At 71.6% G+C, this 57671-nt stretch carries 48 protein-coding genes, 1 tRNA gene and 1 pseudogene (1 of these 50 running past the window's edge); 28 read left to right on the top strand and 22 right to left on the bottom strand.

All coding sequences use genetic code 11. The features are described 5' to 3' along the window. Positions 1-787: the 3' portion of a mycothiol conjugate amidase Mca gene (gene mca, locus JYK17_RS10170; RefSeq protein ID WP_164932389.1), read on the top strand. 74 nt of this gene lie to the left of the window's left edge; 787 of the gene's 861 nt are visible here — the last part of the coding sequence; its start codon lies off the left edge, out of view; it ends in the stop codon at positions 785-787. Next, entirely contained in the window at positions 780-1025 is a 246-nt protein-coding gene (locus tag JYK17_RS10165; RefSeq protein ID WP_164932229.1) for a hypothetical protein, read from the top strand. Before mca ends, JYK17_RS10165 begins: the two co-directional genes overlap by 8 nt. A 28-nt stretch (positions 1026-1053) precedes the next feature. On the opposite strand, the gene JYK17_RS10160 is transcribed toward JYK17_RS10165, so the two are convergent. Then, positions 1054-4254 (bottom strand): tetratricopeptide repeat protein, encoded by a 3201-nt coding sequence (locus tag JYK17_RS10160; protein ID WP_108013076.1) that lies wholly within the window; start codon positions 4252-4254, stop codon positions 1054-1056. Between the two features lie 103 nt (positions 4255-4357). After that, positions 4358-5263, bottom strand: a complete 906-nt coding sequence (locus JYK17_RS10155; protein WP_222810214.1) for an NAD(P)H-binding protein — start codon at positions 5261-5263, stop codon at positions 4358-4360. A gap of 101 nt (positions 5264-5364) precedes the next feature. Here JYK17_RS10155 and JYK17_RS10150 point away from each other — a divergent pair, with 101 nt between their 5' ends. The 7 genes from JYK17_RS10150 (at position 5365) to JYK17_RS10120 (ending at position 14290) form a co-directional block, all read left to right on the top strand. Next, positions 5365-5931 (top strand): TetR/AcrR family transcriptional regulator, encoded by a 567-nt coding sequence (locus JYK17_RS10150; protein ID WP_108013074.1) that lies wholly within the window; start codon positions 5365-5367, stop codon positions 5929-5931. 106 nt (positions 5932-6037) lie between these two features. Then, entirely contained in the window at positions 6038-7303 is a 1266-nt protein-coding gene (locus JYK17_RS10145) for a sensor histidine kinase (protein WP_222810213.1), read from the top strand. After that, positions 7300-7974, top strand: coding sequence for a response regulator (locus JYK17_RS10140; protein WP_128802796.1), 675 nt, complete (start codon positions 7300-7302; stop codon positions 7972-7974). Before JYK17_RS10145 ends, JYK17_RS10140 begins: the two co-directional genes overlap by 4 nt. 140 nt (positions 7975-8114) lie before the next feature. Continuing rightward, a complete protein-coding gene (locus tag JYK17_RS10135) occupies positions 8115-8951 on the top strand; it encodes an ABC transporter ATP-binding protein (protein WP_164932230.1) in 837 nt (278 codons plus the stop codon). Next, positions 8948-11479 carry an ABC transporter permease gene (locus JYK17_RS10130; RefSeq protein ID WP_222810212.1) on the top strand — a complete coding sequence of 844 codons (2532 nt, stop codon included), beginning with the start codon at positions 8948-8950 and terminating at the stop codon, positions 11477-11479. The genes JYK17_RS10135 and JYK17_RS10130 overlap by 4 nt, the downstream gene beginning before the upstream one ends. A gap of 142 nt (positions 11480-11621) precedes the next feature. Further along, positions 11622-13034, top strand: coding sequence for an MFS transporter (locus JYK17_RS10125; protein ID WP_108013070.1), 1413 nt, complete (start codon positions 11622-11624; stop codon positions 13032-13034). Next, complete coding sequence (locus JYK17_RS10120; protein ID WP_222810211.1) at positions 13031-14290, top strand: FAD-dependent monooxygenase; 1260 nt, start codon at positions 13031-13033, stop codon at positions 14288-14290. Before JYK17_RS10125 ends, JYK17_RS10120 begins: the two co-directional genes overlap by 4 nt. A gap of 34 nt (positions 14291-14324) precedes the next feature. On the opposite strand, the gene JYK17_RS10115 is transcribed toward JYK17_RS10120, so the two are convergent. Then, on the bottom strand, positions 14325-15287 hold the full coding sequence (locus JYK17_RS10115; protein ID WP_222810210.1) for a zinc-dependent alcohol dehydrogenase family protein: 963 nt from the start codon (positions 15285-15287) through the stop codon (positions 14325-14327). A gap of 126 nt (positions 15288-15413) precedes the next feature. Between JYK17_RS10115 and JYK17_RS10110 the strand changes: the two genes are divergently transcribed. Both JYK17_RS10110 and JYK17_RS10105 read left to right on the top strand, forming a co-directional pair. Beyond that, the gene (locus tag JYK17_RS10110; protein ID WP_222810209.1) at positions 15414-16061 is read left to right on the top strand and encodes a TetR/AcrR family transcriptional regulator; all 648 of its coding nucleotides are present in this window, start codon (positions 15414-15416) and stop codon (positions 16059-16061) included. Positions 16062-16132: 71 nt separating this feature from the next. Further along, entirely contained in the window at positions 16133-18166 is a 2034-nt protein-coding gene (locus tag JYK17_RS10105; RefSeq protein WP_164932231.1) for a thioredoxin domain-containing protein, read from the top strand. Between the two features lie 33 nt (positions 18167-18199). Here JYK17_RS10105 and JYK17_RS10100 read toward each other — a convergent pair whose 3' ends face one another. From JYK17_RS10100 to trhA, 4 genes are all read right to left on the bottom strand, one after another. Continuing rightward, entirely contained in the window at positions 18200-18925 is a 726-nt protein-coding gene (locus tag JYK17_RS10100; protein WP_108013065.1) for a Mut7-C RNAse domain-containing protein, read from the bottom strand. Between the two features lie 33 nt (positions 18926-18958). Further along, a complete protein-coding gene (locus JYK17_RS10095) occupies positions 18959-19591 on the bottom strand; it encodes a TetR/AcrR family transcriptional regulator (protein ID WP_222810208.1) in 633 nt (210 codons plus the stop codon). Between the two features lie 4 nt (positions 19592-19595). Continuing rightward, positions 19596-21161 (bottom strand): MFS transporter, encoded by a 1566-nt coding sequence (locus tag JYK17_RS10090; protein ID WP_222810207.1) that lies wholly within the window; start codon positions 21159-21161, stop codon positions 19596-19598. 100 nt (positions 21162-21261) lie between these two features. Beyond that, on the bottom strand, positions 21262-22008 hold the full coding sequence (trhA, locus tag JYK17_RS10085) for a PAQR family membrane homeostasis protein TrhA (RefSeq protein WP_222810206.1): 747 nt from the start codon (positions 22006-22008) through the stop codon (positions 21262-21264). A 341-nt stretch (positions 22009-22349) separates the two neighbouring features. Between trhA and JYK17_RS10080 the strand changes: the two genes are divergently transcribed. Continuing rightward, a complete protein-coding gene (locus JYK17_RS10080; RefSeq protein WP_128802803.1) occupies positions 22350-24173 on the top strand; it encodes a phosphoenolpyruvate carboxykinase (GTP) in 1824 nt (607 codons plus the stop codon). Positions 24174-24356: 183 nt separating this feature from the next. Here JYK17_RS10080 and JYK17_RS10075 read toward each other — a convergent pair whose 3' ends face one another. The 3 genes from JYK17_RS10075 to JYK17_RS10065 all read right to left on the bottom strand — a co-directional run bounded on the left by JYK17_RS10075 (position 24357) and on the right by JYK17_RS10065 (position 27483). Further along, on the bottom strand, positions 24357-25562 hold the full coding sequence (locus JYK17_RS10075) for a polysaccharide pyruvyl transferase family protein (protein ID WP_108013060.1): 1206 nt from the start codon (positions 25560-25562) through the stop codon (positions 24357-24359). Positions 25563-25764: 202 nt separating this feature from the next. After that, positions 25765-26184: an SCO4983 family protein gene (locus JYK17_RS10070; protein WP_108013059.1), complete on the bottom strand. Its 420-nt coding sequence runs from the start codon at positions 26182-26184 to the stop codon at positions 25765-25767. A gap of 87 nt (positions 26185-26271) precedes the next feature. After that, the gene (locus JYK17_RS10065) at positions 26272-27483 is read right to left on the bottom strand and encodes a pyridoxal phosphate-dependent aminotransferase (RefSeq protein ID WP_108013058.1); all 1212 of its coding nucleotides are present in this window, start codon (positions 27481-27483) and stop codon (positions 26272-26274) included. Between the two features lie 755 nt (positions 27484-28238). Here JYK17_RS10065 and JYK17_RS10060 point away from each other — a divergent pair. After that, a complete protein-coding gene (locus JYK17_RS10060) occupies positions 28239-29084 on the top strand; it encodes a trypsin-like serine peptidase (protein ID WP_108013057.1) in 846 nt (281 codons plus the stop codon). Between the two features lie 26 nt (positions 29085-29110). On the opposite strand, the gene JYK17_RS10055 is transcribed toward JYK17_RS10060, so the two are convergent. Together JYK17_RS10055 and JYK17_RS10050 are read right to left on the bottom strand one after the other, a co-directional pair. Beyond that, a complete protein-coding gene (locus JYK17_RS10055; RefSeq protein WP_128802805.1) occupies positions 29111-30721 on the bottom strand; it encodes an N-acyl-D-amino-acid deacylase family protein in 1611 nt (536 codons plus the stop codon). A 17-nt stretch (positions 30722-30738) separates the two neighbouring features. Further along, positions 30739-32004, bottom strand: coding sequence for an amino acid deaminase (locus tag JYK17_RS10050; RefSeq protein ID WP_222810205.1), 1266 nt, complete (start codon positions 32002-32004; stop codon positions 30739-30741). 135 nt (positions 32005-32139) lie between these two features. Between JYK17_RS10050 and JYK17_RS10045 the strand changes: the two genes are divergently transcribed. The 5 genes from JYK17_RS10045 (at position 32140) to JYK17_RS10025 (ending at position 36737) form a co-directional block, all read left to right on the top strand. Beyond that, complete coding sequence (locus tag JYK17_RS10045; protein ID WP_222810204.1) at positions 32140-33192, top strand: sugar kinase; 1053 nt, start codon at positions 32140-32142, stop codon at positions 33190-33192. Then, complete coding sequence (locus JYK17_RS10040; RefSeq protein WP_108013054.1) at positions 33189-33953, top strand: IclR family transcriptional regulator; 765 nt, start codon at positions 33189-33191, stop codon at positions 33951-33953. The genes JYK17_RS10045 and JYK17_RS10040 overlap by 4 nt, the downstream gene beginning before the upstream one ends. Beyond that, positions 33950-34360 carry a RidA family protein gene (locus JYK17_RS10035; RefSeq protein WP_108013053.1) on the top strand — a complete coding sequence of 137 codons (411 nt, stop codon included), beginning with the start codon at positions 33950-33952 and terminating at the stop codon, positions 34358-34360. Before JYK17_RS10040 ends, JYK17_RS10035 begins: the two co-directional genes overlap by 4 nt. Before the next feature lie 120 nt (positions 34361-34480). Beyond that, a complete protein-coding gene (locus JYK17_RS10030; protein WP_108013052.1) occupies positions 34481-35956 on the top strand; it encodes a GntP family permease in 1476 nt (491 codons plus the stop codon). 106 nt (positions 35957-36062) lie between these two features. Continuing rightward, positions 36063-36737: a hypothetical protein gene (locus JYK17_RS10025; RefSeq protein ID WP_108013051.1), complete on the top strand. Its 675-nt coding sequence runs from the start codon at positions 36063-36065 to the stop codon at positions 36735-36737. Here JYK17_RS10025 and JYK17_RS10020 read toward each other — a convergent pair whose 3' ends face one another. The 3 genes from JYK17_RS10020 to JYK17_RS10010 form a co-directional block, all read right to left on the bottom strand. Next, a complete protein-coding gene (locus tag JYK17_RS10020) occupies positions 36738-38003 on the bottom strand; it encodes a hypothetical protein (RefSeq protein WP_222810203.1) in 1266 nt (421 codons plus the stop codon). 43 nt (positions 38004-38046) lie between these two features. Beyond that, positions 38047-38559, bottom strand: a complete 513-nt coding sequence (locus JYK17_RS10015) for a SigE family RNA polymerase sigma factor (RefSeq protein WP_108013049.1) — start codon at positions 38557-38559, stop codon at positions 38047-38049. Positions 38560-38679: 120 nt separating this feature from the next. Further along, positions 38680-40092 (bottom strand): MFS transporter, encoded by a 1413-nt coding sequence (locus JYK17_RS10010; RefSeq protein WP_222810202.1) that lies wholly within the window; start codon positions 40090-40092, stop codon positions 38680-38682. A 68-nt stretch (positions 40093-40160) separates the two neighbouring features. On the opposite strand from JYK17_RS10010, the gene JYK17_RS10005 reads away from it, so the two are divergent. From JYK17_RS10005 to JYK17_RS09990, 4 genes are all read left to right on the top strand, one after another. After that, positions 40161-40700 carry a winged helix-turn-helix transcriptional regulator gene (locus JYK17_RS10005; protein ID WP_108013312.1) on the top strand — a complete coding sequence of 180 codons (540 nt, stop codon included), beginning with the start codon at positions 40161-40163 and terminating at the stop codon, positions 40698-40700. Positions 40701-40777: 77 nt separating this feature from the next. Beyond that, positions 40778-41101 (top strand): DUF6412 domain-containing protein, encoded by a 324-nt coding sequence (locus JYK17_RS10000; RefSeq protein WP_108013047.1) that lies wholly within the window; start codon positions 40778-40780, stop codon positions 41099-41101. A gap of 81 nt (positions 41102-41182) precedes the next feature. After that, positions 41183-41902 (top strand): YidC/Oxa1 family membrane protein insertase, encoded by a 720-nt coding sequence (locus JYK17_RS09995; protein ID WP_222810201.1) that lies wholly within the window; start codon positions 41183-41185, stop codon positions 41900-41902. A 125-nt stretch (positions 41903-42027) separates the two neighbouring features. Beyond that, complete coding sequence (locus tag JYK17_RS09990; RefSeq protein ID WP_222810200.1) at positions 42028-42885, top strand: fumarylacetoacetate hydrolase family protein; 858 nt, start codon at positions 42028-42030, stop codon at positions 42883-42885. Between the two features lie 87 nt (positions 42886-42972). On the opposite strand, the gene JYK17_RS09985 is transcribed toward JYK17_RS09990, so the two are convergent. Then, positions 42973-43476, bottom strand: coding sequence for a heme-degrading domain-containing protein (locus JYK17_RS09985; protein WP_128802808.1), 504 nt, complete (start codon positions 43474-43476; stop codon positions 42973-42975). Then, positions 43473-44546: a Gfo/Idh/MocA family oxidoreductase gene (locus tag JYK17_RS09980; protein WP_222810199.1), complete on the bottom strand. Its 1074-nt coding sequence runs from the start codon at positions 44544-44546 to the stop codon at positions 43473-43475. The genes JYK17_RS09985 and JYK17_RS09980 overlap by 4 nt, the downstream gene beginning before the upstream one ends. Positions 44547-44764: 218 nt before the next feature. Between JYK17_RS09980 and JYK17_RS09975 the strand changes: the two genes are divergently transcribed. Next, positions 44765-45838 (top strand): ROK family transcriptional regulator, encoded by a 1074-nt coding sequence (locus tag JYK17_RS09975; protein ID WP_164932390.1) that lies wholly within the window; start codon positions 44765-44767, stop codon positions 45836-45838. Between the two features lie 82 nt (positions 45839-45920). Beyond that, entirely contained in the window at positions 45921-46727 is an 807-nt protein-coding gene (locus JYK17_RS09970; protein ID WP_222810198.1) for a hypothetical protein, read from the top strand. A 57-nt stretch (positions 46728-46784) separates the two neighbouring features. Here the strand turns inward: JYK17_RS09970 and JYK17_RS09965 are convergent, their stop codons facing one another. After that, a complete protein-coding gene (locus JYK17_RS09965) occupies positions 46785-47564 on the bottom strand; it encodes an HAD-IIA family hydrolase (RefSeq protein ID WP_108013041.1) in 780 nt (259 codons plus the stop codon). A gap of 156 nt (positions 47565-47720) precedes the next feature. Here JYK17_RS09965 and JYK17_RS09960 point away from each other — a divergent pair, with 156 nt between their 5' ends. Beyond that, positions 47721-48368, top strand: coding sequence for a hypothetical protein (locus tag JYK17_RS09960; protein ID WP_128802810.1), 648 nt, complete (start codon positions 47721-47723; stop codon positions 48366-48368). 443 nt (positions 48369-48811) lie between these two features. Beyond that, positions 48812-49837 carry a glycoside hydrolase family 6 protein gene (locus JYK17_RS09955; RefSeq protein WP_222810197.1) on the top strand — a complete coding sequence of 342 codons (1026 nt, stop codon included), beginning with the start codon at positions 48812-48814 and terminating at the stop codon, positions 49835-49837. Between the two features lie 18 nt (positions 49838-49855). On the opposite strand, the gene glxA is transcribed toward JYK17_RS09955, so the two are convergent. The 4 genes from glxA to JYK17_RS09935 form a co-directional block, all read right to left on the bottom strand. Next, positions 49856-51793 carry a radical copper oxidase GlxA gene (gene glxA / locus JYK17_RS09950; protein WP_222810196.1) on the bottom strand — a complete coding sequence of 646 codons (1938 nt, stop codon included), beginning with the start codon at positions 51791-51793 and terminating at the stop codon, positions 49856-49858. Then, positions 51790-53853, bottom strand: coding sequence for a glycosyltransferase family 2 protein (locus JYK17_RS09945; RefSeq protein ID WP_222810195.1), 2064 nt, complete (start codon positions 53851-53853; stop codon positions 51790-51792). Before JYK17_RS09945 ends, glxA begins: the two co-directional genes overlap by 4 nt. 315 nt (positions 53854-54168) lie before the next feature. Further along, a complete protein-coding gene (locus JYK17_RS09940; RefSeq protein ID WP_108013036.1) occupies positions 54169-54885 on the bottom strand; it encodes a FadR/GntR family transcriptional regulator in 717 nt (238 codons plus the stop codon). Positions 54886-55498: 613 nt separating this feature from the next. Continuing rightward, a tRNA-Lys gene (locus tag JYK17_RS09935) sits at positions 55499-55572 on the bottom strand. A gap of 189 nt (positions 55573-55761) precedes the next feature. On the opposite strand from JYK17_RS09935, the gene JYK17_RS09930 reads away from it, so the two are divergent. Beyond that, a complete protein-coding gene (locus JYK17_RS09930) occupies positions 55762-57189 on the top strand; it encodes a peptidoglycan-binding protein (protein ID WP_222810194.1) in 1428 nt (475 codons plus the stop codon). Between the two features lie 99 nt (positions 57190-57288). Then, a pseudogene (locus JYK17_RS09925) lies at positions 57289-57671 on the top strand (SPFH domain-containing protein); the annotation flags it as partial.

Genomic DNA, 57671 nt, shown 5'->3' with positions numbered 1-57671 from the left:
GGTGGACGTGCTGGTCGTGACCTGCACAGGCGGGGAGCGCGGTTCCATCCTCAATCCGAAGCTGCAGGGCGACAAGTACATCGAGGAGCACATCCACGAGGTACGCAAGAAGGAGATGGACGAGGCCCGCGAGATCCTCGGGGTCAGGCAGGAGTGGCTCGGCTTCGTCGACTCGGGGCTCCCCGAGGGCGACCCGCTGCCCCCGCTGCCCGGGGGCTGCTTCGCGCTGGAGGACGTCGACAAGGCGGCCGGCGAGCTGGTGAAGCAGATCCGCACGTTCCGTCCCCAGGTGATCACCACCTACGACGAGAATGGCGGTTACCCGCACCCCGACCACATCATGACCCACAAGATCTCGATGGTGGCCTTCGAGGGCGCGGCGGACGCCGAGAAGTACCCGGAGGCCGAGTTCGGCCCCGCCTACCAGCCGCAGAAGCTCTACTACAACCAGGGCTTCAACCGGCAGCGCACCGAGGCGCTGCACCACGCGCTGCTCGACCGGGGCCTGGAGTCGCCGTACGAGGACTGGCTCAAGCGCTGGAGCGAGTCGGAGCGGGTCGAGCGCACGCTGACCACGCACATTCCGTGCGCCGAGTTCTTCGAGATCCGCGACAAGGCGCTGATCGCGCACGCCACGCAGATCGACCCCGACGGCGGCTGGTTCAGGGTGCCGATGGAGATCCAGAAGGAGGTCTGGCCGACGGAGGAGTACGAGCTGGCGAAGTCGCTCGTGGACACCTCCCTACCCGAGGACGACCTCTTCGCGGGCATCCGCGACAATGCCTGACATGAGTGCAAGCGTGAGCCTGGCAATGACGCACCTCGTCCCCCTCGCGGAGGTGGACGAGAACAAGGTCACCCCCGGCGTCCTCGGCTTCATCGTCTTCGCGGCGATGGCCCTGGCGGTGTGGGCACTGATGAAGTCCATGAACCGGCACATGGGCAAGGTCAAGTTCAAGGAGGCGCCCGAGCAGGACGCCGCCTCGGCGAAGAGTTCCGCCGACTCCGGGACCGGCCAGGGCTGACGGCCGCAGGCACGGGGGTGGCCGCCGGTCAGTGACCGGCCGGTACCGCCACCCCCATCACCTCGCGCGCATGGCGGCTCGGCACCATGCCGAGGCGCCAGCCCTGCCAGCCGTCGTCCAGGTTCACCCCGCGTTCCAACAGCAGCTGGTAGGCCTCCACGAAGTCGTCGAGCTTCTCGTCCCGCAGGGCGTGCGCGCTACGGGAGAGCTGGCTCAGCTCCTCCTGGGCGACTGCCGTGCCGATCTCCACGCCGCCGGGAGCCGCGTACGGCAGCAGCGTGCAGCGCAGGAAGCGGGCCCAGTCCTCGCCGCGCCGGTCACCGTACGAGGTGAACAGGCCCACCGCCTCGTCGCACAGCGCCAGCCCCTGCTGGGTGCGGGCGTTGCCCGCGTCCACCACCGCCAGCTCCAGACACGTCCAGGCCTCGCCGTGGGCCACACCGATGCGCTGGAAGTCGGCCCGCGCGTCGACCAGCAGCTGACGGGCGAAGCCGGAGTTCCTCAGCGAGCCCGTCTGAGCCGCGCGCTGGTCGCGGGTGACCCGGGCCGAGTGATGGCGGGCGCAGGCCAGGCCGTAGACGTCGCGCATCCGGGAGAACATCGTGCGCGAGCGCTCCAGCTCGCGGACCGCCTGGTCGAGGTCGCCCGTCTCCTCCAGGGCCTGCCCCAGGTAGTAGCCGGTCCACGCCTCGCCGCGCGCGTCCTCGTTGTCGCGGTGTCTGGACGCCGCCCGGCGCAGCCCGTCGACCGCCTGCGCGGCGTCGCCGGCCACGAGCCGGGCGCGGGCCAGCTGGGTCAGGGCCCAGGCCTCGCCGCGGGCGTCCCGGGTGCGGCCGTAGCGGTCGAGGGCCGCACCGAGCTCCGCCTCCGCGCGCGGCACGTCGCCCATCCGCAGCGCCAGCTGGCCGAGCTGGAAGTGCGCCCAGGCCTCGCCGTGCACGGACTCGCCCTCGCGATGCAGCACCAGCGACTCGGCGAGCAGATGCAGCGCCTCCGGGACATGACCGCGGTCCCGTTCGACCGCGGCCAGGGCGTGCATGGTCCAGGCGCGGTCCGTCGCAAGCTCCGGGGCCGCCTGCAGGTCCAGCGCCTCCCGCAGCTTGCTCGCCGCCTCGGTGAGGTTGCCCTGATGGTGCAGGGTGATGCCGAGGGAGCACAGGGCGCGGGCGGCACCGGCGTCGTGGTGGGCGTCCATGTACAGGTCGACCACCGAGGCCAGTGTCGTACGGGCCTTGTCCAGCTCGCCGAGCTGCCGGGCCGCGATGCCGGTGCGCCACTGCACCGAGCGGACCAGCAGGCCCTGGTCGACGGCCTGGGCCAGTTCGCTGATCTCGCCCAGGCGGTACAGGTCGCCACGCAGCAGGCAGTAGTCGCACAGCGCGCCCAGCAGATTCAGCACGGCCGCCTGGTTGACGCCCTCCGCCTGGCGCAGCGTCGAGGTGATGAAGCTCGACTCGTCGTCCAGCCAGCGCAGCGCCTCGTCCAGGGAGGTGAAGCCGTGCGGGCTGAAGCGGTCCGAGCGGGTGGACATGTTGCCGTCGACCAGGCGCAGCACCGAGTCGGCCAGGTCGGCGTAGTTCACGATCAGCCGCTCCTGTGCCGCCGAGCGCTCGGCCGGTTCCTCCTCGTCGAGGAGGCGGGCCTGGGCGAAGGCGCGCACCAGGTCGTGCAGGCGGTAGCGGCTGCCCCGTACGTGGTCGATCAGACCCGCGCGGGAGAGGGCGTCCAGGTGCCGGGTGGCCTCCGCCTCGTCCGTCGCCAGCAGTGCGGCCGCCGCGGCGGCGCCGAGGGAGGCGCGGCCCGCGAGCGCCAGCCGGCGCAGCAGCCGCCGCGCGGTCTCCGACTGGTCGGTGTAGCGCAGCCACAGCACGCGCTCGATCGGCTCCACGGGGCCGTACGCCCCGAGATCCGTGGCCAGTTGACGCGGCGAGCGCGGGCCCAGGGACGAGCCGGCAATGCTCAGCGCGAGCGGCAGCCCGCCGCACAACTCCCGTACCCGGTCGGCCGATTCGGCGTCGTAGGGTCCGGAGCTGTCCTCGGCCGCCGCACCCAGCAGCTCCTCCGCGCCCGCCGAGTCCAGTGGCCCGACCGGCAGTTCGTGGACGTGGGCCTGGAGGTCGGCGGGCAGCGGGAGGGGCTCGCGGGCGGTGACCAGGACGAGACTGTCGGAGCGCTCGGGCACGAGCGTACGGATCTGTTCGGGGTCCGAGGCGTCGTCCAGGACGACCGTCACCGGAAGGCCCGTCAGATGCTGGTGGTACAGCTCGCCCAGCCGTTTGACCTGCTGGTCGGGGGAGGAGCGCTCACGGAACAGCAACTGCTCGCGGGGCGCGCCGAGCCGGTTGAGCAGATGCAGCAGGGCGTCGCGGGTGGACAGCGGCGGCTCCTCCGGGCTGCCGCCGCGCAGGTCCACGACGCAGGCGCCGCGGAAGTAGTCCTTCAGCTCGTGGGTGGCGCGCATGGCCAGGGTCGAGCGCCCGCTGCCGGGCGGCCCGTGCAGGACGACGACCGTCGGGCGGGTCTCCGTGCTCGCGCGGGCCGCCTGCACCCACTGTCTGATCCGCGCCATCTCCTGCCGCCGCCCGGCGAACACGCTTGCCGGTTCGGGGAGTTGGCCGAACGACTGGGCCAGTACGTTGCGCCCGCGGGCCGCCGCGCTCTTGTCCGTGCCGCGCAGCTGCGGTCCCGTCTTCTTCGGGCCGGTGGATGCGGCGAGCACCCGCTGCTGGTCGAGGAAGGGGCGGATGCCACGCACCTCCAGGGCTGTCAGCCACTGCAGCCGCAGCTGTTCCGGGCCGCCCGGCTGGCTCGCGGCGCCCGCCCGGTGGTGCGCAGCGGGCACGTGCGAGCCGGCCACCTTGACCACGGTCGCCGCCGCGCCCACGACGCCCACCGTCACGCCCGCGCCCAGTGCCGTGCCCGAGTCGGTGCCCAGCGCCAGGTCGGCCACCGCGGCCGTGACCGCGGCAACGGCTGCCACCAGCAGGGGAGTTCCGGAGCCCTCCTTCGCATACCGCTGGGCGAAGGTGAGCCGGCCGGCCTCCGCCTCGTCGAGGGCCTGGGTGTAGGCCTCGTACTCCTCGGCGGCCGTCTGCGCCATCGCGTCCAGCGCGCCGCGCGAGCGGGACAGCAGCACCGTCCCGTCGGTGCGTCCGCCGGAGCGGCGTACCTCTTCCTCCACGGCCCGTGCCAACAGCCGTTCGGCGTCCGCCCGATGGCTGTCCCGCATGTCACGTCCCCCTCCGGCGGCAACTCGTACGGCTACGAGTGTCCTTCGAGTCGCGCCCGAGCGCGAGAGGGCGACGATCAACGGCGCCTGCAGCGTGCTCCGTTCACGATGCGGTTCGAGCTGCCGCGGCCGTATGTGCGTCCGCGGCGGGCTTGAGCACCTCCCTGCACCAGATGCGGAAGTCCGTCGCCGTCGGTTCGGCGCTCGCCCAGTCCGCGTCGTAGATGCCGTGGTCCTGCGCGGCGAACGCGTCGGTCACGTCCTTGACCGCCTGTTCGGCGGCTCCTTGGGAGCGCAGCAGCGACGCGTAGTCGTCGAGGGCCATACGGCGGTAGGCGACCGGATGCCCGAGTTCCTGGCTCATCACCTCGGCCATCCCGTCCGGGGTCAGCCGGTCGGGGCCGAACACGGGAAGGTTCTCCTGCCCGGTCCAGGACAGGTCGGTGAGCAGGCCGGCGGCGACGGCGGCTATGTCCCGGGTCGCGATCGTCGCGAGCGGCTGGTCGCCCGCGCAGGTCAGGTAGAAGGCGTTCTGGCCCTGTACGGCGTCGAGTTGGCGCAGGACGTTCTCCATGTAGAAGGGCATGGACAGCGCCCGGTACGCCGCACCGGACGTGGCGAGTTCGGCGTCCATCGCGAAGGCCGCCGACAGGACGCCGGCCGGGGTCGGCCAGCCGTGCCCGGCGCTGGACACCCCGACGACATGACCGACCCCGTGCCGGGCGACGGCGGCGGCGGCCTCGCGGGCGAAGTGGACGTAGTGGGCCTCGGCGCTCGGCGCCCGGGGGTTCGGCGGGACCAGCCAGAACAGGGCGTCGGCGCCGGGGAGGGCCTTGTCCAGCACGGCCGGATCGTCGTGGGTCCCGCTGACGACCTCGACCTGCTCACGGACCCGGTCGTCCAGCCGCGAGGCGTCCCGGACGATCACCCGGACTTCCTCGCCCCCGTCGAGCAGCCGGCGGACCAGCCGACTCCCGATCTGCCCTGTCGGTGTCGTGACGACGATCATTGCGGCCTCCATAAGGTGAACCCGAACCATAAGATGAACCTGAACTCCGGTTCCTAATGTAAGGCGGCCGCCACACGGCGGTCAACTAAAGTGGAGCGACCATGAGCGCTCACGAACGCCCCCTGCGCGCCGACGCCCGGCGCAACCGCGAGTTGGTCCTCGACGCCGCCGGCGAACTGTTCGCCCAGCGAGGCGACGCCGTGCAGATGGACGAGATCGCCGAGCGCGCCGGCCTCGGCGTCGGCACCCTCTACCGGCACTTCGCCGACAAGCAGGCGCTGCTCGCGGCGATCATCGGCCGCCGGTTCGAGGCGATGACCGCGCTCGCCCGCGCCGCCGACGAGACCGAGGACCCCTGGACGGCGTTCGAGACCCTGCTCCACGGCTATCTGGAGGCCGCACAGGCCGACGCCGCGTTCCGCTTCGCGCTCCTCGGCCCCGAAGAGCCCCGCTGGAGCGACATCGCCGCCGAGAAGACGGACTTCGCGGAGATAACCGAACGCGTCGTGCGCCGCGCCGCCGACGCCGGACGCCTGCGCGCGGACTTCTGCGCCCAGGACTTCACGCTCATCACCCGCGGCGCGATGGCGAACATGACCGGCACCGGTGACTGGCGCAGATACGTCGCGCTCCTCCTCGACGGCATCCGCGAGCGCCCCGGCACCTGAAGGCGCCTGGCGGCGCCGGTGCCGCCACCCCCTACCCCGGTATCACCGCCAGTTGGCTCCCCGGTGTGACGCCCCGCCGCCCGCCGCCTCCCTACGCTTGGTGTTCATGACCTCAGTGGAGGAGAGACGCCCGCGCGCGCTGTTCGCGGGGGCGTCACGCCGGTGGGTACGGCTGCTGCCGTGGGGCGTGGCGTTCGTACTGTGCGTCGCCCTGCTGCCCACCACCATCATCGTCCTCACCGCCGACTACGGCCTGAACGGCGGCGTCGCGAGCGCGCTGGCCGTCGCGCAGGCCGCTCCACTGCTGCTCGCCGTCGTACGCCCGCTGCAGGCCTGGTACGTGGTCTTCGCCGCCGACCTGGCCGGGGCGCTCGCCCTGCTCACCGTCGACTTCCCGGACCGGCTGCTGTGGCCGTTCCCGCCCATGGAGATCGTCGGCTACGTCGGCCTCTGCCTGGCCCTCGGCCTGCGCGAACGGCGCCGTACGCTGCTGCTGGTGTGGCTCGCCACGGCGGCCGCGAACGTGACCCTGGGGTTCTTCGCGCCCCACGGCTCCGGCGCCAGGGAACTGCTGCTCACCATCCTCGGGGGCGCCACCCTCCTCCTGGCCGGCGCGCTGCGCGAGCGGTCCGAGGTGCAGCGCAGGCTGGCCGAGCAGGAGACGATCAGCGAGGCCGAGCGCGGCCGGCGGACGCTGCTGGAGGAGCGCGCCCGCATCGCCCGCGAACTGCACGACGTGGTGGCGCACCACATGTCCGTCATCACCGTGCAGGCGGACACCGCGGAGTACCGGCTCGACCGGCTGCCGCAGGACGTACGCGAGGAGTTCACCACCATCGCGGCCACCGCGCGCGAGTCGCTCGGCGAGATGCGGCGCCTCCTCGGCGTCCTGCGCAACGAGGACGCGCACGGCGAACTCGTGCCCCAGCCGGGCCTGGCGCAGATCGGGCAGCTGGTGGAGGCGACGTCGAGGACCGGCGGGCCGGTCGAGTTCACCCCCTGCGAGGCCGAGGTGCCCGAGGCGGTGGGCCTGTCCGCGTACCGGATCGTCCAGGAAGCCCTCGCCAACGTCGTGCGGCACGCACCGGGAGCCGCGACGCACGTGTCGCTGTCGGTGTCGCGGTCCGACGAGGACCGGGGCGGGGAACGGGACGAGGACCGGGGCGGGGAGCGGCTCACCGTCCTCGTCGTCAACGAACCGCCGCCCCAACCGCCCGCCGCGCCGCTGGAGGCGTCCGGCACCGGGCACGGCCTGGTCGGCATGCGCGAACGGGTGCGGCTCGTCGGCGGCACCCTCGACGCGGGCCCGCTGCCGGCCGGCGGCTTCCGGGTCGCCGCCCAACTGCCCCTGACAGAAAAGGACTTCACGTGACGACACGCGTCATCATCGTCGACGACCAGGCCATGGTGCGGGCCGGTTTCGCCGCGCTGCTGGCCGCCCAGAGCGACATCGACGTGGTGGGCGAGGCCCCGGACGGCGCGCAGGGCGTCGAGTTGAGCAGGCGTACGCACCCCGACGTCGTACTGATGGACGTACGCATGCCCGAGATGGACGGCCTGGAGGCCGCGCGCAGGCTGCTCGCGCCGCCGCCGGGGGTGACCCACCGGCCGCGGGTGCTGATGCTGACCACGTTCGACGTCGACGACTACGTCTACGAGGCGCTGCGCGCGGGCGCGAGCGGGTTCCTGCTGAAGGACGCGCCGCCGGCCGACCTCATCGCGGCGGTACGCGTCGTGGCCGCGGGCGACGCGCTGCTCGCCCCCTCCGTGACACGCCGCCTGATCGCGGACTTCGCCACGCAGCGCCCCGCGTCCCGGGGCAAGCCCGCGCAACGGCTCAAGGGCCTGACGGAACGCGAGACCGAGGTCCTCACCCTGGTCGCCCGCGGCCGGTCGAACGGGGAGATCGCCCAGACCCTCGTACTGGCCGAGCAGACGGTGAAGACGCACGTGAGCCGCGTCCTGACCAAGCTCGACCTGCGCGACCGCGCCCAGGCGGTGGTCTTCGCGTACGAGTCGGGGCTGGTGGCTCCGGGGGAGTAGGAGTCCGTTCTCGTCGCGGACTCCTCCACCCCCTACCGCAGTACCACCCCCGACTTGGCTCCCGGGTATGACGCCCCGCGCGCGGCCGTCCCCGCACTCTTCGACCCGTCACAGCAGTGCGCGATCGAGGGAGACGGGACATGAGGCTACGCAGGGGCAAGCGGGGGCAGGCGGACGGTCGGTCGGGGGTGGACGCCCGGTCCGAGGCGCCGGCCGCCACGCCCGGTCTCGCCGTCGAACTGCGCGGCGTGCGGCGGCAGTACGGCCGTGGGGCGAACGCCGTGCACGCTCTCGCGGGGATCGACCTGGGCCTGCCGCACGGCACGTTCACCGCGGTCATGGGCCCCTCCGGATCGGGCAAGTCGACGTTCCTGCAGTGCGCCGCCGGGCTGGACCGGCCGTCGTCGGGCTCCGTGCGGCTCGGCGGTACGGAGATCACCGGCATGAGCGAGAACGAGCTCACCGAACTGCGCCGCAGCCGCCTGGGCTTCGTCTTCCAGGCGTTCAACCTGCTGCCGTCGCTGACCGTGGAGCAGAACGTGCTGCTGCCCATGCGCCTGGCCGGGCAGCGTCAGGAGCGGCGCCGGGCGCACGCGGTGCTCGCGCAGGTCGGGCTCGCCGACAAGGCGCGGCGCCGGCCCGGCGAGCTCTCCGGCGGCCAGCAGCAGCGCGTGGCCGTCGCCCGCGCCCTGGTCACCGCCCCCGACGTGATCTTCGCGGACGAACCCACCGGCGCCCTGGACACCGCGACCGCCGCCGAGGTCCTCGGCCTGCTGCGCAACGCGGTCGACGCGCTCGGCGCCACGGTCGTCATGGTCACCCACGACCCGCACGCCGCCGCCTGGGCCGACCGCGTGCTCTTCCTCGCCGACGGCACCTTCGCCGACCGTCTCGAACGCGGTACGGCGGAGCAGATCGCGGCCCGCATGGCCGTACTGACCTCCCGCGCGGGTGCGACCACGGGGGTGGCCGCGTGAAGCGCCCCAACGGACTGGCCCGCGAGGCCGTCCGCTTCAAGCCCGCGTCCTTCGCGGGGACCTTCCTCGCGCTGCTGATGTCCGCGCTGATCGTCTCGGCCTGCGGCATCCTCCTGGAGACCGGCCTGCGCGCCTCCGTGCCGCCGGAACGCTACGCGAACGCACCGGTCGTCGCGGCGGCGGACCAGTACGAGTACGTCGTCACCGGCAGCGGCGAGGACCAGGAGAAGGAGGCGACCCCGCTGCCGGACACGGCACGGTTGGACTCCGCCCTGGCCGCGAAGGCAGCCAAGGCGCCGGGTGCGGCCACCGCCGTCGCGGACTTCACCTTCCCGGTGCGTACGACGCACGACGGCGCACGGGCGCTCAAGGTCCCTGGCGGTGCGCTCACCGCCCACGGATGGGGCTCGCACCTCTTCACCGGCACCGCGCTGACCGCCGGTTCCGCACCTCGCGCGGGCGAGGTCGTCCTCAACACCGGCACGGCTCGTGCCGCGCACGCCGCCGTCGGCGACACCGTCGTACTGGAGACCGCCGCTGGGCGGCAGGACTTCCGCGTCGCGGGAATTGCCACGGCCGGATCCGCGGAGACCGCCCGGAACACCGCCGCCGCGGGCGCCCCGACCTGGTTCGCCGACGCCCAGGCCGGCACGCTCGCCGGGCACCCGGGCAAGGCCGACGCCGTCGTCGTCCTGGCGAAGCACGGCACGGACACCGGCGCCCTCGCCGGCGCCGTGAAAATGGCCCTGGCGGGCTCCGGCGCCGAGGTCCACACCGGCGACGACCGCGGTGCCGTGGAGGACCCGGGCCTCGGGTACGCCAAGGTGACGCTCTTCAGCATCGGCGGCTCCTTCGGCGGCATCGCCGCCATCGTCGCGGTCTTCACCGCCGCCGGAACCGTCGCGCTCTCGGTCGGTCAGCGGGCCCGCGAGTTCGCCCTGCTGCGCGCCGTCGGCGCCACCCCGCGGCAGGTCCGCCGCGCGGTCGCCTCCGAGGCCCTGCTCGTCGCGCCGCTCGCCGGGATCCTCGGTTGCCTGCCCGGCATCGGGCTCGCGCACTGGTGGTTCGGCCGGCTGCAGGACCGCGGCGCCGTCCCGCGCGCCGTCGACCTGCACGTGTCGGTGCTGCCGATGCTCGCCGCCGTCGTCCTGGGGCTGCTCACCGCGCTCGGCGCCGGCTGGATCGCCGGGCGCAGGCCCGCGAGGATCAAGCCGGGGCAGGCGCTGTCGGAGGCGTCGGTGGAACGGCTGCGGCCCGGCCTGGTCCGTACCGTGCTCGGCGTCGCCGCCCTCGTCGGAGGCGCGCTCCTGACCGGCGTGTCCGCGAGCGCCACCGGGGACGACGCGGCCGGCGCCGCCCTCGGCGTGGTCATGTGCTTCATGCTCGCCGTCGGGCTGCTCGGCCCGCTGGTGGCGCGGCTGTGCGCGGGCCTGTTCGGCCTCCCGCTGCGCGGCGCGGGCCCGGCCGCCCAACTCGCAGCCGCCAACTCCCTTGCCAACGCCCGCCGTCTGGCCTCCGCGATCACACCGATCGTCCTCGCCGTGGCCTTCTCCTCGACCCTCGTGTTCATGCACACGAGCGAGTCCCACGCCGCCGACGAGCAACTGCGCGCGGGCATCACCGCGGACCATGTGGTGACGGACCCGGCCGGGCTCCCGGTGGACGCCGCGGCCCGCGCCGCGAGCGCACCCGGCGTCGAGGCGGCCGTAGGGCTGCTGAACACGCAGGTGCTGGTGCCGACCGGCTCGGGTGAGTTCAAGTCGCTGCTGGGCGCGTCGACCCAGGGCGTCACCGGCTCCGGCGCCGAACTCGCCCAGGTCCAGGACCTGGACGTACGCGAGGGCAGCCTCGACTGGCTCGGCACGGGCCGTATCGCCATCGACAGGACCCTGGCGGACTCCGCGGACGCCGGGGTCGGCGACCGGCTCCCGCTCTACCTCCCCGACGGCACCAAGGCCGCCCCCGAGATCGTCGCCGTCTACGGCCGCGGCCTGGGCCTCGCCACGGTGACCATGGACCGGGCCTCCCTGGACGGACACGTCACCTCGGCCTTCGACAGCACGCTGCTGGTACGGGGCGGCTCGCAGCAGACTCTCACCGCCCTGGGCGAGGTCAGTGACGTCTCCGGCTACGCCACCGAGCGGAGCCTGGACGCCAGGCTGGGCGCCTGGATGAACAACACCATGGCCGCGGTCCTCGGCGGCTTCGCGGCCGTCGCCGCCGTCAACACCCTGGTGATGACGGTCCTGGACCGCCGCCGCGAACTGGGCATGTTGCGCCTCGTCGGCTCCACCCGGCGCCAGGTCATGACGATGCTCCGCTGGGAGAGCCTGCTGGTGGCCTCGGTCGGCCTGGTCCTCGGCTCCGCGATCGCCGCGGCCACGCTGATCCCGATGATGAGCGGCGTGACCGGCGAGGCACCGTACGTACCCCCGCTGCTCTACGGCTCCTTCGCCCTCGCCGCGGGCGGGCTGGTTCTCCTCGCGGTCACTGTGCCGGCGCGGGCGGCGCTGCGGCGGTGGGCGTAGCTCCGGCGGTGGTCGTGGCTCCGGCGTACGGGGCGGGAGCCGGGCCCGCCCTCCTTCCGCCTGACCGTTCGCGGCGCCCCCGGTGGTCCACCCCCGACGCACCCGCCCCCTCAACTCGCCCCGCAACCACGGAAGGACGCCCATGACCACCCCCACAACCACACCCCTGGCTCCCCCGGCCCGCATGGGAAAGCTCGCCGTCGCGGCCCTCGGCATGTTGGCCGTCTCCACCGGCGCCCTGGAGTCGGTCGTCTCGCCCACACTCCCGCTTCTGCAGCGCGAGCTGGACATGAGCCCGGCCGAAGGGGCGCTCCTCAACATCGTGCTCGCCGTCACCGGCGCGCTCGTCACCCCCGTCGCGGGCAAGTTCGGCGACCGCTACGGCGGGAAACGCGTCCTGATCCGGCTGATGGCGGTGGTCTCGGCGGGGGGACTGGTCTCCGCCCTCGCGCCCAGCCTGCCGGTCCTGCTGATCGGTCAGATCCTGCAGGGGGCGATGGTGGGCGCACTGCCCCTGTCGTTCATCGTGGTGCGCAAACACCTGCCGGCGGGGGAGTCGAAGGCTGCCATCGGGCTGGTCAGCGGGATGTTCGTGGGCGGTTCCATGGTGGGGCTGCTGTCGGCCGGGCCGGTGGCGGAGTCGTTGTCGCGGCACTGGATGTTCGCGGTGCCGACGTTCGCGGTCATCGGATGCACCCTGCTGGTGAACAGGCTGATGCCGTCCGACGCGCCGGGCCGCTCCGACGGCGCCGGGATCGACTGGCCCGGCCTGCTCCTGCTGAGCGGCATCCTCGTCACGCTCATGCTCGTACTCGGGCTGGCGCCCGAGGCCGCCTCACAACCCCTCGTGTTCGGTGCCCTCCTCGTCGTACTGGCCGCCTTCGTGACCGGGTGGGTCGCCGTGGAACGCCGCGCGACGGCCCCGATGATCGACCTGCGCATGCTCGCGCGGCCGGTGATCTGGAAGTCGTGCGTGGTGACGTTCGTGATCTGCCTCGGCACCGCGATGGGGGTCTATCTCGTCCCGCAGCTGCTCGACGTGTCCGGCGACGGATACGGATTCGGGGCCGGACCCACCACGATCGGCTTCATCCTGCTGCCCGGCGCCGTGGCCGCGACCCTGGCCGGGCCGGTCGGCGGCATCGGGGAGCGGCGCTTCGGCCCGCGCGCCGTGGTCACCACCGCGACCGTCATCATGGCCGCCGCCCTGCTCGCGCTGTCGGCCGTGCACGGCGAGATCTGGCACATCGTCGTCGGCAAGGGACTGATCTCGCTCGCCAACGGCCTGTGCGTGACGGCCATGGTGACGAGCATCGCCTCCTCCGTCGACGAGAGCGACACCGGCATCGCCACCAGCCTGATCCTCGTCACACGCGTCCTGGGCTACGCCGTCGGCGGGATGCTCGGCGGCGCGCTCCTCACCGCCCGAACCCCCTCCGGGTCCGACGTCCCGGCCGAATCCGCCTTCACCACCGGCTTCCTCGTCGCAGGCGTCGTAGCGGCGCTGTGCCTGTTCGTCGTACGCACCATGAACAAAGGAGACGTCAAGTCATGAACCCCTCCGACCAGTTGACGGACATCCGCAGCAAGCCGGGGCGCACGGTCCTGATATCCGGGGCCGGCATCGCGGGTCCGGCCCTCGCGTACTGGCTCAGCCGCTACGGCTACACCGTCACCGTCGTCGAGAAGGCGGCCGCGCCGCGCAGCGGCGGCTACCCCATCGACATCCGCGGCACCGCACTGGACGTCGTCGGCAGGATGGGCCTCCTGCCCCGGCTGCGGGACGCCCACGTCGACCTGCGCAGGCTGACCTTCCTCGAAGGGGACGGCAGCGCAGTGACCTCCCTGCACCCGCACTCCGTCACCGGCGGTGTGCCGGGACGGGACCTGGAGGTACGGCGCGGCGATCTCACCGACGCCCTGTACGCGGCCGTCCGCGACGACGTGGAGTTTCTCTTCGACGACTCCATCGACACCCTCGACCAGTCAGGTCGGTCAGGAGACTCCGGCCGGTCGGGCCACTCCGGCCACGGAGTCGACGTGTCCTTCCGCGGAGCCGGCAGCCGTACCTTCGACCTGGTGATCGGCGCGGACGGCATGCACTCGCACACCCGGGAGCTGCTGTTCGGCCCCGAGGAGCAGTTCCACCGCTATCTCGGCTACTGCTTCGCCGTGTTCACCATGCGCAACACCCTCGGGCTCTCCCACGAGACCGTGATGTGGAACAGCCCGGGCCGGGCCGCCGCCCTCTACGCCGTGGCGGACGACGACGAGGTGCACGCCTTTCTGAACTTCGCCCGGCCCGAACCCCCGTCCCACGCGTTCCGGGACCCGCAGTCCCAACACGCCCTGCTCGAGGAGGAGTTCGCCGACGCGGGCTGGCAGGTCCCGGGCATGCTGGCCGCCGCGCGTGACGCGCAGGACCTGTTCTTCGACGCCGTCGGCCAGATCCGTATGCCCCGCTGGTCGAGCGGCCGGGTCGCGCTGGTCGGCGACGCCGCCTACGCGCCGTCGTTCCTCACCGGGCAGGGCACCAGCCTCGCCCTCGTCGGCGCGTACATGCTCGCCCGCTCCCTCGCGGACCGGGACCACGTCACGGGCTTCGCCGCCTACGAACACGACACCCGTGACTTCGTGACCACGAACCAGCAGCTGGTGGGAGCGGGCGGCGCGACACTCTTCCCCACCACCGCCCAGGCCCTGCGGCAGCGCAATGACAGGCTGCGCGGTCTCGGCGCGATGCCGTCCGCGGAGGGCAGACCGGCCCACTCGGCACTCACGCTTCCCGAGCCCCCGGTGCAGCCGGCCTGACGTCCGCGGCCCACCGGGCGAGGCCCTCGGCGGATCAGGGCGTGAGCACGATCCGGCCGAAGACCTCACCGCTGTCCATCTTCCGGTGCGCCAGGGCGACTTGATTCAGCGGGAGCACCTCGTGCACCATCGCGGTGAGGTCGCCGCGGGCCACGGCCTCGAACTGCTCACTGCGTACGGCCTGCAGGTCCGCCGTGCTGATCGTGGCCGCGCTGAAGGTGGCGAACGACAACGACCTCTGGAACTGCGCCATCAGCGTCGTACCGAAGTCCGCGGGCGGCTGTCCGCCCACCACTCCGACGGCCACCATGCGCCCGTTGGGGTTGAGCCGGTCGAAGAACGACGGCATGTCGTCGCCGGCGACGACGTCGACGATCACGTCGTAACCGGCCGGGGCGTCGGGGCCGCCCTGGCCGGAGCGGTCCAGTACATGCGTCGCGCCCAGTTCGCGCAGGCGCTTGCCGCGCTCGGCCGACGACGTGGTGACCGCGACCGCGCGGGCGCCCTGGCGGGCCGCCAACTGCACCGCCATGACGCCGATGCTGCCCGCCGCCCCGCGCACCAGCACCGCCTCTCCCGGCGCGAAGTGGGCCTGCGCCAGGGCGAAGTGGGCCACGGCACCGGAGCTGCCGACGGTGACCGCTTCGGCCGGCGAGAGGCCGGCGGGCAGCGGCAGGACCTGCTCCAGCGGTACGGCCGCCTGCTCCACGTAACCTCCGCCGGTACCGGTGAAGGCCCACACCGGGCGGCCGACCCAGGACCCGTCGACCCCCTGGCCGACGGCCGTGACCCTGCCCGCCACCTCGCTGCCCGCGACGAACCCCTCCGTGAAGCCGTACGCGGCCAGCGTCCCCCTGCGGATCAGGACATCGACGCCGGCCACTCCCACCGCCTCGACAGCGATCAGTACCTCGCCCTCGGCGGGGACGGGCGCCGGCAGGTTGACCAGGGTCAGCCCCTCGGGCGCTCCGAACGTCTGGATCTGTACGGCCTTCACGGGAACATGCCTCCACGGGCTTCAGGTCCCGCAGCGCACCCCGCGCCGATCGCACGTCGCACACACGGGACGCGATCTGCCCCGACGCTAACGGACGCCCCCGTCCGTTTAACCTAAAGTAAGAGCATGACGCCGGAATTGCCTCACTCCTCGCCCCAGCCGCTCCGGGCGGACGCGCGGGACAACCGCGACCGGCTCCTGGAGGCGGCACGGGCCGTGTTCTCGCAGGAGGGCCTGACGGTCCCGACACGGGAGATCGCGCGCCGCGCGGGTGTCGGCCCGGCCACCCTCTACCGGCACTTTCCGACCAAGGAGGAGCTGGTCACCGCCGCCTTCGCCGACCAGCTGCGCGCCTGCCAGGACATCGTCGACCGGGCCAGTGCCGATCCCGACCCCTGGCGCGGCCTGTGCCAGGTCATCGAGAACATCTGCGAACTGCACGCCCGCGACCGAGGCTTCACCGAGGCCTTCCTGTCGGCCTACCCCCGCGCCATCACGGTCGTCACCGGCCGCGACCGCATCCTCGCCACCATCGCCGACCTGGCCCGCCGCGCCAAGCTGACAGGACACCTGCGCCCCGACTTCGAACCGGACGACCTCGTCCTCATGCTCCTGGCCAACAAGGGCATCCAACTCCCCTCCCCCACCGCCCAACTGGCCGCCTCCCGCCGCTTCGCGGCCCTCCTCATCCAGGCCATCACCCACTGCCCCCACAACACCCCCCTGCCGCCGGCCGTACACCTGGCAACCAACCGGCCCCGCCCGACGGGCTGACGCCCGGACCCGTTCGTACGCCTCCCCGTGGCGCATGGGCAGGGCGCAGGTGGGTGCGCAAGGATGGGAGCATGCCCAACCGACTCGCGCAGGCCACATCCCCGTACCTCCTCCAGCACGCGGACAACCCCGTCGACTGGTGGCCCTGGGACACCGACGCGTTCGAGGAAGCCCGGCGGCGCGACGTCCCCGTGTTCCTGAGCGTCGGCTACAGCGCCTGCCACTGGTGTCACGTCATGGCGCACGAGTCCTTCGAGGACGACGACACCGCCGCGTACATGAACGAGCACTTCGTGTCCGTCAAGGTCGACCGCGAGGAGCGCCCGGACGTCGACGCCGTCTACATGGAGGCCGTGCAGGCGGCCACGGGGCAGGGCGGCTGGCCCATGTCGGTGTTCATGACCCCCGACGGGGAGCCGTTCTACTTCGGTACGTACTTCCCGCCCGCCTCCCGCCAGGGCATGCCCTCCTTCCGGCAGGTCCTGGAGGGCGTGCGATCGGCCTGGACCGACCGGCGGGACGAGGTCTCCGACGTGGCCGGGAAGATCGTGCAGGACCTCGCGCGACGCGAGATCTCCTACGGCGACACGCAGACCCCCGGCGAGGAGGAGCCGGCGCAGGCGCTGCTGGGCCTGACCCGGGAGTACGACCCGCAGCGCGGCGGGTTCGGCGGGGCACCCAAGTTCCCGCCGTCCATGGTCATCGAGTTCCTGCTGCGCCACCATGCCCGCACCGGTGCCGAAGGCGCCCTGCAGATGGCTGCGGACACCTGCGAGCGCATGGCCCGCGGCGGCATCTACGACCAGCTCGGCGGCGGGTTCGCCCGCTACTCCGTCGACCGCGACTGGACGGTCCCGCACTTCGAGAAAATGCTCTACGACAACGCCCTGCTCTGCCGCGTCTACGCCCACCTCTGGCGCACCACCGGCTCCGAGCTCGCCCGAAGGGTCGCCCTGGAGACCGCCGACTTCATGGTCCGCGAACTGCGCACCGGCGAGGGCGGGTTCGCCTCCGCGCTCGATGCCGACAGTGACGACGGGACGGGCCGCCATGTCGAGGGCGCGTACTACGTGTGGACGCCGCGGCAGCTGACCGAGGTGCTCGGTGCCGAGGACGCCGAACTCGCCGCCCAGTACTTCGAGGTGACCGAGAAGGGCACCTTCGAGCACGGCGCGTCCGTGCTGCAACTGCCGCAGCGCGAGGGCGTGTTCGACGCCGAGCGGATCGAGGGGATCAGGGAGCGGATGCTCCGGGCGCGTGACGAGCGGCCCGCGCCGGGGCGTGACGACAAGGTGGTCGCCGCCTGGAACGGCCTCGCGATCGCCGCCCTCGCCGAGACCGGCGCCTACTTCGACCGCCCCGACCTGGTCGAGGCCGCCGTCGGCGCCGCCGACCTTCTCGTACGGCTGCATCTGGACGAGCAGGCCCGCCTGGCCCGTACCAGCAAGGACGGCCGCGTGGGTGCCAACGCCGGTGTTCTGGAGGACTACGCCGATGTCGCCGAGGGTTTCCTCGCGCTCGCGTCCGTCACCGGCGAGGGCGTCTGGCTGGAGTTCGCGGGCTTCCTGCTCGACCACGTCCTGACCCGCTTCGTGGACGAGGAGACCGGCAGTCTCTACGACACCGCCGCCGACGCCGAGCAGTTGATCCGCCGGCCGCAGGACCCCACCGACAACGCCACCCCGTCCGGCTGGTCCGCCGCCGCGGGCGCGCTGCTGGGCTACGCAGCGCACACGGGCTCGCCGTCCCATCGTGCCGCGGCCGAGCGGGCGTTGGGCGTGGTCAAGGCGCTGGGCCCGCGGGTGCCGCGCTTCATCGGCTGGGGGCTCGCGGTCGCCGAGGCGCTGCTCGACGGGCCGAAGGAGGTGGCGGTCGTCGGGCGCGGACCGGACGACGAGGCGACAAGGGCCATGCACCGCACGGCACTTCTGGGCCGTGCGCCCGGCGCGGTGGTCGCCGTGGGGCCGGCGGGCAGCGACGAGTTCCCGCTGCTCGCCGACCGTCCCCTGGTCGACGGTGATCCGGCCGCGTACGTGTGCCGCAACTTCACCTGCGACGCGCCGACCACGGATGTGGAGCGCCTGCGCACCGTGCTGGGCGGCTGAAACGCTCGGGGCGGCAAGGGAGCCGGGGCGGTACTAGCCCGCGAACTCCGCCAGGGCGCGCTCCACGATGGCCACCAGCTGTTCGTGGTGTGCGCCCTTCCAGTAGGCGCGTTTGCAGCCCTGACACTGCGCGAAGACGTCGTAGGAGCGGTGGGTGCCGCCGTGCAGTTGGTCGGCGACCTCTTCCTTGGTGGCGGACTTCAGCAGGCCGTTGCAGGCGGTGCACCGTGTCCAGGGCTGTAGCCGGGGCCGGAAGCGTTCCAGGATGTCGCGGAGCTGGTCCTCGGGGGTGGTGCTGTAGACGTAGGCGCCCGCCCACAGTTCGCGGCGGCGCAGCAGGCCGCGGTCGCGGCTGAGCATCACGCGCTGTTCGGCGGCGGAGCGGGCGGCGAGGGCCGGGTCGCCGATGTCGGTGGACTCGTAGGCGGTGTCCACGCCGAGCAGGCGCATCCGGCGGGCGAGGGTGCCGAGGTGGACGTCGAGGAGGAAGCGCAGGGGTGCGCCGGGGACCTGCTGGGGGCGGTCGACGGAGCGGACCTCGACGAGGTCGCCCGCCTCGGGGACGTAGGAGGCGGGGACCTCGCGGCCGTTCACCCACAGGGTGCCGACCTCGGTCAGGGGTACGCCGGTCGACTCGACGACGTGACCGAGGCTGGAGACGCCGTCGGTGGTGACGGCGCTGGGGCCGTGGCGGCGCTCGTTCGGGACGAACAGGGCCAGGTCGGGGGCGAACTCGACGTGGATCTCGGGACCGTTCACCTGGTCAGGATGGCACGGGTGGGGGCGGCGGGCTCAGGGGTTTTCGATGGGCAGGCCGTGTTCGAGGACGTCCAGGGCGCGGTCGACGAGGTCGCTCAGTTCGCCCTCGAAGTCGTGTTCCGCCCAGTACATGGACACTTCCATGAGACCGCCGATGAAGGACATGGCGTAGACGCGGACCTCGACGCTGTCCGGGTCCTTGCCGTGGCGCTCGGCGATGGCCTCGCGCAGCAGGCGTCCGGTGGTCGACATGCTCTCGAACATGCGGGAGCGGACGGCGGGGACGTCGACCGAGAGGCGGGCGCGCAGCCGGGCCACGTCGGGGTTCTCGCGGTTGTTCGCCTCGATGGCCAGGCGCATCACGTGCCGTACCGAGTCCATCCACGGCTCGCCGGGCGGTCGGCCGCGCAGCTCGTCGGCCATGAGCTGGTCGTACTCGTCCGTGAGGACGATGTCCTCCTTGGTCGGGAAGTAGCGGAAGACGGTCGACGGCGACACCTCCGCCCGCTCGGCGATCTGCTCGATCGTGGTGGCGTCGTATCCCTGCTCCTTGACCAGCGCGTAGGTCGCGGCGCGGATCGCTTCGCGGGTCTTGATCTTCTTCCGTTCGCGCAGGCCCAGTCGGGGGCGGTCGGCGGGGGAGAGGGGGGAGGGTGCGGCCGTCATGGGGTCATTGTCGGGCATCCGCGGTGGGCGTGACCATGTCGGGCCCGGCGTCGGACGGGGTGGGTCCGGTTGTCGCCCGGGGCAGGAAGGCGGCTGCCAGCAGGGCCGCGACCAGTGCGGCGATCCCGGACACCAGCAGGACGATGTCCATGCCGTGGATGTACGCGCTGTTCGCGGAGGCCGCCAGGTGTGCCGAGTGTGCCTTCTCGGCGACGATGTGTGCCGCGACCACGGAGTCCCCGGCGGTGTCCGCGGCCCGGGCGGGCAGCCCGGTGACGTCGAGCCGGTCGCGGAAGATGCCGGCGAGCAGGCTGCCGAGCAGCGCGATGCCGATGGCCGCGCCCACCTGGCGCAGCGTCATGAGCAGGCCGGAGCCGCTGCCGGCCCGGTCGCGGGGCAGGGCGCCGAGCGCGCCGTCCATGGCGGGTACGACGGAGAAGCCGAAGCCGATGCCGGCGATGGAGAGCCACAGCGCGGTGAAGCCGTACCCGGAGCCGGTCGCCGTACGGCTGCCGAGCAGGGCGGCGAAGGCCAGGACCACCAGGCCGGCGCTGACGACGGCCCGTGCGCCGAAGCGGGCGACGATCGGTTGCGCGCCCCGCGCGGCGACGAGCAGGCCGCCCATCATCGGCAGCAGGCGTACGCCGGTGCCGAGGGCGTCGTGGCCGAGGACGGCCTGGAGGTACTGGGGCAGCACGAACAGCAGGCCGGACAGGACGAACATCACGAGGGTCGCGGCGAGCGTGTTGAACAGAAAGCCCCGGTGGGCGAGGAGCGTCATGTCCAGCATGGGCCGCTGTTCGCGGCGCTCGCGCAGGACGAGCGTGGTGATCAGGGCCGCGGCGGCGGCGAACATGGCCCCCACCAGGGGGTCGCTCCAGCCGCGGTCGGGTGCCTCGATGATCGCGTAGATGAGGGCGCCGAGTCCGGTCGCGGTGAGCGCGGTGGACAGGACGTCGACCCTGGGGGAGGCCGGGTCGCGGGTCTCGGGCAGCAGGAGGACGCAGGCGGCGATGCCGATGGCGGCCATCGGGAGGTTGACCAGGAAGACCGAGCCCCACCAGAAGTGGTTCAGCAGCCAGCCGCCGATGATCGGGCCGAGCGGCAGGCCGAGTGCGGAGGCGGCGGAGATGACGCCGACGGCCTTGGTGCGCTCGTCGTCGCCGAACAGCGAGGGCAGTACGGACAGGGCGAGGGGGGTGACGAGGGCACCGCCGATGCCCATGAACGCGCGGGCCGCGATGACCCAGCCGACGTCGGACGCCAGTGCGCCCAGCAGGGAGCCGGCGAAGAAGACGCCGAGGCCGGCGATGAGCATCCGGCGCCGTCCGAAGCGGTCGCCGAGGAGGCCGGCCGGGAGCATCAGGGCGGCGAAGACGACGACGTAGGCGTCCGCCATCCACTGCTGCTGCCCGGTGGTGGCGCCGAGGTCGGCGGCCATCGTCGGCAGCGCGACATTGAGGATCGTCATGTCGAAGCCGAGCGTGAGCATGCTCGCGACCAGGGCGCCGAGGGCCCACCAGCGGCGGGGGTCCCGCCGGGTCTCTTCGGAGTGGATGACAGTAACCATGAAATGAGAGTAACTCTCAAAACAGTGGGACTGTCAATTGGTTTCGGCATGCAAAAAGGGCCACGGCTCTCAAGCCGTGGCCCCGGGGTGCTGCGGAACGCTATCCGTGCTGGTACGCCACCAGCGAGATCCCGACGTAGTGGACGACGAACGCGGCGAGCGTGAGCGAGTGGAAGACCTCGTGGAAGCCGAACCAGCGGGGGGAGGGGTTCGGGCGCTTGAGGCCGTAGATCACGCCGCCCGCGCTGTAGAGGAGGCCGCCGACGACCACCAGGACCAGCACGGCGATGCCGCCCGTGCGCATGAAGTCCGGCAGGAAGAAGACGGCGGCCCAGCCCATCGCGATGTAGCAGGGGGTGTAGAGCCAGCGCGGGGCGCCGACCCAGAAGACCCGGAAGGCGATGCCCGCCAGGGCCGCGCCCCAGATGCCCCACAGCAGCCACTGACCCTTGGCTCCCGGCAGGAGCAGCATGGTCAGGGGCGTGTAGGTGCCGGCGATGATCAGGAAGATGTTGGCGTGATCGAGACGGCGCAGGATGCCGTCCATGCGCGGGCTCCAGTTGCCCCGGTGGTACAGCGCGCTGACGCCGAACAGGAGGCAGGCCGTCAGGACGTAGATCCCGCAGGCGATGCGGCCCCTGGGGGAGTCGGCGAGGGCGGTGAGGACCAGGCCCGAGACGAGGACGGCCGGGAACATGCCGAGGTGCAGCCAGCCGCGGAGCTTCGGCTTGATCGGCTCGGTGAGCTGCTGGGCGTGCTGCTTGAGCTGGTGCGGCAGGGATGGTCCGTCGGAACCGCGGCCGACGGCCGGCGAGTCCGAGGGCGCGTCGGGGACGGGCGCTGTCATGCACCTCATCGTACCTACGGCACCGTAAGTGGCGGATGAGTGCGGCCCGGTAACGGGCCAAGAGTGGCCATCCTCTCACGGGAGTTGACCATTCCGGCGGCGCGCAAAGGGACGGTCACCCGAACTCTACGTGCACGCAAATAAACGCCCCGTGCGCAAAAGGCACGTGACGATCCCCACTCCGCTCACCTGTGAGGCCCTCTGGACATATGGGCGCCTGCGTCGGATGATCAAATGAGTGCGGTCGGCACCGGATGAGCGCTGACGATCCAGCCGCGAGGCATCCGGGCCGCAGCCCCCACGGGGCCTCCAAAACAAAAATCCCTCATTTAGGAGCAATCGTGGCGCGCGACAACGCGGCTCCCTCTGTCGTTCCCACCCACCACAAGGAACTGGTCTCGTGGGTGAACGAGATCGCAGAACTGACCCAGCCGGACAGCGTGGTCTGGTGTGACGGATCCGAGGCCGAGTACGAGCGACTGTGCGAAGAGCTCGTGGCGAAGGGCACCTTCAAGAAACTCGACCCGATCAAGCGCCCCAACTCCTACTACGCGGCCTCCGACCCGACCGACGTCGCGCGCGTCGAGGACCGCACGTTCATCTGCTCCGCGAAGGAGGAGGACGCCGGCCCCACCAACAACTGGAAGGCCCCCGCCGAGATGCGGGAGATCTTCCACGGCGACAGGGGCGTCTTCCGCGGCTCGATGAAGGGCCGGACGATGTACGTCGTCCCGTTCTGCATGGGCCCCCTCGGCTCGGACCTCTCCGCGATCGGCGTCGAGATCACCGACTCCGCCTATGTCGCGGTCTCCATGCGCACCATGACGCGCATGGGGCAGCCGGTCCTGGAGGAGCTCGGCTCCGACGGCTTCTTCGTCAAGGCCGTCCACTCCGTCGGCGCCCCGCTCGCTGAGGGCGAGCAGGACGTCCCGTGGCCCTGCAACTCCACCAAGTACATTTCGCACTTCCCCGAGGACCGTGAGATCTGGTCCTACGGCTCCGGCTACGGCGGCAACGCCCTGCTCGGCAAGAAGTGCTACGCCCTGCGCATCGCGTCGGTGATGGCACGCGACGAGGGCTGGCTGGCCGAGCACATGCTGGTGCTCAAGCTCACCCCGCCGCAGGGCGAGTCGAAGTACGTCGCCGCCGCGTTCCCCAGCGCCTGCGGCAAGACCAACCTCGCCATGCTGGAGCCCACGGTCCGCGGCTGGACGGTCGAGACGATCGGCGACGACATCGCCTGGATGCGCTTCGGCGCGGACGGCCGGCTCTACGCCATCAACCCCGAGGCCGGCTTCTTCGGCGTCGCGCCCGGCACCGGCGAGCACACCAACGCCAACGCGATGAAGACCCTGTGGGGCAACTCCGTCTTCACCAACGTCGCCCTCACCGACGACAACGACGTGTGGTGGGAGGGCATGACGCAGGAGACCCCGGCCCACCTCACGGACTGGAAGGGCAACGACTGGACCCCCGAGTCCGGCGTCCCGGCCGCGCACCCCAACGCCCGCTTCACCACCCCCGCCGCGCAGTGCCCGATCATCGCGCCCGAGTGGGAGGACCCCAAGGGCGTGCCGATCTCGGCGATCCTCTTCGGCGGCCGCCGCGCCAGCGCGGTCCCGCTGGTGACGGAGTCCTTCGACTGGAACCACGGCGTCTTCCTCGGCGCGAACGTCGCCTCCGAGAAGACCGCCGCCGCCGAGGGCAAGGTCGGCGAACTGCGCCGCGACCCCTTCGCCATGCTGCCCTTCTGCGGCTACAACATGGGCGACTACATGGGTCACTGGGTCGACGTCGCCAAGGACAAGGACCAGGCGAAGCTCCCGAAGATCTACTACGTCAACTGGTTCCGCAAGAACGACGACGGCAAGTTCGTCTGGCCCGGCTTCGGCGAGAACAGCCGCGTCCTGAAGTGGATCGTCGACCGCCTCGACGGCAGGGCCGAGGGCGTCGAGACCCCGATCGGCATCCTGCCGACCAAGGCGGCCCTGGACACCGACGGACTCGAACTGTCCGACTCCGACCTGGACTTCCTCCTCACCGTCGACAAGGAGGTCTGGCGCGAGGAGGCCGCGCTGATCCCCGAGCACCTCAACACGTTCGGCGACCACACCCCGAAGGAGCTGTGGGACCAGTACCGCGCGCTGGTGCAGCGCCTGGGCTGAACCCCGCCCCTTCACAAGGCTCCGCGGCCGGCTTGGGCTGCCCTGACCAGTGATCGTCACGGCCGGCCGCGGTGACAACCGGCGAGGCTCCGCACAACGGCGTGCGGGGCTGTGGGCCCGTCGTCGTCTTCCCGTCCGCCCCGACGGGAAGACGACGGCGGGCCCTCGCCCGTTTCCCGCTCCCTACCGGTCGAGCAGGGCTGCGAGCGTTCGGGTAAAGGAGGCCGCCGACTGCTCGGCGTGTGTGCGCAGCCGGGTGGCGATCGCCTCGGCTCCGCCGCCCTCCACGAGCCGTACGATCCGGTCGGCGCGCCGCTCGAGGGCGTCGGGGGTGTCGGGCAGAGTGGAGAGGTAGAAGTCCTCGGCGTCGTAGGCGAGGTGGAAGACGTGCTTCTTCACATCGCTCAGCGTCCAGTAGTCGTCGTGCGTCCTCGGTACGGGCTCGGGGGCGCCCACGCACACCACCGGGGTGCCGGCGCCCCACGCGTTGACGGCCAGGTGGTAGGTGTCGGTGATGACCAGCCGGTAGCGGGGCAGGACGCGCAGCAGGTCGCCGACGGTGTGCTCGCCCGGACGGGGCGCGAGGTGCGCGACCGGGGAGGGGATGTCCCGCTCGAACCACGGCAGCCACTCCAGCGGGGCGCCGAAGCGCGCGGAGAGGCTCTCGCAGAAGCCGGGCAGCCAGTCGGGGATCGCCGTACGGGCACCCAGGAACACCCCGATCGCGCCGCCGTCCGCGACCTCCTGGGACCACCGCGTGGCCGGGAGGTGGTCCAGGTCGCCCGGGCGGGACAGCAGCGCCGCGTCCGAGGCGAAGTACTCGTTCGTACGGTCCCCGCGCAGCAGCGCGATCTTGGCCGCCGACAGCGGGTCGCGCATCCACACGCGGTGGCTGCGCGTCATCAGGCGGGTGAAGAGGGGCCCGAACTCCTTGTCCTCGTAGTCGGACTGGGAGTTGTGCAGGATCGTGCCGCCGTAGCTGAGGGTGCGGGCGAGGAGGTCGTCGGGCTGGTCCGCCAGCAGCAGGGTGCGGCTGAGCAGGGCGCGGGCGGCGTCGCGGTCCGCGGCGATCTTGAAGTCCGTGAGGCGGTTGGTGGCGTCCTGCGCCATGTAGTGCCGGGTGTGCAGGAAGTCGCCCCAGAAGACGACCGCGTCGTGGTCGCGCAGTTCGTCGAGGTGCTCGGGCAGGGAGCGGAAGCGGAAGGGGAGGTCGGTGCCGCGGGCGGCGGCGCGCAGCGGCACGGTCTCGGGCACGTGCAGGGTGTACCAGGTGGGGTCGATCCCCGGGCCCATGCGCCGGCGCAGCGTCTCGAAGGCCAGGTCGACGGTCAGCATCCCGGTGTTGCGGTACCCGATGTTGGGCGCGGTGATGACGGCGACGCGTGCCATGTGTTCGTTTCCCCCAGCCGTGGCCGTGTGCCACGAGGCGTGGCGCGGATCTTCGGCCAACGTACACATCGTCGCCGGTCCGGGGGCGGCCCGCCCCTGGACAACCGGCCACCGGGGAGCGCGCGGCGCTGCCGTGGCGCCCGGTCCGCGCGTCGCTGCGGGTGCACGCGGACCGGGGCCGTTCGGAGGGAGCCCGGCGGGCTCAGCGGGACGCGAGTTCGCGGGGCTCCAGGGCCGCCGCGTGCACGTCCATCTGCTCGGCGGCCAGGATCGCCGCCGCCGTGTCGGCGCGGGAGGCCGCGACGACGAGTGCGCGCCCGGCGAGGGCGTGCGCGCGCCGGTGCAGCCCCGCGGGCTGGGTCTTTGCGGTCTGTCCGGCGACGGCACGGACCGGCGGATGTCCTCCCCGCAGCCGGGCCACCTGCGCGGCGAGCCGCTCGGCCGCGGCGTCCAGCTCCTCGGACGGGTCGGCGCCGCGCAGCTCGTCGGTGACGGCGAGCAGGGCCGCGAGATGGCCCGCGAGCTGAATGTCCAGCTCCTCCTCACGGGACCGGTGGGGGAAGTCGGGGGTGGGGCCGGCCATCTGGCTGTGGACCGACTTGGTGCGGATCGGTTCGTACATGGATGGCCTCCTGTGCTGTCAGGAAACCATCCTAGCTTGGATTCCGTCTAAAGTTGAGCGGAGTGGAAAGATCTACGGCCGCCTGCGCTACGGCTGGCCGTAGCCGTCCAGGAAGTTGCCGATCCGGGTGATCGCGTCGCGCAGGTCCCCGACCGTCGGCAGGGTCACGACGCGGAAGTGGTCGGGCTCGGTCCAGTTGAAGCCTGTGCCCTGCACGACCATGATCTTCTCGCGGCGCAGCAGGTCCAGGACCATCTGCCGGTCGTCCTTGATCTTGAAGACCTTGGGGTCGAGGCGCGGGAAGAGATACAGCGCGCCCTTCGGCTTCACGCAGCTCACGCCCGGGATCTGGGTGAGCAGTTCGTGGGCGACGTCCCGCTGCTCCTTCAGCCGCCCGCCCGGCAGGACGAGTTCGTTGATCGTCTGCCGTCCGCTCAGCGCGGCGACCACGCCGTGCTGGCCCGGCATGTTCGCGCACAGGCGCATGTTCGCGAGGATCGTCAGGCCCTCGATGTACGACTCCGCGTGGGCGCGCGGCCCGGAGATCGCCATCCAGCCGACGCGGTAGCCCGCCACCCGGTACGCCTTCGACATGCCGTTGAAGGTGAGGGTGAGCAAATCCGGGGCGATCTTCGCGGTGGGGGTGTGCGTGGCGTCGTCGTAGAGGATCTTGTCGTAGATCTCGTCCGAGCAGACCAGCAGGTTGTGGCGGCGGGCGATGTCGGTCAGGCCCTTGATCATCGCCTCGTCGTAGACGGCCCCCGTCGGGTTGTTGGGGTTGATGATGACGAGGGCCTTGGTGCGGTCGGTGATCTTGCGCTCGACGTCCGCGAGGTCGGGCATCCAGTCGGACTGCTCGTCGCAGCGGTAGTGCACGGCCGTGCCGCCGGAGAGCGAGACGGCGGCGGTCCACAGGGGGTAGTCGGGCGAGGGTACGAGGACCTCGTCGCCGTCGTCGAGCAGGCCCTGCATGGCCATCACGATCAGCTCGGAGACGCCGTTGCCGACGAAGACGTGCTCGACGTCCGTCTCGATGCCGAGGGTCTGGTTGTGCATGACGACCGCCCGGCGCGCGGCCAGCAGTCCCTTCGCGTCGCCGTACCCGTGGGCCGACGACACGTTGCGGAGGATGTCCTCCAGGATCTCGGGCGGACACTCGAAGCCGAACGCCGCCGGGTTGCCGGTGTTCAGCTTGAGAATGCGATGCCCGGCCGCCTCCAGCCGCATCGCCTCCTCGAGCACCGGGCCCCGGATCTCGTAACAGACGTTGGCGAGCTTGGTCGACTGGATCACCTGCATGCCTGGGAGCTTACGGTCCACGCGCGCATCCCGGACCGTGTTATCCGCCACTTGAGACGTGGCGTTTGGGGGGTTATGGCCTGGGCCGGCCGCTCCGGGGGTTACGAGGGGTGACGCGGACCTTGCGGAGGGGTGAGGTCTCCCTCCGGGGGGCGCCGAACGGGGCCGGCTGACGGTACGGACGAGTGCGCGGGATCGATAACCCCGGACCCCTCACTGTCGGCCACGCCCGCCGGGGCCACCGCCGACCCGCCGGACGCGGATGCGCCGCGGGCGCGGTGCCCTTGGCGCGGCAGCAGGGAGTTCCGCTCCCCGGGGGTCGCCGCCGACCCCCGGGCAGGGACCCGGGTTCCGCGACTCAGCACGGGCGCGGTGCCCCTGGCACCGGTGATCGCCGGGCCTCTCGCTCGGGACCGACCGCACGGCCGCGAGCACTCGGCGCCGACGGCACCGGACTTCGTACCCGCGGATCCCGCTCTCGTCCGCCGGGGCCCCCGCGAGTGCCCCGGCGTCCTGGGCCCAAGCAACTCCGGTACGGCAGTGCGGCTCCGGTTCGAAAGTGACGCCCCCTCGGAACCCTGCGGAGCCCCAACCCGTCCTCCCCAGTGCGATGTTCGGGGCGGCCGTGCCGCACTGCCCACCCCGGGCCGGGACGACTCCTTGCCCCCGCATGTGCTGGGCTTCACAATGTGCATGTCAAAGCAGGGGTGGCCGGAAGATCTTCGGTCGCCCGCTTCGCAGGAGAGGACCCCCACATGAAGAAGCCTCTCGGTGCCGTGCTCTTCGCCCTGGTGATGGCCGGGGCTGGTGCGGCGCCGGCGGTTGCGGCACCGGTGTCCACCGAAGACACCCCCGCGCCCGCCGTCAGGGCCGTCGACTTCGCCGGCACCGTCTCGCTCAGCAACTGCTCCGGCTCCGTCGTCCGCTTCCCGAACTCCGCGGACAGCGACCCGGCGCTCGTCATGACCAACGGCCACTGCCTGGAGACCGGGTTCCCGGCGCCCGGCGAGGTCATCACCGGACAGTCCTCCAGCCGCACCTTCGGACTGCTCAACTCCTCCGGCAGCAAGGTCGCCACGCTCCGGGCCAACCAGGTCGTCTACTCGACCATGACCGACACGGACGTCACGATCTACCGCCTGACGACCACCTACGCCGCCATCAAGAGCTCCTACGGCATCAGCCCGCTCACCGTGCAGGACACGCACCCCACCGCCGGCACCGCCATCACGGTCGTCTCCGGCTACTGGAAGCGGACGTACGCCTGCAACATCGACGGCTTCGTCTACCGCCTCAAGGAGGGCGACTGGACCTGGAAGGACTCGGTCCGCTACACCTCCGCCTGCCAGACCATCGGCGGCACCTCGGGCTCGCCCGTCATCGACAACGCCACCGGCAAGGTCGTCGCCGTCAACAACACCGGCAACGAGGACGGCGAGCGCTGCACCGAGAACAATCCCTGCGAGGTCGACGAGAACGGCAACGTGACCGTCCACCACCTCATCAACTACGCCGAGGAGACCTACCAGATCCCCGCCTGCTTCGGCGCGGGCAACAAGCTCGACCTGAACGCCTCCGGCTGCGTCCTGCCCAAGCCGTAACTCCCGCACCGCGCACGGGCGTTCCGTCACACGGGACTGCGACGGACCGCCCGCCCCGCCAGCACGTCAGTGCGCCGCCCGTCCTCGATCACGAACTGCCCGTCCACGAGGACGTGCGGAATGCCCGTCGGCAGCGCGCGCGGATTCTCGTACGTCGAACCCGCCGCCACCGTCCGCGGGTCGAACAGGACCAGGTCCGCACGGTAGCCCTCGCGGATCAGCCCCCGGTCGGGAAGGCGCAGCCGGGCCGCGGGCCGGGACGTCAGATGGGCGACGCACTCCTCCAGCGACAGCACCCCCAACTCCCTGACGTAGTGGCCGAGATACTGCGGGAAGGTGCCGTAGGCGCGCGGATGGGGCTTCGCGCCCTGGAGGATGCCGTCCGAGCCGCCCGTGTGCACCCGGTGGCGCATGATGGCCTGCACGTTCTCCTCGTGGCCCACGTGCTGCAGGATCGTCGGGCCCAGCCGGTCCTGCACCAGCAGCCGCCGGACCGTGACCCAGGGGGACTCGCCGCGCAGGTCCGCCGACTCCTGGACGGTCCGTCCGACGTAGTCGCCGAGCCCGGGGTCGCTCACGCCCGAGATCTCGATCGTGTTCCAGTCCATGGGCACGCCGTGGCAGCCGTCGGAGCCGACGACCTCCACGTCGTGCCGGATGCGCGCGGACGTCTCCTCGTCCGCGAGCCGCTTCAGCATCGCCTCCGGACCGCCCTCGTGCGCCCAGCTCGGCAGCATGGCCACGAGCGTCGTACACCCCGGGGTGTACGGGTAGGTGTCCAGAGTGATGTCGGCTCCCGCCGCAAGCGCCTCGTCCAGCAGGGTCAGCAGCTCGGGCGCGCGGCCCTTGTTCACGCCGAAGTTCATGGTGGCGTGCGCCAGATGGAGCGAACAGCCCGCCTCCCGGGCCAGCTCGACCATCTCCTCGTACGCCTCCAGGGCACCGGCGCCGTAGGAGCGGTGGTGCGGGCAGTAGTAGCCGCCGTAGGAGGCCACCACCCGGCACAGTTCGGTGAGTTCGGCGTCCTTCGCGTACATGCCCGGCGTGTAGGTCAGCCCGGACGACATGCCGACGGCGCCCTGTTCCATGCCCTCGGCGACCAACTGCCGCATCCGGTCGAGCTCCTGGGGCGTCGCCTCGCGGTCCTCCCAGCCGACGGCGAGCATCCGGACGGTGCCCTGGGGGATCAGATAGGCGGCGTTGACGGCGATCCCGCGGTCGAGGCGGTCCAGGTACTCGCCGACCGAGCGCCAGTCGAAGTCGATGTCGTCGCCGTGGCCGTTCCAGCCGGTGATGGTGGCGCGGACCTCGGCGAGCGTGCGGTCGTCGACGGGGGCGTACGACAGTCCGTCCTGGCCCAGGACCTCCAGCGTGACGCCCTGCGCGGCCTTGGCGCTGTGGTCCGGGTCGCGCAGGACGGCCAGGTCGCTGTGGGCGTGCATGTCGATGAAGCCGGGGGACAGGACCAGCCCCTCGGCGTCCAGTTCCCGCATGGCCTCCGGGCGCTGGCAGCCCGCCCCCGCGGCCTCCTTGACGATCGACACGATCCGGCCGCGGTCGACCACCACGTCCGCGCGGTAAGCGGGCTCCCCGCTGCCGTCCACCACGTCCGCGTCCCGGAAGACGAGCTGCTCCACGACTCCTCCTGCTGCCTCTAGAAGAACGTACGGATGTAGTCGACGACCGTCCCGTCCGCCTCGGCCAGCGCGATCAGCGGCCACTTGTCGAAGGACGTGCACGGATGGGACAGACCCATCCCTACCCAGTCTCCGGCCTCGAGGTCCGCCTCGGCAGTGGTGCGCAGCCAGGTGTGCTGGTCGGACAGACCGGTCACCGAGACGCCGGTCGCCGGGTGCTCGGCGCCGTCCCGGTGCACGACCTGGGGGAAGGGCAGGTCCAGGTCGTAGGCCGCGTCCCGCTTGCCGGCGTTGGCGAAGGCCTGCTCGGCCGAGGGGCGGGAGACCACCTGCGCCCACAGCCGGAACGCCGGCTCCAGGGCGCCCTCCTCCGGGACCCGGTTGAACGGCGTCACCTCGCGGTAGTGGCCGTCGTCGTGCGATACGTAGGCGCCCGAGCGCAGCAGCTTCAGGACCGGTGAGGTGAGGGCCGGGATCTCGGCGAACACATCGGCGACCGCGTCGAACCAGGCGCTGCCGCCCGCGCTGACCACGATCTCGTCCAGGCCCCGGAAACGTCCGGCCTTGTCGAAGTCGGCGGCGAGGGCGACCAGCCGCCGCAGCCAGGCGTGCACCCGCTCGGGGTCGGCCTCGGGCACCTCGCCCTCGTAGCCCGCAACGCCCACGAGCCGCAGCGTGCGGGCGCGGGCCACGGCGTCCGCGACCGCCGCGCACTCCGCCTCCGTCCGGACACCGGTACGGGCACCCTCACCGGCGCCGAGCTCCACCACGACGTCCAGCGGACGCGAGGCGCCCTGCAGCGCCGCGTCCATCAGCTCCACGCCGCGCACGGAGTCGACGTAGCAGATGAAGCGGAAGCCGGGGTCGGCGTCGAGTTCGGCGGAGATCCACTTCAGGGCCGCCGGGTCGAGGATCTCGTTGGCGACGAAGATCCGCCGGACGCCGAACGCCCGTGCCACGCGCACCTGGTGGGGGAGGGCGAGGGTGATGCCCCAGGCGCCGCGCTCGATCTGCCGGTGGAAGAGCTGGGGCGCCATCGAGGTCTTGCCGTGCGGGGCGAAGGCCAGTCCGTGGCGGGTCGCGTACGTCTCCATCAGCGCCAGGTTGTGCTCCAGGCGCTCCGCCGACAGCGCGAGGACGGGGGTCGTGAAACCGCCCGTGAAGAGATTGCGGCGCTGGGCGGCCAGCTCGGCGACGGTCAGCCCGTCGGCGTCCGGCGGGAGGCCCTTGAAGCGGTGGTCGACGCGCTCGTCGGCGAGGCGGGCGAGGGCTTCGGTGCCCATGGGACCTCCCTGATCTGGTGTGTTGCAGTACTTGCAATGCTCATTGCGTATGTCGCTCACTGCTGTCTAACATCTCGGCCAACGCGGGGTCAACGGAGCCCCCCACCGCCATCACATCGAGGAGTTACGACGATCGTGACCACGCCCGGACCTTGCAATGCCCTGGACGCCGTCGACACCGTCGACGTCGTCTCGCTCGGCGAGTCCATGGTCACGTTCCTGCCCGCCACCCCAGGGCGCCTCGCCGACGTCCCCTCCTTCGACCGCGGCATCGGCGGCGCCGAGTCCAACGTGGTGTGCACGCTCGCCGCCGCCGGGCACTCCGCGCGCTGGGTGAGCCGGGTCGGCGCCGACGGCTTCGGCGACCACCTCGTCGAGGCGATCGGCTCCTACGGCGTCGACGTCGGCGCCGTGCACCGCGACCCCGACCGCCCCACCGGCATCTACTTCCGCACCGCCGGCGACCGCGCGAGCGACGCCCACGAGGTGGCGTACTACCGCGCCGGGTCCGCCGCCTCCGCGATGTCGGTCGACAACACGGATCTGGCGGCGGCGCGCGCGGGACGGGTGCTGCATCTGTCCGGGATCACCCCGATGCTGTCCGACGACTGCCTCGCCCTGGTGCGCGAGCTGACCGCGCCCCGCGCCGAACGGCCCCTGGTCTCCTTCGACGTCAACCACCGGCCCACCGTGTGGCGCGAGGCCGACGGACCGGGCGTGCTCCTGGAACTCGCGGGCCGCGCCGACCTGGTGTTCGTCGGCGACGACGAGGCCGAGGAGGTCTGGGGGCTGCGCGGCCCCGAGGCGATCCGTGCCGCCCTCCCCGGCCCCGAGGTGCTCGTCGTCAAGCAGGGCGGGCGCGGAGCCACCGTGTTCGACCGGCAGGACGCCACCTTCGTCCCCGCGCCCACGGTGGACGTCGTGGCCGCGGTCGGTGCCGGTGACGCCTTCGCCGCCGGTTTCCTCTCCGCCACCCTGCGCGGACTGCCCGTCCGCGACCGGCTGCGGCACGGTCACCTCATGGCCGCCGCCGCCCTCACCGTCCCCGGTGACCTCGCCCCGCCCCCCGCCCGCGCCCACGCCGACCGGCTCGCCGCCCTCGACGACGAGGCGTGGGGGACACTTCGACTCGGCCCCGGCTGGACGAAGGACGTCGCCCGGGCCGACGAGGAGGTACGTACGTCATGAGCCAGACCGTCGACCGCGCGCTCAGCATCCTGCCGCTGCTCGCCGAGGGACCCGCCGACCTCGGCCGGGTCGCCGACCGGCTCGGCGTGCACAAGTCCACGGCCCTGCGCCTGCTGCGGACCCTGCACGAACACGGACTCGTCTACCGCCAGTCCGATCAGCGCTACCGCCTGGGCGCCCGTCTCATAGCCCTCGCCCAGGAGGCCATGGAGAACCTCGACATCCGCGAGATCGCCCACCCCCACCTCGTACGCCTCAACGAGCAGTGCGGGCACACCGTGCATCTCGCGGTGTACGAGGAGTCCGAGGTGCTCTACATCGACAAGGTCGAGAGCCGCTACCCGGTGCGGATGTACTCACGGATCGGCAAGCCGGTCGCGATCACCGTCGCGGCCGTCGCGAAGCTGCTCCTTGCCGACCTGCCCGAGAGCGAGCGCCGGCTGCTCGCCGACAAGCTCGACTACCCCATGTACACGGCCCGGTCCACCCCCAACGCCCCCGCTTTCCTGCGCGAGTTGGAGAAGGTGCGGGACCAGGGCTGGGCCACCGACCTCGGCGGCCACGAGGAGTCCATCAACTGCGTCGGCGCGCCGATCCGCGGTGGGGACGGCCGGGTCGTCGCCGCGATGTCGGTCTCCGCGCCGAACGTCGTCGTCACCGCCGACGAACTCCTCACCCTGCTCCCCCTGGTGCGCCGCACGGCGGACGCGATCAGCGGGGAGTACTCCGGAAGAACCCCCGTCAAGGAAGTCGCCCCATGACCGACAAGATCGCCCTCACCCCCAAGACGCACACCACCCCGCCCGCGAAGTTCTCCCACGGCGTCAAGAAGGGCAACATCCTCCAGGTCGCCGGCCAGGTCGGCTTCCTGCCCGCCGAGGAGGGCAAGCCCCCCACGCCCGTCGGCCCCGGTCTGCGCGAGCAGACCCTGCAGACCCTCGCCAACGTCAAGGCGATCCTGGAGGAGGGCGGCGCGAGCTGGGACGACGTGATGATGCTTCGCGTCTACCTCACCGACGTGGACCACTTCGCCGAGATGAACGGCATCTACAACACCTACTTCGAGGAGCAGGGCCTCACCCAGCCGCCCGCCGCCCGCACGACCGTCTACGTCGGTCTGCCCGCGGGACTCCTCATCGAGATCGACGCCCTGGCCGTACTGGGCTGACGCCGACTCGAACCCCCCACCGCGTACGTCCTCACGGCGCGGCGCCCCACACCCCCGGGACGCCGTGCCGCGATCCCCCCTGCCCGAAAGCCCCATGCCCTTAACCAGAGGACCCCCGACATGTCCCTCCCGCTCGCCGCTGACGCACCGGCCGCCCCACCACACACGGGTGGCCTGCTCCTCCTGTTCGACGGCACGCCCGCTCTGCTCACGGTCGCCGCCATCGGTATCGCGCTCCTCCTCTTCCTGATCATCAAGGTCAGACTCCAGCCCTTCGTGGCCCTGCTCGCGGTCTCCATAGCCGTCGGCCTGCTGGCCGGACTGTCGGTCACCGAACTCTTCGGCACGGTCCAGCGCTCGGACGCCGTGTCGACCATCGAGTCCGGCATGGGCGGCATCCTCGGCCACGTCGCGATCATCATCGGCCTGGGCACGATGCTCGGCGCGATCCTCGAGGTCAGCGGCGGCGCCGAGGTGCTCGCCTCCCGGCTGCTGAACCTCTTCGGCGAACGACGGGCGCCGCTCGCGATGGGCCTCACCGGCCTGATCTTCGGCATCCCGGTCTTCTTCGACGTCGGCATCTTCGTCCTCGCGCCGATCGTCTACGCCGCCGCCAAGCGCTCCGGCAAGTCGATCCTGCTGTACTGCCTGCCGCTGCTCGCGGGCCTGTCGATGACCCACGCCTTCCTGCCCCCGCACCCGGGACCGGTGGCCGCGGCCGGACTGCTGCACGTGCAGCTCGGCTGGATCATCCTGATGGGCATCGTCTGCGGCATCCCGGCCGTGCTGGCCGCCTGGGTGTTCTCCGCCTGGATCGGGCGCCGCATCTTCGTGGCCGTGCCGCAGGACATGGTGGAGGCCGCCGCTGAGGCCAAGATGGCGGTCGTCAACGAGCAGCAGGAGCAGGGCGTGCAGCCGCGCGAGGAGCCCGTGTCGCTGGGCGTCGTCCTCGGCATCATCGGCACCCCGCTGATCCTCATCCTCGCGGCGACGTTCTCCTCCATCGCCTTCGACCCGTCCACCGGCCGTTCGGTGGTCGAGTTCTTCGGCCACCCGTTCGTGGCGCTGACGATCGCGCTGCTGCTGGCGTACTACCTGCTGGGCATCCGCCGCGGCTGGTCCCGCAAGTCCCTGGAGACGGTCTCCACCGCGTCCCTGAAGCCGGTCGGCAACATCCTGCTCGTGGTCGGCGCGGGCGGTATCTTCGGCGCGATCCTCAAGGCGAGCGGTGTCGCCCAGGCCCTCTCGGACACCTTCCACGACGTGGGCCTGCCGGTGCTCGTCCTGTCGTACCTGATCTCGGTCGTCCTGCGGGTCGCCCAGGGCTCGGCCACGGTCGCCATCGTCACCACGGCCGGCATCGTCGCCCCCCTGCTCAGCGAGGGCCACCACTCCCAGGCCTTCGTCGCCCTCGTCATCATGGCCATCTCCGCGGGCTCCATCTTCGCCTCGCACGTCAACGACGGCGGCTTCTGGATGGTCGCCAAGTACTTCGGCATCAGCGAGCGGGACACGCTGAAGACCTGGACCGTGCTGGAGTCGGTGCTGTCGGTGGCGGGCTTCGCGGTCGCGGCCGTCGTCAGCCTGTTCGTCTAGGTGTGCGCCTGCATGCGTGCGCATGGTGGGGTGCGCATGTAGGCGTCTCATAACGAAGTTGGGGCCGGCTGTGTCCCGCACAGGATCTTCGACCATACTGCCCGCTGTGGAGCAGCGCATAGGATCGAGCAGCCAGCCCCTGAAGGGCGAGCCCGTGACGGGTGCCGGATTCGACCCGGCCTTCATCCCCGGGCTCACCCCACCCGTGTCCGAGCAGCCGGAGGAGGACGCGGCGCAGGACGCCGAGGCCGTCTCCGAGGACGCGGACGCCGCGTCGGAAGAGGCCCGGACACCGGCCGCGCCCGAACCCGGTGCCGAGGAGCAGGAGACGGCCGCGGACGACGAGGAAGAGGCCCCCGAAGGCCCCGTCTTCGAGGCCTCCGACCGCCGCGCGAGGATCGTCGCCGACCACCGAGGCGTACGGCTCGCCCTGGACGACCAGGAGTGCGAGTTCCGCTGGGACGAGATCGGCGCCGTGGAGACCGAGTCCCCGCGCTTCGGCAAGCGGTTCACGATCACGGTCCACACCCCCGACCGCCGCTGGTACCCCATCGAGATCGAGGCGACGGCCAGGTCCCGCTTCGAGGAGTGGGAGTCCGAACTGGACGCGGTCCTCGACGCCTACTTCGAAGAGGACGCGGAGGACGAAGAGGGCGCGCAGGACGAAGAGGGCGCGCAGGACGTCGAGGACGCGGAGCCCGCGGACGAGGACTCCGAGAGCACCCTCGCCAAGAACGATGTGAACAGCAAGAGCGACAAGAACGACAAGAGCGCCGACTGACTACCGGAACCACCGGGGGCTGAGGGCGATCGTCCTCAGCTGCCCGATGGACAGGGCAGGGGTCTTGCGGGTCGCGGCGGTGTCCTGGGCCCCGGAGTTGAAGGCACTGATCACGACCCGGCTCCCGTCGGTGCGCAGGGTGTCGACGGTCCACATCACCACGCCCGCGCCGCCCTTCTCGCCGGCGCCCTGGCGCACGGCGACCATCGTGCCGTCGGACAGGGTCTCGGCGCCGGACCCGAAGAGCTCGCCCGCGACGTCCCCCATCCCGGTCTGGACGTTGACCTGCACGAGGCTCTTGCCCTTGCCGTCGTCGACGACGACGTACCCGAACCCGGTGTCGTCCCCGCTGGCGTCCGAGACGGTGAGGCCCTTCGGCAGCAGGGACTTCAGGGTGGGCGCGACCGGTACGGCGGCGGCCGGCTCGCTCGCGCTGGGCGCGGTACCGGTCGGCTTCGTGGTCGACCGGTCCGGGGCGGCGGGGATCGCGTCGATCGCGTCCCGCCAGGCGGTCGCGGCGGCCAGATGCAGCAACTGGGCGGGGGACAGCGGCGGCCGGGGACGGGTGACGGGCGAGTCCTTCTCGGCGGCGGCGTTCCACTCGCTGACGCCGACGTGATGGCCCTGCGGGGTGACGAGTTCGGCGTCCCACCACTTGGTGTCCACCCGGCGGTCCGGATACTCGTAGCCCTGCAGCACCATGACGACGGAGCCGTCCGGCAGCCTGCTCGTGCTGCAGGCGTCGTAGTGGGCGTAGGGCTTGCCGGGGCACTCGGTGGTCTGCCTGGCCTGGTCGCTGCCCGGCTCGACGCGGTCGAGGCTCACGCTCACGGCCGCCGCGCCCTTGCCGTCGTCGAACACGAGCTGCACGTACGGCCCCGGCTTCTCGTCCGTGCCCCGTGCCTCGGCACGGCTGAACTTGCCGTCCGGAAGCAGCTTTTCGAGCGTACGGACCAACGCGCCGCCGGAGACGGGTGTGGCGGACGCGGAGGCGTGCGTGGCGGCGGCCACGGAGGAGCGGTCGTCACTGCCGTCACGGGAGCCCGCGCCGGCGGGCAGGAGCAGTGCCCCGCCCACGCCGACGAGCGCGATGCCCGCCGCCCCGCCCGCCACGGCGGCCCGCTGCCGCAGCAGCAGTCGCCGCCGCCCGCGCACCGCTCCAGCGGTCACGAGCGCGGCCCGGTCGGTCTCGAAGCAGCCGGCGGCGTCGCGCAGATGGGCGCTGAGCCGCTCCTCGAAGGGATCGGTGTGCTGTTCCAAGGGCATGACGGATCACCGTTTCGCGAAGGGACGACGTACAGAGCTGTGTTCAGGGGCGCGCGTACTCGCCGAGGTCCTCGCCGAGCAGTTCCCGCAGCCGCCCGAGAGCGCGGGTGCAGCGGGTGCGCACGGCGGCCGAACTGGCGTTCATGACCTGCGCGGTCTCCTCGACGGAGCGGTCCTCCCAGTACCGCAGGACGACCACCGCCCGGTCCTTGGCGGGCAGCCGGGCCAGGGCCTGAAGCAGCGTCAGCCGCAGCGGCATGTCACGGCCGGCGCCGTCGTCGGGCAGTTCGGGCAGCACGTCCATGGCCCGCTCGGTGCTGCTGAGCCGGCGCTGATGGGCGAGAAACGTACGCATGAGAACGGTCTGCGCATACCCCGCCGGGTTGCCCACCCGGGACACCCGCCGCCAGCTGACGTAGAGCCGCCCGAGGGTCTCCTGCACGAGATCCTCGGCCAGATGTGTGTCACCGGCGGTCAGCAGACAGGCCGACCGGTAGAGATGTCCGGCGCGCACCGCAGCGAACTCCGCGTACTCGTCCGCCCGCACCTGTCGCATCTCTCCCCCAACTCACGGCACCGTGCCCGGCACCGCGCATCCGCTCTCACTTCATTGATGCGGTGGGACCCCGGAAATGTTTCATACGGATGCGATCTGAGCGTGCGTTGGGGAGAGGCCCTACGCGGCCGGGGACGACCGCAGCGCCAGCACGGCCGCGGCCGCCAGTGCCGCCAGGCCCGCCGAGACCACCAGCGCGATGTCGGCGCCGTGGGCCAGTCCGCCGCCCGACGACGTCGCGATGGCGATGGTCAGGGCGACGCCCGCGCAGGAGCCGATGTAGCGGAACGTCTGCTGGGCGCCGGAGCCCATGGCGGCGCGGGCGGCCGGGACCGACTCCACCGACAGCAGCGGCAGGGCGGCGTTCAGCAGGCCGCTGCCGATGCCGCCGATGATCAGGCCGGGCAGCAGCCGGTGCCAGGAGTGGGCGTCGAGCGCGCCGAGCATGGTGAGGACGCCGACCGCGTGCAGGCCGAAGCCGACGGCCAGCTGGTGGCGCGGGGAGACCCGGCCGGCCAGCCGCTTGGCCTGCAGGGCCACGGTGAAGGACAGGCCCGACCACAGGAGGAACAGCCAGGCCGTGTCCATCGCGCTCAGGCCGAGCGTCTGCTGGAGCATGGCCGGCAGGAAGCTGAAGGTGCCGATCACCGCCAGGCCCGTGAACAGGCCGCCCGCGGAGGACGCCAGGAAGCGGGGGCGGCGCAGCAGGCCGAGGTCGATCATCGGCGTCGCGGTGCGGCGCTCCACCACGGTGAAGACCGCCATCAGCGCCACGGTCGCCACCAGCAGCAGGCCCACCTGCGGGCGCAGCCAGCCGTCCCGGCCCAGGGTCAGGGCGGCGACCAGCGCGACCAGCGCCAGTCCGAAGGCCAGCGCGCCGAACACGTCCGGGCGGCCGCCCCGCGGTGAACGGGACTCCGTCAGACCGCGGGTGCCCAGGCCCGCCACCAGCAGCGCGGCCGCGCCGAGCACGCCGTAGGCCACCCGCCAGTCGGAGAACGCGCCCGCCACGAGGGGGCCCACCGCGATGCCGCCGCTGACGAACGCACCCCACACACCCGTCGCGTGCAGTCGGCCGCGGGGCGTGGGGAACGCGTGGACGATCAGCCCCAGGCTGCTCGCGAGGATGGCCGCGCTCGCCGCGCCCTGCGCGATCCGGGCCAGCGTGAACAGCCAGGTGGACGAGGCCAGGGCGCCGAGGGCCGTGGTGATGCCGAGGGTGAGGGTGCCCGCCAGGAAGATGCGGCGGCGGCCGTAGTCGTCGGCGAGGCTGCCGGCGACCAGGAGCAGCGCGGCCAGGCCCAGCGGGGTGCCGTTGAGCAGCCAGGCCTGGGCGGAGACCGGGGTGTGCAGGGCCGCCGCGGTGTCGGGGAGCGTGACCAGCGGGGCGGTGTACGTCATCAGCGTCACGGCGGTGGCCGCGCTGGTCAGGGCGAGGGTGGCGCGGCCGTGCGCGGGCGCCTGAGCGGGTTGTGCGTGCGGCGCGCTCGTGGCGTCGGCCTCAGTGAGAGTTCGTTCATTGAACCTAGGCATGTCGCCCACCGTAGCATCCTAGGTTCATTCATTGAATCAGCTCAGGGAAAATGGTTACAGTGGACGGCATGGCACTGGGCAAGGACTACGTGACGCAGGAGTGCTCCATCGCCCGCGCGCTGGAGGTGGTCGGCGAGCGCTGGACGCTGCTCGTGATCCGCGACGCGCTCTACGGCGTACGGCGCTACAACGACTTCCTCGTCCACCTCGGCATCCCGCGCGCGGTCCTGGCCGCCCGCCTGCAGACGCTCACCGCGGAGGGCATCCTCGACAAGCGCCGGTACCAGGAGTCGCCGCCGCGCGACGAGTACGTCATCACCGACCGCGGCATCGCCCTGTGGCCCACGCTGCGCTCGCTCGGCCTGTGGGGCCGCGAGCACTTCGGCGAGACCCAGCTGCGCTCCTTCCGGCACATCGCCTGCGACACCGAACTGGGCACCTACGGCGAATGCCCCGCCTGCGGAACCGCCGTACCCGTCCAGGACGTCGTCATGGTGCCGGGCCCGGGCCTCCATCCGGACCCGGCGGATCCGATCAGCCGCATCCTGCTCAAGCCGAAGCGCCTGCTGGAGCCCATCGAACAGCCGGCCGCGGCGGATCCTGTATAACCGACAGCAGGACGCACGCGCGTACGAGAAAAGCGCGCGTACGCGAAGAGCACACGTACAAGAAGGGGGGGGCAGCCGTGATCCGCAGCCGGACACCTCTGCGCCCCGCCGCCGTGCTGCTGCTCCTGGTCCTCCAGGCCGTGCTGCTCGCCGACACCGGCAGCCTCACCGCCACCGTCGCCCTCGCCGCCACCGCGGCGGCCGGGGCCACGCTCGCCGCCTGCGCCCTGCTCGCCGCACGGATCGTGCCCGCGGTGCCGCCCACGCGCGTGCGCACGGCGATCCGCGACCGGGACCGCCGTACGGCCTTCCTGCCGCAGCGCGACCCCGACGCCAGGGGCCGCACCCGCCCCCGAGCCCCCGGACACGCCCTCCCGACGACCGTCGCACAGGGCGCCTGACACCTCTCTTCCGACGCGTGCCCGTGCGGGTCGTCATGCCGCCTTCACCCCGTTCCGGCATGACCCTCGGAGGGCTCAACCATGTCCGTCTTCCCTGCTTTCGCACATCTCGTCGAGCAACTCGCCGCCCTGATCCAGCCGCTGTTCGGCGCCACTGCGGCGGCCGCCGCGATCGTCCTGTTCACCGCTCTCGTACGACTCCTCGTGCATCCCCTCTCCCGCGCCGCGGCCCGCGGGCAGAAGGCCCGCACCGCGCTGCAGCCGAAGATCACCGAGCTGCGCACCCGGCACAAGGACGACCCCAAGAAGTTCCAGCAGGCCCTGCTGGAGCTGCACGCCGAGGAGAAGGTGTCGCCGATGTCCGGGTGCCTGCCCGGACTGCTCCAGCTGCCGGCGTTCTTCCTGCTCTACCACCTGTTCTCGAACACCACGATCGGCGGTGAGCACAACGGCCTGCTCACCCACCAACTGTTCGCCGCGCCGCTCGGCGGGCGGTGGGCGGACGCGCTGTCCGGCGGCGGGGTGTTCGGGGCTGCCGGGCTCGTGTACCTCGGGTTGTTCGCGCTCGTCGCGGCGGTCGCGACCTTCAACTACCTGCGCGCGAAGAAGACCATGGCTGCCACTGCTTCCGCCGCCGCCGGCCCGGAGCAGGTCCCCGGCGCCGCGGCCATCGGCAGGATCGCGCCCTACCTCTCCTTCTTCACGCTCGTCACGGTGGCCGTCGTACCGCTGGCGGCCGCGCTGTACGTGGTGACGAGCACGACGTGGACCGCGGTCGAACGGGCCGTGCTCTACCGATAGGTCAGAAGTCGCGGTCCAGTCCGTGAACCGGGTCTTGCGGAGTGGACTTCGACCTTGGAGGATCGACCAGTCCTCCGATGGCTGCACCCATCGGTCGGACGCCCGCGATCGAGGGAGACATGATCATGAAGCTGCTGCGAGTCGGTACGGCGGGAGCGGAGACGCCCGCGCTGCTCGACGCCGAGGGGATTCTGCGGGACCTCTCCGGTGTCGTCCCGGACATCGACGGAGCGCTGCTCGCCGACGAAGCGGCACTGCGGCGGATCCGTACGGCCGCCGAGGCGGGGGAGCTGCCCGCCCTGGACGCGACCGGGCTGCGCATCGGGCCGCCGCTCGCCCGGATCGGCAAGGTCGTGTGCATCGGGCTGAACTACCACGACCACGCCCGCGAGACCGGTGCCGAGCCGCCCGCCGAGCCGGTGATCTTCTTCAAGGCCGCGGACACGGTGGTCGGTCCGAACGACACGGTGCTGGTACCCCGCGGGTCGCAGAAGACCGACTGGGAGGTCGAGCTCGCCGTCGTCATCGGGCGCACGGCCCGCTACGTGGAGTCGGCTCAGGCGGCGCTCGGCCATGTCGCCGGCTACGCCGTGGCGCACGACGTGTCCGAGCGGGAGTTCCAGATCGAGCGCGGCGGCACCTGGGACAAGGGCAAGAACTGCGAGACGTTCAACCCGCTGGGGCCGTGGCTGGTGACGGCGGACGAGATCGCCGATCCGCAGGATCTGCCGTTGAAGCTGTGGGTGAACGGGGAGTTGAAGCAGAACGGGACGACGGCGGAGCAGATCTTTCCGGTCGCTGAAGTGGTGCGCTATGTCAGTCAGTTCATGACGCTGTACCCCGGGGACGTCATCAATACGGGGACGCCGGCGGGGGTTGCCATGGGGGCGCCCGAGCCGAAGCCGTATCTGCGGGCCGGGGATGTCGTCGAGCTGGAGATCGAGGGGCTGGGGCGGCAGCGGCAGGAGTTCAAGGACGCCTAGAGGGGTGGGGGACTGCGCTTCAGCGGCGAGTGCGGGTTCGTCGTGGCTTGTCGCGCAGTTCCCCGCGCCCCTGGCGGGGCGCTCCTGTCACCCCTTGTTCAGGAAGGTCTCCAGGGCCTCCACCACCAGTCTGTGGTCGGCGAGTTGGGGGAGGCCGCTGACCGTCACCGTACCGATCACGCCTACGTCCTGGACGGTGATCGGGAACGAGCCGCCGTGGGCCGCGTACGTGTCCGGGTCCAGGCGGGAGGACTCCTCGAAGGTGGAGCCCTTGGCGCGGAAGCGGGCGCCGACGAGGTAGGAGGCGGAGCCGTAGCGTTCCACCACGCGGCGCTTGCGGGCGATCCAGGCGTCGTTGTCCGGGGTGGAGCCCGGGAGGGCCGCGTGGAAGAGCTGCTGGCCCGCGCGGTGGATGTCGATGGCGACCGGCGCCTGGCGCTCCCGGGCCAACTCCACGAGCAGGGAACCCAGCGCCCAGGCGTCCTCGTGGGTGAACCGGCTGAAGACCAGGCGCCGTTCCTGTGCCTCCAGCTCCTCCAGGGTCGGGGTGAGCTCCGGCTGGAACTTGGGCGTGATCTCGTGGTGCGTCACAGTGTCACCGCCACGTTGTCGCGGGCCGAACGGCGGGCCGCCTCCAGGACGTCGAGGGCCGCGGCCGCCTCGTGGGCGGTCACCGGGTTGGCGCCGCCGTCGGTGAGTGCCCTGGCCACGGCCGCATAGTACGCGGGGTAGTCGCCGGGGAGGGTCGGTTCGGGGCGGCCGCCGCCGGTCGCCGGGGACTCGCCGGAACCGACGCGGCCCCACGACTCCTCCGCCTCCGTGCCCCAGTCGGCCGCCGTGCCGGGACGCCGGCCCTCGCGCAGGTCCGCCTCCTGCGGATCGAGGCCGTACTTGACGTAGCCCGCCTTCGAGCCCAGCACCCGGAAGCGCGGGCCGAGTTGGGCGGTCGTGGCGGAGACGTAAAGATGCGAGCGGACGCCGCTTGCGTGCGTGATGGCGATGAACGTGTCGTCGTCCGCTTCCGCGCCCGGGCGGCGGATGTCCGACTCCGCGTACACCTGCGCCGCCGGACCGAACAGGACCAGCGCCTGGTCGACGACATGGCTCCCGAGGTCGTAGAGCAGACCTCCGATCTCTGCCGGGTCGCCGGACTCGCGCCAGCCGCCCTTGGTCTGCGGACGCCACCGCTCGAACCGGGACTCGAAGCGCCATACGTCGCCCAACTCGCCCTTCGCCAGCAGGCCTTGCAGGGTCAGGAAGTCGTTGTCCCAGCGGCGGTTCTGAAAGACGGAGAGGAGCAGTCCGCGGTCCTCGGCGAGGGCGGCGAGTTCGCGTGCCTCGGCGGCCGTGCCGGCGATCGGCTTGTCGACGACGACCGGCAGACCGGCCTTCAGGGCCGCGGTCGCGAGCGGCACATGCGTCCTGTTCGGGGACGCGACGACGACCAGGTCCAGTTCGGCGGCGCGGCCGAACAACTCCTCGGGGGTCGCCGCGACGCACACGTCCGGAAACTCGGCCAGGGCCTGCTTCTGCCGCTCCGGGTTCGAGGTGACCACCGTGTCGAGGGCGAGGCCCTCGGTGGCGGCGATCAGCGGGGCGTGGAAGACGGAGCCCGCGAGGCCGTAGCCGACGAGGCCCACGCGCAGAGGAGTACGAGTCATGCCTCCCACTTTCGCAACGCTGTTGCCAAAGTGCAAGCGCGGGGGACAATGGGCGCGTGGACAGGACGAGGGCGGCGGCGGACGCACGGACAGCGGCTGCGGGCGCACGGGCCGGAGCGAAGGCGGTGGTCGGTCGGCCGGGAGCGGCGAGCGCGCCGGTCACGGCGGGCACGTCCGGTGTCGTCGGCGCGAATCTGCCCGCCCTGCGCAGCCACAACATGGCGCTCGTCCTCGACCTGCTGCGCACCGCGGGGTCCGAGGGGATCAGCCGGCTGGAACTCGCCGAGCGGACCGGGCTGACCCCGCAGGCCGTCAGCAAGATCACCGCACGGCTGCGGGCGGACGGTCTCGCGGCGGAGGCGGGGCGCCGCGCCTCGACGGGAGGCAAGCCCCGCACCGTGCTGCGGCTGGTGCCCGAGGCCGGACACGCGGTCGGACTGCACCTGGACCGCGACGAACTGCGGGCGGTCCTGGTCGACCTCACCGGCGCCGTCGTGGCGGAGGAGCGCACCTCGCTCGACCTCGGCGCGGGCCCCGACGCCGTGGTGGCCGCGGTGGCGCGGGAAGCGGGAGCACTGACCGGCCGGGTGGCGCCGCACTGCGGGGTGCCGCACGGCTGGGCGCCGGGCGGCCGGGGCACGGACGCGCTCCTCGGGATCGGGGTCGCGCTGCCCGGCCCGCTCGACCACACCCGCGGAGTTCTGCACCGGGTGACGGGCTTCCCCGAGTGGGACGGCTTCCCCCTGCGCGACGCCCTGGCACGGCGGCTCGGAGTGCCCGTCGTCGTCGACAAGGACACCAACGCCGCGGCACTCGGTCTGGCCGTGGACGGCGCGGGCGGGTCCTTCGCGTACCTCTATCTCGGTACGGGCCTCGGTGCCGGACTCGTCATCGGCGGCACCGTGCACCGCGGCGCCCGTACCGGAGCCGGGGAGTTCGGCCACCAGGTCGTCCAGCTGGACGGGCCGCCGTGCGGCTGCGGCAACCGAGGCTGCGTCGAGGCGCTGTGCCTGGCCGCGGTGGCGCGCGGCGAGGTGGACGAGGCGGCGCGGGTGCTCGGCACCGCGGCCGGCAACCTGGTCGCCCTGCTCGACATCGACCTCGTGCTGCTCGGCGGCCGCACGGTCACCGCAGCGCCGGACGCCTTCGTGAGCGGGGTGGCCGCCGTCCTGGACGAGCGCGCCCGGCGCGTCGGCCAGGCGGCGGTGCCGGTACGGGTCGCGTCCGGCGGCGTCGCGGAGGGTGCCGCGCAGCTGGTGCTGGCCCCGCTGTTCGGGCGCGCGGACGGCTGACGGTCTGCCCGCTGATCGAGGGGACTTCCCCGGCCCGCCGGAGCGGCACCGCCCGTCGCAGCCACCCGTCCGGCACAGTCCCATGATTATGCGACTCTGCACGCCCGTCTCCCTGTGCCTGGCGGCAGCCGCCGCGCTCCTTCCCGTGGCGACCCCGGCACCCGCACACGCCGCCCCCGGCTGCTCCCCGGACGGCCGCCACTTCCCCCTCACCACCCGCATCCACGGCGGCCCCGACGCCTACGAGGCGGGCGGCGGATACGGCACCTGGTATCTGGACCTGACCAACACCACCCACCGGACCTGCGCGGGCATCCACCCGGTCGTCGTGCTCGTCGACAACAAGCGCGCGCTGAAGCCGACGCAGCCCCGCCTCGACTTCTACGCGGACGGCCGCCCGCACCCCGTGCGCTTCATGGCCACCGACGAGGACGAACTCGTCGGCGCCTTCGACGGGGGCCTGCCCGGCTTCACGGTCGGCCCCGGCAGGACCGTCAGCATCAAGGTCCGCCTCGCGCTCACCTCGGACACCCTGCCCAACGAGGTCACCGCCAACGCGGCGGTCGTCCAGCGGCACAAGAACGACGGCGACTGGGTCGGGGAGTCCGGCGACTACCGCTTCCGCATCGACAGCGACGCGGACCGGAACCAGGACGGCGCGACATCCGCCGACGAGACCCCCTCCGACGGGACCAGCACCGGCGCGACCCCCACCGGCGCGACCCCCACCGGCACGGCTTCACCGGGCGCCGACCCCGGCCTCCCCTTCGTCGACGAACTCGCCCGCACCGGCCTCGGCACCCCGGCCGGCACCCTCGCGGCCATCGCCGTCCTCCTCGTCACCGCGGGCGCCGTCCTGCTCGCCCTCAAACCGCGCAAGCGCCGCTGAGAGGCCGAACTGCCGCCAAGGACGAGGCCGCGGCGGTCGGGCGAGAAGTCGCAGCGGTCAGACGAGGTCGACCAGGTCCGCGATGGAGTCCACGATCTTCGTCGGCCGGTAGGGGAACCGCTCGACGTCGGACATGGCCGTCAGGCCGGTCAGTACGAGGAAGGTCTCCATCCCGGCCTCGAGCCCGGCCAGGACGTCGGTGTCCATACGGTCGCCGATCATGGCGCTGCTCTCCGAGTGCGCGCCGATGGTGTTCAGCGCGGTCCGCATCATCAGCGGGTTCGGCTTGCCGACGAAGTACGGCTCCTTGCCGGTCGCCTTGGTGATCAGCGCGGCCACGGAACCGGTCGCCGGGAGCGCGCCCTCCGGGGAGGGCCCGGTGTTGTCCGGGTTGGTGGCGATGAAGCGGGCGCCCTTGTTGATCAGCCGGATGGCCTTGGTCAGCGCCTCGAACGAGTACGTCCGCGTCTCGCCCAGGATCACGAAGTCGGGGTCGGAGTCCGTCAGCACGTACCCGGCGTCGTGCAGGGCCGTGGTCAGGCCCGCCTCGCCGATGACATAAGCGGTGCCGCCGGGGTGCTGGTTGTCCAGGAAGCTGGCGGTGGCCAGGGCGGAGGTCCAGATGTTCTCCGCCGGTACGTCCAGGCCGATCCGGTTCAGCCGGGCGTGCAGGTCGCGCGCGGTGTAGATCGAGTTGTTCGTGAGGACCAGGAACGGGCGGTTCGACTCACGGAGCTTCTTGATGAACGCGTCCGCGCCGGGCACCGGGACGCCCTCGTGCATCAGCACCCCGTCCATGTCGGTGAGCCACGATTCGATGGGCTTGCGCTGGGCCATGGGTGCGGACTCCCGGTCTGTCTGCCTACGAGACGGCCATGATATTCGGCGCGGCCGACCGAAACCCCCCGCCACCCGAACGGAGCAGTGCGGGCGCCACTCGGGATGCGCGGTCCGGGCTCGCGGGAGAGCCTCCCGGTATCTGGAGGTTTCACGATGGGTTCACTGCGTCTCACTCTCTGTACCGGACTCCTGGCCGCCTGCGCTCTCGCGCCGGGGGCGCCGTACGCGGCCGACGGGGGCGGAGCGGGTGTCTCGGTGGTCCCGTCGTCCCCCTCCCCCGGCACCGATGTCGCGCTGCGGGCCACCGGGTGCCCGGGGCGGACGGGCACCGCCGCGTCCCCGGCGTTCGTCGCCGACGCACGGCTGACCGGCACCGGCGGCACCCTGACCGGGGACACCCGGGTCCGCACCTCGGCGCGGCCGGGCTCCTACGACGTGACGCTCACCTGCGCCGACGCCGTGACGAAGGGCAGGGTCACCGTACTCGGCCGCGTGGAGCAGGCACCGCCGCAAGCGCCGTCGCAGGTTCGGCCGCAGGTGCTACGGCAGCCGCAGCGGCAGCCGCGGTCCCCGCAGCACGGATCCTCGGCCGCGCCCCTGGCCGCCCCCGCCTCGCCGGTCGCCTCCGTCGACGCCGACGGCAGTGGCGCCGCGCACTTCGCCTCCGTGGACGTGCGCGGGGCCGGACCCGGCACGGGACAGGCGATCACCGGACTGGTGCTCGCGGGCGTCGCCGCGGCCGCCGTAGGAGTGCTGAGCGCGCGGCGGAGGCGCGGGACGGACCGACCCGATGCCCGGTGACAGTGGTCCTCCGGCTCTCGAACGTCACCGCCGGACACTGCGCACCTGGCCCGGTCGGCGGTCTGCTCCCCCCGAAACCGCCGACCGGGCTGGTCCTCGACCGCGCGCGCACGGGCTGCGGGAGTAACCCGGCGATCTGCGCGGGAGGTTCATGGGGGCACGGTGGGTCGGACGGGCCGGGGGCTGGGGCCGTCTGGGATGACTTTAGAACGGATGAGCGCCCCAGCCTAGAGTCTGAATGACGCCAGGTTCCCGCGCGGTGGCTCTCCGTCATATGCCCTGGTGGTCAAGGGAGTTGGGTCGGCCCGCGGGACGTATGGAGTGGCCGGTCGTACACGCGTCCGGGCTGTAACAGCTCGCCGACAAACCCTGGTGATCTCGTGGGCGGCACGGGCTGTATGTCACGATTGAGCCCTGGACCGGTGCACCCAAGGGGGAGTTGGATGTACGGCATGAGGGGGGCCGGAATGAGTGCCTCCGCGGCGGTGCTGGGGGTGGCACTGCTCGTCGCGGGGTGTTCCTCCGGAGGCGACGGCGACGGCGACAAGAACGGGGACGCCGGCGCGAAGATCACTCAACAGCCCAAGGAGAGCGACCCGTTCTGGGTCAACCCGGACGGCAGCGCGGCACGGCAGGTGGCCGCGTACGAGAAGTCAGGCAAGGACGGCGACGCCGAGCAGATCCGCAAGATCGCCGAGCAGCCGACCGGCGAGTGGATCGGCCCGGAGAACCCCGAGGCGGAGGCCAAGGGCTTCACCGAGGCCGCCGACAAGGCCGGCCGCACCGCGCTGCTCGTCCTCTACAACATCCCGCACCGCGACTGCGGCCAGTACTCGCAGGGCGGCGCGGCCGACGGCGACGCCTACCGCGGCTGGATCGACGGCGTGGCGGCCGGCATCGGGGACCGCGCGGCCACCGTGATCCTCGAACCCGACGCGATCCTGCACCTGGTGGACGGCTGCACCCCGGACGAGTTCCACGAGGAGCGCTACGACCTCCTCAAGGGCGCCGTCACCAAGCTCAAGTCCCTGAAGAACACCAAGGTCTACCTGGACGCGGGCAACGCCGGCTGGGGCCGCCCCGACCAGATCTACCAGCCCCTGCAGTGGGTGGGCATCGCGCAGGCGGACGGCTTCGCGGTCAACGTCTCCAACTTCTACTCGACCAAGGACTCCGTCGCGTACGGCAAGGAGCTGTCCGCGAAGGTGGGGGGCAAGCACTTCGTCATCGACACCAGCCGCAACGGCAACGGGCCGTACAAGGGCGGCGACGAGGACGAGCGCTGGTGCAACCCACCGGGCCGGGCCCTCGGCGACACCCCGACGACCAGGACCGCCGACCCCCTGGTGGACGCCTACCTGTGGGTCAAGCGCCCGGGGGAGTCGGACGGCACCTGCAAGGGCGGCCCCAAGGCGGGTGCGTGGTGGGCCAGTTACGCCCTGAAGCTCGCCAAGGCATCAACCCCCTAGGGGCCAACCGGCCGACGGCTACGGCACCTTGACCCATGGCGCCTTGCTCGGCGTCCCCTGGTCGTCGTCGACGAACAGCATGTACCACCCCGACTGAACGAGGTTCTTGTTCTTCGGCACGGTCACCGTGATCTTGTTGCCGGAGGTCTTGAAGTCCAGTGCGATCGACCGCTGGTCGACATCCGTGACATGGGTCGACGCACTGGGCCGGATCAGCCGCGCCTTCTTGATGGCGGAGGCCTGCGGTGAGGTGAACGTCCCCGTCCCGCCCCGGGCGATGGTCTGCGGCCCGCCCGACAGCGAGGGCCGCGAGTCCCGGTACAGATACGGCGGCGTGTAGATCTCGATCCGCTGCTCGAACTTGCCCGGCTTGGTGTTGGCCTTGTCGGCGTAGAGCGAGTCGGACCCGAAGAACATCACCCTGCCGTCCGGAAGCAGGATCGACCCGGAGTGGTAGTTGCGCCCCACCAGCGGATCGGCCACCTTCTCGAAGGAGTTGGTGTCCGGGTGGTAGATCCGCGCCTGATGGATGTTGGAGTCACCGCGGCCGCGGTAGTCCTCCGAACCGCCGGACACCAGCACGGTGTCGTCCGGCAGGATCGACGACTGCGGATAGCGCGTCCCCTTCTCCAGCTTCGGCCCGTCCGTGAACTTCGGGTTCTTGTCCTTCAGGTCGATCAGCCGGGTCCTGTTGCTGGACAGCTTGGACTCGCCGACACCGCCGCCGCCGATCACCATGAACTTCTCGTTCTGGGCGGGCGGCAGCAGCACCGTGCCGGACGTCTCCATCTTGTCGGCGTCGCTCAGCCCCGGCAGCTTGGTGAACTTGTTGGTGTCGACGTCCCAGATGCCGGGCGTGCGGCCCACGTTGTCCGGCCCGTAGCCCGCGTTCGAACCCGAGTAGAAGATCTTGCCGTTCTGCATCAGGAACAGCGCGGGGTACGTCGGGAACTGGCGGATCTTCCCGGTGTACGTCCACTTCTTGGTCTTCGGGTCGAAGATCTCGTTCTTGCCCGGCACCAGCTGCCCGATGTCGTCGAGGCCGGAGACGCTGAGGATCTTGCCGTCGCTCAGCGTCGTGAGCGTCGGGTACCAGCGGGCCTCGTTCATCGGGTCGACCTTGATGTACTTCTCGGCGACCGGGTCGAACTCGTAGGCGTTCCTGATCCCCTGGAAGTCCTTCTTGTCGAGCGCGAGCTTCTGCGCGATGCCGTAGGTGTTGCGGGCGTCGGAGCCGGTCAGGCCCTGGATCCGGTAGTTGTCCTGGGTGCCGGTCTCGTACTTGGTGCCGCGCTTCTTCGCCTCGACGTAGATACGGCCGAGCCCCGGGTCGTTGCGCAGGAATCTGCCCGTCGCCTTGTCGAAGACCTTCTTCGCGCGCGGCACCAGCACCGGGTCCTTCGACACGAAGCTCTTGCCGTTCTCCTTGCCGGTGAACACGGTCCCCGCGGGCAGCGTGATCGGCTTGTCCGGGTTCTCGTTGTGCACCACCATCAGGCCGCCGGCCTTGGTGACGTCACCCTTGAGCTTCTCGTAGCGCTTGGTGCCGCCCGCGATCAGCAGATTGCCGTTCGCCAGCTGGGTGTGCCCCGTGCAGAACAGGTCCGCGGGGGTCGGCACCTTCTTGATCGTGCCCTTGACCGGGTCCCAGATCCGGGAGTCGAACTTCTTCTTGTCGAAGTTGTCCTGGTTGTTGCCCGAGCCGGCGACCAGCAGCACCTTGCCGGTGCGCAGCAGCGCCGCGTGGATGGTGTCCTGGCGGTACTTGGGCGGGAACTGGATGATGTCCCAGTGGCCGTTGTCCGCTTTGTACTCGGGTCTGTTGATCTGGTACTCGTGATACTTCTCGGTGCCGAAGCGGTAGAGCCACGGACCGTTCATCCCGGCCAGCGCGAGCACGACTGCCGTTCCGATCGCGAGCCGACGGACACGGCGGTGGCCTGCACGGTCGTTCATTCCTTACGTCCCCCAAATCCACCCAGGGCGATCTGCATCGTCTGGTCGTTTCCTGCGTCCGGGGCCGCCGAGCCCTGGGCCGAACCCGTGCCCGAACCCGAGGCGGCCCAACTGGGCTTGTGCCCGGAGCCGTGCTGCCCGTGCTGCCCGTACGGCGCGTGTGGCGCGTACTGCCCGTGCGGCGCGTACTGCGCCGGCTGCGGCTGGTGGGCGGGCGCGGGCGCCCCCGGGCCCTGCTGCTGTGGCAGTCCCGGCGTTGGCGGCTGCTTCTTCGCCTTCCGCAGCGCGTACCGCCAGGCGAAGATCGGCGACGCGGTGATCAGCAGGGCGAACGTGGCCCAGGTGATCATCGCCGGGTGCGAGTGCCCGAGCGTGAGACCGGCGGCGATCGAGCCGCCGAAGACCAGGATGAAGAACAGGTGGATCCGGAAGGTTCCGAACAGCGTGTCCGGGCTCGCGGAATCGCCCTTGGGAGTCACCACGAACTTGCTCTTGCGGCGCAGCACCGTGTCCATCAGCGAGCGGGCGTAGATCGGCGCCGACAGGGCCGACATCACCATGCCCGCCACACCGCCGGAGCCCTCCGGCTCGTGCGGGGAGACGTTGTGCCGGCGGTTCCAGACGTAGAGGCCGATCTGCAGCGCGGAGGCGTTTCCGTACAGCATCAGCCACACGGTCGGGTCGATGTTCACACCCGAGGCGCCCAGACCCAGGAACAGCGCACAACTCAGCGCCGCCAGGATCCAGTTGAGGGCCGACATCGGGTAGAAGATGATCATCATCGTGTAGTTGAAGAGCTTGCCCGGAGGCAGTGAGAACCAGCCCTTCCAGTACTGCTTGAGGATCGTCTCGTACGTCCCTCGCGACCAGCGCAGCTGCTGGGTGAAGAAGTCCGTCCAGGCACCCGGGCCCTCACCGACGGCGAGCACGTCCGGCGTGTAGACCGACCGCCACTTCTTCCCCGTCGCGGGGTTCGTGTGCCGGTGGATCTCGAAGCCGGTGGCCATGTCCTCGGTGATCGAGTCGTACAGCCCGCCGATCTGCTTGAGCGCCTTGATCCGCACGGCGTTGGAGGTGCCCACGAACATCGGGGCGCCATAGGCGTTGCCCGCGCGCTGGATCAGCGCGTGGAAGAGGAACTGCTGCGACTCGGCGGCCTTGGTGATGGGGTTGTCGTAATTGCCGTACACCTGCGGGCCGATGACGAAGCCGACGTCCGGGTCGCGGAAGTAACCGAGCATCCGCTCCAGGTAGTTGGGCAGCGGGACGTGGTCGGTGTCGACCGAGGCGAAGAAGTCGTAGTCGTCGCCGTGCGCCTCCAGCCAGGCGTTGTAGTTGCCGTGCTTGGTCTTGGCGCGGTGCGGGCCCTTCTTCTGGTTCCACTGCTCAACTCCCTTGCGGGAGAAGTGATGTACGCCGAGCCGGGCGCAGACCGCCTTCACCTCGGCGTCGTCGCCCTCGTCCAGGAGCCAGATGTGCAGAAGGCCCCGGTGCCGCAGCCGGACGGCCGCCTCCAGGGTCTTCGTGACCATCTCCAAAGGCTCCTTGCCGGGCACGTACGTCGTGATGAACGCGACTCTCGTGCCGGTCTCGGGCACCACCGGGACCGGGTCGCGGGCGACCAGGGTGGCGTGCGCGTTGGACAGCACGTTCATGCAGCGGAAGAACTCGATCAGACCGATCGAGACGAGCATCACGACGTCCAGCACCGGCAGGAAGTCGAAGGCGGGGTAGTCGCGTTCGGTCCAGTGCTCCGGCTGCAGCAGCCAGGCCAGCAGGATCAGCGACAGCAGCGGTGCCGCGCCCAGCATCAGGGCGGCGCGCAGGCGGTGCGGTTCCTGCGAGAGCAGTGAGCGGTACTGGACCTTGTAGGGCTTGTCCGGATCCGGCTGGGTGAGGGGGCCGGCCAGGCGGCTGTAGTGCTCGTAGTCGTATCTCGGCAGGTTCTTCTTGATTCTGCGGAACTGGCCCGTGGTGCTGTTCCGTTGCGAAGGCACCCTCAGCTGGGTGGTTTCCGACGAGTCGAAATGCTGCCGGGCGCCCTTCGGCGTCGACGTCATGAGTCATCCCCCCACACGCAGGTCACCGCGTGTCGTGTCGGTTCCTTCCGTCCGCGACGAGTCCCCCTCGACCCTTCACAGACGTATCAGTGGCGGGCCGCAGTCACCACACTCTCCACACCGTAGACATGGAACTGCGCCCTTCCGGTTGCACGATGCCCCCCTCGGCATCGCCTCGTGAACGGGGCCCCCTATCCCCGCAACCCGGGCAACCGCTTACCAGACCCCCAAGTGCCGCGTATCCGCAGCATCTTGCAAAACAGGGTTCTACGGCGTTCATCATGATCGCAAGATGCGAAACGCGGTGTTTACCGGTCATACGCGTTCATTGTGGCGCGTGTGAGGATCCTGTGGATGCGATGTGGACAGCCGGGCGCGGATGTTGCCGAAGTGCTCCCTTATCGCCTCCTCCGCCCTCAGTACGTCGTCCGACCGCACCGCGTCGAGGATGTCCCGGTGCTGCCGGCAGGTGATCCTCGGGTCCTGCGGCACGCCTCCCAGATCCGTCTGCACACGGTGAAAGGCGTCCCAGAACGCCTCCAGAACCTCGCCGAGCAGTACGTTGTCCAGCCCTCGGTACAGAGTGGCGTGAAAGGCACGGTCGGTGTCCGCGAGGCCGGCGCCTCCTTGCGCGGCCTGCTGTTCCATACGGTTCACGAGTGCGTCGAGTTCAACGAGATCCGATTCCGGGATCCGGCCGGCGAGCCGGGAGACCAGTCCCGTCTCCACCGCCTCGCGCAGTTCGAGCAGCTGGAGCAGGGAGTCCTCGCCGCGGTAGTGCCCGGCGACCGTACGGAAGGCGAGTCCCTCGATCATCGGGGCCAGCGACATCGGTCCGACATACGTCCCGAACCCGTGCCGGATCTCCACGATCCCCATCGCCTGCAACGCCTTCAGCGCCTCACGCACCGAGTTCCGGCTCGCCCCCAGGTACTCCATCAACTCCGGCTCGGTCGGCAGCGGCGCCCCGGAGGGAAGCCTGCGGTCGACGATGAGCTTCTTGATCCGCTCTTGAAGGTCACGCGCTGCCATGGCGAGAGAGTATCCGGCCATTGCGGGGGAGGGGGGCTTGCTTGCAATCGGGGGGTGGGCTTCGGGGCCCGGGGCCCGGGGTGTTGCTGTTGGGGTGCGAAGGGGGGTTCGGTGCTGGGGTGGGGGGTGTTGTGGTCGACGCCGGGGCGGCCGTTGAAGGGGGTGGGGACCCCCGTGGCGTGGCGTGGCGTTGCGGCTGCGGGCGGGTGCGCAGGCGCCGAGAGGGGGGCGGTGACCAGCGCCGGGGGTGGACCGTCGCAGGGGGGTGTGGGTGGTGAAAACCCCCTTGGCAGCGGCGTGGCGTCGCGGGTGCCGGAGCGGGGGTGCCGTGATCAGCGCCGAGGGCGGCCCCCCGCCGGGGTGGGTGGTGCCCCACCGATTCGGGGTGCCGGAGCGAGGGGTGCCGTGATGAGCGCCGGGGGGGCTGGGTGGCGACGCCCCCACCGGTTCGGGGTGCCGGAGTGGGGGGGGGTGCCGTTACCTGCGCCGGGGGACGGCAGTCGCAGGGGGGGGTGGGTGGCGGAGCCCCCACCGGGCGCGACGTAGTCGCGCAAAGACGACGATGGCGAGGCCGGTTCGCGTGTTCCGCGAACATGCCTCGCCATCGACAACGTGCGCCGCCAGGGACTCGAACCCCGGACCCGCTGATTAAGAGTCAGCTGCTCTAACCAACTGAGCTAGCGGCGCCTGCTGACGGCGTAACTCTACCGGATCGGTGGGGGTGGTCCCGACCGCTCGGGGGTCGGGGCGGGACGGTGGTGCGGGGCGGGCTTGTACATCATTCGGACCGTCAACATGCGCGTCGGGAAGACCGTTGGGAAACTGATCGACGTGTACACGCGCGGTCTTTTTCAACGGGAGTGTGAGGGGAATCGCATGACGGCTCCGGTATTCGAGGAATTCGATCCGGCGAGCGACTGCGACTGCCCAGGATGTGCGTACTGGCGCCGCGTCCTGCCGTATTCACGGACGGTGGGGCACCCGGCCGCCCGACGAACCGTGATCGTGGCGGCAGCCGCCACCACTGCCCTCGCCGCAGGCCATGCCGCCCCGGCGTTCGCCACCCCCCAGGCCCCGCCCGGCCCCGGCGTTCCCACAGGTGACGGGCACGGCAGCCCGCAGGGGCACAAGACCGCGCTGTACGGCCGCAGCGGGAAGACGGCCAAGCCCGCGGACCCGCAGAAGCCGCCCGCGGCCACCCGCGCCGAGATCATCAACCGAGCCAGGACATGGGTCGACGCACAGGTGCCGTACAGCATGACCGAGTACTGGTTCGACGGTTACCGCCAGGACTGCTCGGGATTCGTGTCAATGGCCTGGGGACTGCCCACGAACGAATGGACGGGAAGTCTCGGCCGTTACGGCAAGCAGATCACCAAGGACGAACTGCAACCCGGCGACATTCTGCTGTTCCACAATCCGCAGAACCCGGAGAAAGGCTCGCACGTCGTCATTTTCGGCGGCTGGACGGACTACACGCACAGCAACTACCTCGCCTACGAACAGACGCCCCCGCACGCCCGCAAGCAGGCCACCCCGTACGCCTACTGGAGCAACTCCGACCGGTACGTCCCCTACCGGTACAACGGGCTCACGGCGGATCCGGCGCCCACCGCGCCGACGGCACCGGCAGCACCGACCCAGCCGGCTGCCCCCGCGCCCGGCGCGAGCGTCGATACGCCGTACCCGGGAATTGCGTATTTCGGCCCCGGCGCGAACAACAAGTACGTCCTTCAGCTCGGACAGATGCTGATCAAGCGCGGCGCCGGGCGCTTCTACCCGTCCGGCCCCGGACCGCGCTGGTCGGACGCCGACCGCCAGGCCACCCAGGCGTTCCAGCTGGCCCAGGGCTGGACCGGCGCGGGCGCCGACGGACTGCCGGGGCCGCAGACCTGGGATTTGTTGGTGTCCGGGAAGGGCAAGTCCATCCCCGCGGCAGGTAAGGGCCCGGCCACCGCAAAGGGCCCGGCCACCGCAAAGGGCCCGACGGCCGCAAAGGGCCCGACGGCCGCAAGTAGCCCTGTGGCAGCAAAGGCGGGCTCGCCCAAGCCCGCGTCGCACGGCGTGCCCGGCTACCCGGGGCGAGCGTTCTTCCGCCCCGGCGCGCACAACGAGTACATCACCCGGCTCGGGGAGCAGCTGGTGAGGAAGGGGTTCGGCACGTACTACACGACCGGGCCGGGGCCGCGCTGGGGCGAGGCGGACCGGCGAGGCGTCGAGGCATTCCAGCGCTCCCAGGGCTGGCGCGGCGGCGCGGCCGACGGCTTTCCGGGGCCGGAGACGTGGAGACGGCTGTTCGCCTGAAGCGGCCCGGATCTCTCCCCCCCCACGGGCCGTTCCCCGTGAACGGCCCTGTTCCACCCACCTGTTGTGACGCATCTGGCGCGGAGGCTGGAGGCACGCATGAGTACGACGACCACGTCACAGACACCCGAGTCCGAGGGGCCGGGCAGACCGGGTCGCCTCATCCAGAACGAGGCGACCACCGAGATCCCCGTACATCTGCTGTTCCGCGACGACCCGGACCCGGTGTCCGTGCCGCTCAGACCCACGGTGGTCGGCCGCCGGCAGGGAACGGGGGAGCAGCCGCGCTTCCGGCGCCCGACGCAGGTCCGGCCCCGTTCCGCGCCACAGGTCGACCCCGAACTGGCCGAGCGGCCCGCTCGGGTGCTGCCCGGTGCTGCGGGGGTGCTCGCCGGGGCCTGCGGGGTGGCCGGATGCGTGGCCACCTCGTGGTGGGCCGGGGTGCTGCCGCCGCTCGCCGCGGCGGCGCTGCGGCTGCCCGC

The sequence above is a fragment of the Streptomyces plumbidurans genome (assembly GCF_019857225.1).
Taxonomy (GTDB): domain Bacteria; phylum Actinomycetota; class Actinomycetes; order Streptomycetales; family Streptomycetaceae; genus Streptomyces; species Streptomyces plumbidurans.
The sequence above is the reverse complement of the archived record's forward strand: the minus strand, read 5'-3'. Positions and strand labels throughout refer to the sequence as shown.

Bases quoted from the DNA above. Each gene is read 5' to 3' on its own strand.
- JYK17_RS10165 (WP_164932229.1), top strand. From the start codon at position 780: ATGCCTGACATGAGTGCAAGCGTGAGCCTGGCAATGACGCACCTCGTC.
- JYK17_RS10160 (WP_108013076.1), bottom strand. From the start codon at position 4,254: ATGCGGGACAGCCATCGGGCGGACGCCGAACGGCTGTTGGCACGGGCC.
- JYK17_RS10155 (WP_222810214.1), bottom strand. From the start codon at position 5,263: ATGATCGTCGTCACGACACCGACAGGGCAGATCGGGAGTCGGCTGGTC.
- JYK17_RS10150 (WP_108013074.1), top strand. From the start codon at position 5,365: ATGAGCGCTCACGAACGCCCCCTGCGCGCCGACGCCCGGCGCAACCGC.
- JYK17_RS10145 (WP_222810213.1), top strand. From the start codon at position 6,038: ATGACCTCAGTGGAGGAGAGACGCCCGCGCGCGCTGTTCGCGGGGGCG.
- JYK17_RS10135 (WP_164932230.1), top strand. From the start codon at position 8,115: ATGAGGCTACGCAGGGGCAAGCGGGGGCAGGCGGACGGTCGGTCGGGG.
- JYK17_RS10125 (WP_108013070.1), top strand. From the start codon at position 11,622: ATGACCACCCCCACAACCACACCCCTGGCTCCCCCGGCCCGCATGGGA.
- JYK17_RS10120 (WP_222810211.1), top strand. From the start codon at position 13,031: ATGAACCCCTCCGACCAGTTGACGGACATCCGCAGCAAGCCGGGGCGC.
- JYK17_RS10110 (WP_222810209.1), top strand. From the start codon at position 15,414: ATGACGCCGGAATTGCCTCACTCCTCGCCCCAGCCGCTCCGGGCGGAC.
- JYK17_RS10105 (WP_164932231.1), top strand. From the start codon at position 16,133: ATGCCCAACCGACTCGCGCAGGCCACATCCCCGTACCTCCTCCAGCAC.
- JYK17_RS10095 (WP_222810208.1), bottom strand. From the start codon at position 19,591: ATGACGGCCGCACCCTCCCCCCTCTCCCCCGCCGACCGCCCCCGACTG.
- JYK17_RS10090 (WP_222810207.1), bottom strand. From the start codon at position 21,161: ATGGTTACTGTCATCCACTCCGAAGAGACCCGGCGGGACCCCCGCCGC.
- trhA (WP_222810206.1), bottom strand. From the start codon at position 22,008: ATGACAGCGCCCGTCCCCGACGCGCCCTCGGACTCGCCGGCCGTCGGC.
- JYK17_RS10075 (WP_108013060.1), bottom strand. From the start codon at position 25,562: ATGGCACGCGTCGCCGTCATCACCGCGCCCAACATCGGGTACCGCAAC.
- JYK17_RS10070 (WP_108013059.1), bottom strand. From the start codon at position 26,184: ATGTACGAACCGATCCGCACCAAGTCGGTCCACAGCCAGATGGCCGGC.
- JYK17_RS10065 (WP_108013058.1), bottom strand. From the start codon at position 27,483: ATGCAGGTGATCCAGTCGACCAAGCTCGCCAACGTCTGTTACGAGATC.
- JYK17_RS10060 (WP_108013057.1), top strand. From the start codon at position 28,239: ATGAAGAAGCCTCTCGGTGCCGTGCTCTTCGCCCTGGTGATGGCCGGG.
- JYK17_RS10050 (WP_222810205.1), bottom strand. From the start codon at position 32,004: ATGGGCACCGAAGCCCTCGCCCGCCTCGCCGACGAGCGCGTCGACCAC.
- JYK17_RS10040 (WP_108013054.1), top strand. From the start codon at position 33,189: ATGAGCCAGACCGTCGACCGCGCGCTCAGCATCCTGCCGCTGCTCGCC.
- JYK17_RS10035 (WP_108013053.1), top strand. From the start codon at position 33,950: ATGACCGACAAGATCGCCCTCACCCCCAAGACGCACACCACCCCGCCC.
- JYK17_RS10030 (WP_108013052.1), top strand. From the start codon at position 34,481: ATGTCCCTCCCGCTCGCCGCTGACGCACCGGCCGCCCCACCACACACG.
- JYK17_RS10020 (WP_222810203.1), bottom strand. From the start codon at position 38,003: ATGCCCTTGGAACAGCACACCGATCCCTTCGAGGAGCGGCTCAGCGCC.
- JYK17_RS10015 (WP_108013049.1), bottom strand. From the start codon at position 38,559: ATGCGACAGGTGCGGGCGGACGAGTACGCGGAGTTCGCTGCGGTGCGC.
- JYK17_RS10010 (WP_222810202.1), bottom strand. From the start codon at position 40,092: ATGCCTAGGTTCAATGAACGAACTCTCACTGAGGCCGACGCCACGAGC.
- JYK17_RS10005 (WP_108013312.1), top strand. From the start codon at position 40,161: ATGGCACTGGGCAAGGACTACGTGACGCAGGAGTGCTCCATCGCCCGC.
- JYK17_RS09995 (WP_222810201.1), top strand. From the start codon at position 41,183: ATGTCCGTCTTCCCTGCTTTCGCACATCTCGTCGAGCAACTCGCCGCC.
- JYK17_RS09990 (WP_222810200.1), top strand. From the start codon at position 42,028: ATGAAGCTGCTGCGAGTCGGTACGGCGGGAGCGGAGACGCCCGCGCTG.
- JYK17_RS09980 (WP_222810199.1), bottom strand. From the start codon at position 44,546: ATGACTCGTACTCCTCTGCGCGTGGGCCTCGTCGGCTACGGCCTCGCG.
- JYK17_RS09975 (WP_164932390.1), top strand. From the start codon at position 44,765: ATGGCGCTCGTCCTCGACCTGCTGCGCACCGCGGGGTCCGAGGGGATC.
- JYK17_RS09970 (WP_222810198.1), top strand. From the start codon at position 45,921: ATGATTATGCGACTCTGCACGCCCGTCTCCCTGTGCCTGGCGGCAGCC.
- JYK17_RS09965 (WP_108013041.1), bottom strand. From the start codon at position 47,564: ATGGCCCAGCGCAAGCCCATCGAATCGTGGCTCACCGACATGGACGGG.
- JYK17_RS09960 (WP_128802810.1), top strand. From the start codon at position 47,721: ATGGGTTCACTGCGTCTCACTCTCTGTACCGGACTCCTGGCCGCCTGC.
- JYK17_RS09955 (WP_222810197.1), top strand. From the start codon at position 48,812: ATGTACGGCATGAGGGGGGCCGGAATGAGTGCCTCCGCGGCGGTGCTG.
- glxA (WP_222810196.1), bottom strand. From the start codon at position 51,793: ATGAACGACCGTGCAGGCCACCGCCGTGTCCGTCGGCTCGCGATCGGA.
- JYK17_RS09945 (WP_222810195.1), bottom strand. From the start codon at position 53,853: ATGACGTCGACGCCGAAGGGCGCCCGGCAGCATTTCGACTCGTCGGAA.
- JYK17_RS09940 (WP_108013036.1), bottom strand. From the start codon at position 54,885: ATGGCAGCGCGTGACCTTCAAGAGCGGATCAAGAAGCTCATCGTCGAC.
- JYK17_RS09930 (WP_222810194.1), top strand. From the start codon at position 55,762: ATGACGGCTCCGGTATTCGAGGAATTCGATCCGGCGAGCGACTGCGAC.